The 57671-nt window shown below is 71.0% G+C and carries 47 protein-coding genes and 2 tRNA genes (2 of these 49 cut by a window edge); 36 read left to right on the forward strand and 13 right to left on the reverse strand.

Features of this window, described 5'->3' with window-relative positions; genetic code table 11:
• Window positions 1–185, forward strand: the final stretch of a protein-coding gene (locus EV284_RS13065; RefSeq protein ID WP_130333528.1) for a TIGR03767 family metallophosphoesterase. The gene continues 1573 nt to the left of window position 1, outside the view; the window shows 185 of its 1758 coding nt (coding positions 1574–1758); the start codon falls outside the window, past its left edge; it ends in the stop codon at window positions 183–185.
• On the opposite strand, the gene EV284_RS13070 is transcribed toward EV284_RS13065, so the two are convergent.
• Together EV284_RS13070 and pepN are read right to left on the reverse strand one after the other, a co-directional pair.
• Window positions 186–1223: a hypothetical protein gene (locus tag EV284_RS13070; protein WP_130333530.1), complete on the reverse strand. Its 1038-nt coding sequence runs from the start codon at window positions 1221–1223 to the stop codon at window positions 186–188.
• 206 nt (window positions 1224–1429) lie between these two features.
• A complete protein-coding gene (gene pepN / locus EV284_RS13075) occupies window positions 1430–4000 on the reverse strand; it encodes an aminopeptidase N (protein WP_130333532.1) in 2571 nt (856 codons plus the stop codon).
• A gap of 140 nt (window positions 4001–4140) precedes the next feature.
• On the opposite strand from pepN, the gene EV284_RS13080 reads away from it, so the two are divergent.
• Window positions 4141–4803, forward strand: coding sequence for a DsbA family protein (locus tag EV284_RS13080; protein ID WP_130333534.1), 663 nt, complete (start codon window positions 4141–4143; stop codon window positions 4801–4803).
• Between the two features lie 123 nt (window positions 4804–4926).
• On the opposite strand, the gene EV284_RS13085 is transcribed toward EV284_RS13080, so the two are convergent.
• Window positions 4927–5574 carry a superoxide dismutase gene (locus tag EV284_RS13085; protein ID WP_130333536.1) on the reverse strand — a complete coding sequence of 216 codons (648 nt, stop codon included), beginning with the start codon at window positions 5572–5574 and terminating at the stop codon, window positions 4927–4929.
• Between the two features lie 131 nt (window positions 5575–5705).
• Window positions 5706–7088, reverse strand: coding sequence for an amino acid permease (locus tag EV284_RS13090; protein WP_130333538.1), 1383 nt, complete (start codon window positions 7086–7088; stop codon window positions 5706–5708).
• Window positions 7089–7394: 306 nt separating this feature from the next.
• On the opposite strand from EV284_RS13090, the gene EV284_RS13095 reads away from it, so the two are divergent.
• Window positions 7395–7973 carry a biotin transporter BioY gene (locus EV284_RS13095; protein WP_130333540.1) on the forward strand — a complete coding sequence of 193 codons (579 nt, stop codon included), beginning with the start codon at window positions 7395–7397 and terminating at the stop codon, window positions 7971–7973.
• A gap of 78 nt (window positions 7974–8051) precedes the next feature.
• Here the strand turns inward: EV284_RS13095 and EV284_RS13100 are convergent, their stop codons facing one another.
• A complete protein-coding gene (locus EV284_RS13100; protein ID WP_130333542.1) occupies window positions 8052–8747 on the reverse strand; it encodes an alpha/beta hydrolase in 696 nt (231 codons plus the stop codon).
• An 83-nt stretch (window positions 8748–8830) separates the two neighbouring features.
• Entirely contained in the window at window positions 8831–10255 is a 1425-nt protein-coding gene (locus EV284_RS13105; RefSeq protein WP_130333544.1) for an amino acid permease, read from the reverse strand.
• A 244-nt stretch (window positions 10256–10499) separates the two neighbouring features.
• Between EV284_RS13105 and EV284_RS13110 the strand changes: the two genes are divergently transcribed.
• From EV284_RS13110 to EV284_RS13125, 4 genes are all read left to right on the forward strand, one after another.
• A complete protein-coding gene (locus EV284_RS13110) occupies window positions 10500–10985 on the forward strand; it encodes a ribose-5-phosphate isomerase (RefSeq protein WP_130333546.1) in 486 nt (161 codons plus the stop codon).
• 68 nt (window positions 10986–11053) lie between these two features.
• Entirely contained in the window at window positions 11054–11863 is an 810-nt protein-coding gene (locus EV284_RS13115; RefSeq protein ID WP_130333548.1) for a DNA-formamidopyrimidine glycosylase family protein, read from the forward strand.
• 238 nt (window positions 11864–12101) lie between these two features.
• Window positions 12102–13274: a PP2C family protein-serine/threonine phosphatase gene (locus tag EV284_RS13120; RefSeq protein ID WP_130333550.1), complete on the forward strand. Its 1173-nt coding sequence runs from the start codon at window positions 12102–12104 to the stop codon at window positions 13272–13274.
• Window positions 13275–13296: 22 nt separating this feature from the next.
• The gene (locus EV284_RS13125) at window positions 13297–13749 is read left to right on the forward strand and encodes an HD domain-containing protein (RefSeq protein WP_130333552.1); all 453 of its coding nucleotides are present in this window, start codon (window positions 13297–13299) and stop codon (window positions 13747–13749) included.
• A gap of 10 nt (window positions 13750–13759) precedes the next feature.
• Here EV284_RS13125 and EV284_RS13130 read toward each other — a convergent pair whose 3' ends face one another.
• Window positions 13760–14965 (reverse strand): acyltransferase family protein, encoded by a 1206-nt coding sequence (locus EV284_RS13130; protein ID WP_130333554.1) that lies wholly within the window; start codon window positions 14963–14965, stop codon window positions 13760–13762.
• A 453-nt stretch (window positions 14966–15418) separates the two neighbouring features.
• Between EV284_RS13130 and EV284_RS13135 the strand changes: the two genes are divergently transcribed.
• Entirely contained in the window at window positions 15419–15613 is a 195-nt protein-coding gene (locus EV284_RS13135) for a hypothetical protein (RefSeq protein WP_030814126.1), read from the forward strand.
• A gap of 62 nt (window positions 15614–15675) precedes the next feature.
• Here EV284_RS13135 and EV284_RS13140 read toward each other — a convergent pair.
• Window positions 15676–15749, reverse strand: a tRNA-Gly gene (locus tag EV284_RS13140).
• A 168-nt stretch (window positions 15750–15917) separates the two neighbouring features.
• On the opposite strand from EV284_RS13140, the gene EV284_RS13145 reads away from it, so the two are divergent.
• The 5 genes from EV284_RS13145 (at window position 15918) to clpX (ending at window position 20592) form a co-directional block, all read left to right on the forward strand.
• A tRNA-Pro gene (locus tag EV284_RS13145) sits at window positions 15918–15994 on the forward strand.
• A 174-nt stretch (window positions 15995–16168) separates the two neighbouring features.
• Window positions 16169–17551, forward strand: coding sequence for a trigger factor (tig, locus tag EV284_RS13150; protein WP_130333556.1), 1383 nt, complete (start codon window positions 16169–16171; stop codon window positions 17549–17551).
• 249 nt (window positions 17552–17800) lie between these two features.
• Window positions 17801–18406 (forward strand): ATP-dependent Clp protease proteolytic subunit, encoded by a 606-nt coding sequence (locus EV284_RS13155; RefSeq protein ID WP_030814130.1) that lies wholly within the window; start codon window positions 17801–17803, stop codon window positions 18404–18406.
• Between the two features lie 63 nt (window positions 18407–18469).
• Window positions 18470–19135 (forward strand): ATP-dependent Clp protease proteolytic subunit, encoded by a 666-nt coding sequence (locus EV284_RS13160; protein ID WP_130333558.1) that lies wholly within the window; start codon window positions 18470–18472, stop codon window positions 19133–19135.
• 170 nt (window positions 19136–19305) lie between these two features.
• On the forward strand, window positions 19306–20592 hold the full coding sequence (gene clpX / locus EV284_RS13165; RefSeq protein ID WP_086692315.1) for an ATP-dependent Clp protease ATP-binding subunit ClpX: 1287 nt from the start codon (window positions 19306–19308) through the stop codon (window positions 20590–20592).
• A 60-nt stretch (window positions 20593–20652) separates the two neighbouring features.
• Here the strand turns inward: clpX and EV284_RS13170 are convergent, their stop codons facing one another.
• Window positions 20653–21714, reverse strand: a complete 1062-nt coding sequence (locus EV284_RS13170) for a hypothetical protein (protein ID WP_130333560.1) — start codon at window positions 21712–21714, stop codon at window positions 20653–20655.
• Window positions 21715–21851: 137 nt separating this feature from the next.
• On the opposite strand from EV284_RS13170, the gene EV284_RS13175 reads away from it, so the two are divergent.
• The 13 genes from EV284_RS13175 (at window position 21852) to EV284_RS13235 (ending at window position 39522) form a co-directional block, all read left to right on the forward strand.
• Window positions 21852–24476: a valine--tRNA ligase gene (locus EV284_RS13175; protein WP_130333562.1), complete on the forward strand. Its 2625-nt coding sequence runs from the start codon at window positions 21852–21854 to the stop codon at window positions 24474–24476.
• Between the two features lie 479 nt (window positions 24477–24955).
• Entirely contained in the window at window positions 24956–26470 is a 1515-nt protein-coding gene (locus EV284_RS13180) for a folylpolyglutamate synthase/dihydrofolate synthase family protein (protein ID WP_130333564.1), read from the forward strand.
• A 12-nt stretch (window positions 26471–26482) separates the two neighbouring features.
• Window positions 26483–26818: a DUF4233 domain-containing protein gene (locus EV284_RS13185; RefSeq protein WP_130333566.1), complete on the forward strand. Its 336-nt coding sequence runs from the start codon at window positions 26483–26485 to the stop codon at window positions 26816–26818.
• A 215-nt stretch (window positions 26819–27033) separates the two neighbouring features.
• Window positions 27034–27447, forward strand: coding sequence for a nucleoside-diphosphate kinase (gene ndk, locus EV284_RS13190; protein WP_130333568.1), 414 nt, complete (start codon window positions 27034–27036; stop codon window positions 27445–27447).
• 341 nt (window positions 27448–27788) lie between these two features.
• On the forward strand, window positions 27789–28808 hold the full coding sequence (locus EV284_RS13195; RefSeq protein WP_020940056.1) for a rod shape-determining protein: 1020 nt from the start codon (window positions 27789–27791) through the stop codon (window positions 28806–28808).
• A gap of 164 nt (window positions 28809–28972) precedes the next feature.
• Complete coding sequence (mreC, locus tag EV284_RS13200; RefSeq protein ID WP_130333570.1) at window positions 28973–29923, forward strand: rod shape-determining protein MreC; 951 nt, start codon at window positions 28973–28975, stop codon at window positions 29921–29923.
• 13 nt (window positions 29924–29936) lie between these two features.
• On the forward strand, window positions 29937–30611 hold the full coding sequence (gene mreD, locus EV284_RS13205) for a rod shape-determining protein MreD (protein WP_130333572.1): 675 nt from the start codon (window positions 29937–29939) through the stop codon (window positions 30609–30611).
• A gap of 168 nt (window positions 30612–30779) precedes the next feature.
• Window positions 30780–33026 carry a penicillin-binding protein 2 gene (gene mrdA, locus EV284_RS13210; RefSeq protein WP_130333574.1) on the forward strand — a complete coding sequence of 749 codons (2247 nt, stop codon included), beginning with the start codon at window positions 30780–30782 and terminating at the stop codon, window positions 33024–33026.
• Window positions 33023–34219, forward strand: coding sequence for a rod shape-determining protein RodA (gene rodA / locus EV284_RS13215; protein ID WP_130333576.1), 1197 nt, complete (start codon window positions 33023–33025; stop codon window positions 34217–34219). The genes mrdA and rodA overlap by 4 nt, the downstream gene beginning before the upstream one ends.
• 158 nt (window positions 34220–34377) lie before the next feature.
• Window positions 34378–35880 carry a CYTH and CHAD domain-containing protein gene (locus tag EV284_RS13220; RefSeq protein ID WP_130333578.1) on the forward strand — a complete coding sequence of 501 codons (1503 nt, stop codon included), beginning with the start codon at window positions 34378–34380 and terminating at the stop codon, window positions 35878–35880.
• A 105-nt stretch (window positions 35881–35985) separates the two neighbouring features.
• On the forward strand, window positions 35986–37947 hold the full coding sequence (locus EV284_RS13225) for a TIGR03960 family B12-binding radical SAM protein (protein ID WP_130333580.1): 1962 nt from the start codon (window positions 35986–35988) through the stop codon (window positions 37945–37947).
• A 214-nt stretch (window positions 37948–38161) separates the two neighbouring features.
• On the forward strand, window positions 38162–38776 hold the full coding sequence (locus EV284_RS13230) for a DUF1326 domain-containing protein (protein WP_130333582.1): 615 nt from the start codon (window positions 38162–38164) through the stop codon (window positions 38774–38776).
• Window positions 38773–39522, forward strand: coding sequence for a DUF2182 domain-containing protein (locus EV284_RS13235; protein ID WP_130333584.1), 750 nt, complete (start codon window positions 38773–38775; stop codon window positions 39520–39522). Before EV284_RS13230 ends, EV284_RS13235 begins: the two co-directional genes overlap by 4 nt.
• A 98-nt stretch (window positions 39523–39620) precedes the next feature.
• Here the strand turns inward: EV284_RS13235 and EV284_RS13240 are convergent, their stop codons facing one another.
• Together EV284_RS13240 and EV284_RS13245 are read right to left on the reverse strand one after the other, a co-directional pair.
• Complete coding sequence (locus tag EV284_RS13240; protein WP_130333586.1) at window positions 39621–39974, reverse strand: DUF805 domain-containing protein; 354 nt, start codon at window positions 39972–39974, stop codon at window positions 39621–39623.
• A gap of 132 nt (window positions 39975–40106) precedes the next feature.
• Entirely contained in the window at window positions 40107–41348 is a 1242-nt protein-coding gene (locus tag EV284_RS13245; protein WP_130333588.1) for a dipeptidyl aminopeptidase, read from the reverse strand.
• A gap of 229 nt (window positions 41349–41577) precedes the next feature.
• Between EV284_RS13245 and EV284_RS13250 the strand changes: the two genes are divergently transcribed.
• The 9 genes from EV284_RS13250 to obgE all read left to right on the forward strand — a co-directional run bounded on the left by EV284_RS13250 (window position 41578) and on the right by obgE (window position 53061).
• Window positions 41578–42192 (forward strand): hypothetical protein, encoded by a 615-nt coding sequence (locus EV284_RS13250; protein WP_130333590.1) that lies wholly within the window; start codon window positions 41578–41580, stop codon window positions 42190–42192.
• Between the two features lie 39 nt (window positions 42193–42231).
• On the forward strand, window positions 42232–43446 hold the full coding sequence (locus EV284_RS13255) for a hypothetical protein (RefSeq protein WP_130333592.1): 1215 nt from the start codon (window positions 42232–42234) through the stop codon (window positions 43444–43446).
• A gap of 46 nt (window positions 43447–43492) precedes the next feature.
• Window positions 43493–44269: a TIGR03936 family radical SAM-associated protein gene (locus EV284_RS13260; protein WP_130333594.1), complete on the forward strand. Its 777-nt coding sequence runs from the start codon at window positions 43493–43495 to the stop codon at window positions 44267–44269.
• Between the two features lie 269 nt (window positions 44270–44538).
• On the forward strand, window positions 44539–48774 hold the full coding sequence (locus EV284_RS13265) for an Rne/Rng family ribonuclease (protein ID WP_130333596.1): 4236 nt from the start codon (window positions 44539–44541) through the stop codon (window positions 48772–48774).
• Between the two features lie 119 nt (window positions 48775–48893).
• Window positions 48894–49646 carry a phosphocholine cytidylyltransferase family protein gene (locus tag EV284_RS13270; protein ID WP_130333598.1) on the forward strand — a complete coding sequence of 251 codons (753 nt, stop codon included), beginning with the start codon at window positions 48894–48896 and terminating at the stop codon, window positions 49644–49646.
• Complete coding sequence (locus tag EV284_RS13275) at window positions 49634–50695, forward strand: iron-containing alcohol dehydrogenase family protein (RefSeq protein WP_130333600.1); 1062 nt, start codon at window positions 49634–49636, stop codon at window positions 50693–50695. The genes EV284_RS13270 and EV284_RS13275 overlap by 13 nt, the downstream gene beginning before the upstream one ends.
• A 203-nt stretch (window positions 50696–50898) precedes the next feature.
• Complete coding sequence (rplU, locus tag EV284_RS13280; protein ID WP_031183637.1) at window positions 50899–51219, forward strand: 50S ribosomal protein L21; 321 nt, start codon at window positions 50899–50901, stop codon at window positions 51217–51219.
• Window positions 51220–51233: 14 nt separating this feature from the next.
• A complete protein-coding gene (rpmA, locus tag EV284_RS13285) occupies window positions 51234–51488 on the forward strand; it encodes a 50S ribosomal protein L27 (protein ID WP_030815036.1) in 255 nt (84 codons plus the stop codon).
• A 127-nt stretch (window positions 51489–51615) separates the two neighbouring features.
• Window positions 51616–53061 carry a GTPase ObgE gene (gene obgE, locus EV284_RS13290; protein WP_130333602.1) on the forward strand — a complete coding sequence of 482 codons (1446 nt, stop codon included), beginning with the start codon at window positions 51616–51618 and terminating at the stop codon, window positions 53059–53061.
• A 94-nt stretch (window positions 53062–53155) separates the two neighbouring features.
• Here the strand turns inward: obgE and EV284_RS13295 are convergent, their stop codons facing one another.
• Both EV284_RS13295 and EV284_RS13300 read right to left on the reverse strand, forming a co-directional pair.
• Window positions 53156–55459, reverse strand: a complete 2304-nt coding sequence (locus EV284_RS13295; protein WP_130333604.1) for a bifunctional glycosyltransferase family 2 protein/CDP-glycerol:glycerophosphate glycerophosphotransferase — start codon at window positions 55457–55459, stop codon at window positions 53156–53158.
• A 503-nt stretch (window positions 55460–55962) separates the two neighbouring features.
• The gene (locus tag EV284_RS13300; RefSeq protein ID WP_130333606.1) at window positions 55963–56691 is read right to left on the reverse strand and encodes a hypothetical protein; all 729 of its coding nucleotides are present in this window, start codon (window positions 56689–56691) and stop codon (window positions 55963–55965) included.
• A gap of 167 nt (window positions 56692–56858) precedes the next feature.
• On the opposite strand from EV284_RS13300, the gene proB reads away from it, so the two are divergent.
• Window positions 56859–57671, forward strand: the 5' portion of a protein-coding gene (gene proB, locus EV284_RS13305) for a glutamate 5-kinase (RefSeq protein ID WP_130334690.1). Its footprint extends 294 nt past the window's final position; 813 of the gene's 1107 nt are visible here — the first part of the coding sequence; it begins with the start codon at window positions 56859–56861; its stop codon lies off the right edge, out of view.

Genomic DNA, 57671 nt, shown 5'->3' on the forward strand with positions numbered 1-57671 from the left:
CCCTGTCGCTCTTCACCACCCTGGTGGAGTCCGCGGCCCCCTACCGCGCCGACCGCTCCGACCTCTCCCCGAGCGGCCTGGCCGCGCTCTACCGCGAGCTGGCCCTCAACGCCCCCGACGCCCTCACGACACTCGCCGGGCAACCGGCCGACCGCAACACCGAACTGCTGCTGGCCAAGCGCTGACTACCGGGGCAGCACCACCACGTACGCCGCCGGGTCGCGGTCGCCCGCGGCCATCAGGGCCGTACGGACCACCGCGGCCTGCTGCTCCATGGAATCCCGCAGCTTCTTCGGGGTGATGTGGACGACCGTGATCCCGAGCCGCTCCAGGTGCTCCCGCTTGCGGGCGTACTCCGACCAGGTCGCGTCCTCGTCCTGGCGCGGGGCCCGGGTGTCCAGCTCGACGGCGACCGCCTGCTCGGGCCAGTAGGCGTCCAGGCCGCCCAGGTGGGGGCCGCCGGGCAGCCGCAGGTCCACGTTCCACACCGGGTCGGGCAGCCCGTACCCGGTGACCATCCGGAACAGCCGGTCCTCGGCCACCGCGCGGCCCTCGGCCACCAGCGAGTCCACCGCGTCCACCACGTGGGCCCGGCCCATCAGCCTGGCCTCGGTCAGCTCCCGTACCAGCGCGGCCGGGTCGCAGTGGCCGTCGCGCACCGCCTCGGTCAGCAGCCGCCGTACCGTGTCCGCGTCCGTCAGGTGGGCCACCGCGTCCGCCACCGCACGCGCCACCGGCGCCACCGGCAGGCCCGCGACGGGGCGCGCCACCGGGAGGCCGGGGGTGCGCACCACCCGCACGTACCCGGTCGAGCGCAGCCGGCGCAGCCTCGGGACCAGGACGTCGATCCGCTCCAGACCGGGCAGCGGGGGCGCGGACGGCAGGCCGTGCAGGGCGAGGGCGGCCAGACCGGTGAGCATCGCCTCGGCGTAGGCCCCCCGGTGCGGGTCGCCCGCGCCGGGCTGGGCGGGCACACCGGGCACGGACTCGCGGGAGGCGTACAGCAGCGCGCCGTGCAGGCGCTCCTCGCTCGTGGGCGAACCGGAGTGCAGCAGGACCACGTTGGGCAGCAGCAGCCGCCAGGGGCCGTCGGCCCGGCACCGCTCGTTCAGCTCGGCCGTCGTCACCCCGTGGGTGCGCAGCTGGGCGGCGGTCAGGACCCGGCGGTGGACCTCGGTGAGGTGGCGGAGCGGGCGGGGGGAGAGCGGGGTGTCGTGCGTCATGGCTCTGGAATGCCCTACTTCCGGCCCACCCGTAACCGCTGTTACACATCCGTCGAACAATGCGGACAACACGGCACTAAAGGACGGGTGTTCGGGTGCCGAGTAGACGGCGAAAACCCCTGGTCCCATCGAGGGGGACCAGGGGTTACGGGCCGCCGTGCCCGGATTCCGTAACGGTCACCGGGCGCCGAAGCTCAGGCCAAAGATCAGGCGTGGGTGTCGCACTCCTGTGCGCGCAGCGCCCGCGCCAGGTCGTCCCGCGCCTCCAGCACCAGCCGCCGCAGCGCGGGGGCCGCGTCCGCGTGCTCCGCCAGCCACGCGTCCGTCGCCGCCAGCGTCTCCGGGCGGTCCTGGTGGGCCGGGAACAGCCCGTTGACGATGTGCATGGCGATCTGGATCGACCGCTCCCGCCACACCCGCTCCAGCACCGCGAAGTACTTCTGCGCGTACGGCGCCGTCAGCTCCTGCTGGCCCGGCCGGTCGAAGCCCGCGAGGGTCGCCTCCACCAGCGCGTTGGACAGCGCGTCCGACTCCACGACCTGCGCCCACGCCTGCGCCTTGACCGCCGCCGAGGGCCGCGCCGCCAGGCAGCGCACCTGGTGCCGCTTGCCCGACGCGGTGTCGTCGCGGGCCAGTTCGGCCGCCAGCACCTCCTCGTCGGCCACCCCGTGGGCGGCGAGCGGCTCCAGGAACGCCCAGCGCAGCTCCTGGTCCACGGTGAGACCGTCGACCGTCTCGGTGCCGTCCAGCAGGTCCTTCAGCAGGGCGAGGTCGGCCGCGCCGGACGCGACCGAGGCGAAGAAGCGCGCCCAGGCCAACTGCGCCTCGCCGCCCGGCTCGGCCGACCGCAGCTCCTTCAGCGCGCCCTGGGCCAGCAGCTCGCCGCCTGTGGCCCGCCACTCGGGGGCCGCGTACCGCTCCAGAGCGGTGCCGGCCCAGGCGTGCAGCATCTGGAGCACGCCGATGCCGGACTCCCGGCCCGCGAACCGCAGCACCAGCGCGACGAACTCCCGCGCGGGGAGCAGGCCGTCCCGCGTCAGGTTCCACAGCGCCGACCAGCACAGGGCGCGGGCCAGGGGGTCGGCCAGGTCGCCGAGGTGCTCGCGGAGGGTGGCGAGCGAGGTCTCGTCGAAACGGATCTTGCAGTAGGTGAGGTCGTCGTCGTTGACCAGGACGAGGTCGGGCGCCTCGGCTCCGGCCAGCTCGGGCAGCACCGTGCGCGGGCCCTCGACGTCCACCTCGACGCTCCGGTACCGCTCCAGCGCGCCCGACTCGCCCAGCCGGTACAGGCCCACCCGCACCCGGTGCGGGCGCAGCTCGGGGTGGGACTCGGGCGCCTCCTGGAGCACGGCCAGCTCGTCGATCCGGCCCTCGTCGTCCAGCAGCACCTGCGGAGTGAGCGAGTTGACCCCCGCCGTCTGCAGCCACGCCGCCGCCCACGCCGTCATGTCCCGGCCGCTGGTCTCCGCGAGCACCGAGAGCAGGTCGTCCAGCCGGGTGTTGCCGTAGGCGTGCCGCTTGAAGTAGCGCCGGGCGCCCTCCAGGAAGGCGTCCTGCCCGACGTACGCCACCAGCTGCTTGAGGACGGAGGCGCCCTTGGCGTAGGTGATGCCGTCGAAGTTGAGCTTGGCGTCCTGGAGGTCGCCGATGTCGGCGGTGATGGGATGGGTGGAGGGGAGCTGGTCCGCGCGGTAGGCCCACGCCTTGCGGCGGTTGGCGAAGGTCGTCCAGGCGTCCTTGAAGCGGGTCGCGCCCACGTTGCCGAAGGTGCCCATGAAGTCCGCGAAGGACTCCTTCAGCCACAGGTCGTCCCACCAGACCATGGTGACCAGGTCGCCGAACCACATGTGCGCCATCTCGTGCAGGATCACGTTGGCCCGCGCCTCGTACGAGGTCTGCGTGACCTTGCCCCGGAAGATGTACTCCTCCCGGAAGGTGACCAGCCCGGGGTTCTCCATCGCCCCGAGGTTGTACTCCGGCACGAACGCCTGGTCGTACTTCCCGAAGGGGTAGGGGTAGTCGAAGTTCTCGTGGAAGAAGTCCAGCCCCTGCTTGGTGATCAGGAAGACGTCGTCGGCGTCGAAGTAGGGCGCCAGACCCTTGCGGCACATCGCGCCGAGCGGGATCTCGAGCGTGGACCCGTCCGCCAGCACCCGCTCGTAGGAGTCGGTCACATAGTGGTACGGGCCCGCGACCACGCAGGTGATGTACGTGGAGATCGGCTTGGTCTCCGCGAACCGCCAGACACCGTCCACGAGTTCGCCCGCGCCGTTGCTCCACACCGTCCAGCCCTCGGGCGCGCGGACCTCGAAGCGGAAGGGCGCCTTGAGGTCGGGCTGCTCGAAGTTCGCGAACACCCGCCGGGAGTCGGCCGGTTCGTACTGCGTGTAGAGGTAGACCTCGCCGTCCTCGGGGTCCACGAAGCGGTGCATGCCCTCGCCGGTGCGGGAGTAGGCGCACCGGGCGTCCACGATCAGCTCGTTGTCGGCCGCCAGGTCCGCGAGCGTGATCCGGGCGCCGTCGAACACCTCGCCGGGGTCGAGGTCGCGGCCGTTGAGGGACACCGCGGTCACGCTCGGCGCGATCAGGTCGGCGAAGCTCGTCGCACCCGGTTCGGCGCAGCGGAAGCGGATGGTGGTCACCGAGCGGAAGGTCCGCGGCTCGCCGTCGGGCTCGCCCACGGCGGAGCGCAGGTCCAGCGCCACGTCGTACCCGTCGACGGACAGCAGGGCGGCCCGCTCGCGGGCCTCGTCGCGGGTCAGATTCTCACCGGGCACGGGCGGCACTCCCTTGTGGTCGCATGATGTGGGGCACTGATCGGCACGATCCTGCCATGCGGCCCTGACCGGCGGCATCGGGGAATTGCGCGGCCGAAGCCGCTGTTGCCGCTGGGAAAGACCTTCTCGCGAGGAGAGACATGTCCGAGACCGCGACCACGTCGGGCAAGACCCCGGTGGACTTCTGGTTCGACCCGCTCTGCCCCTGGGCCTGGATGACCTCCCGCTGGGTGCTGGAGGTGGAGAAGGTCCGGGACATCGAGGTGCGCTGGCACATCATGAGCCTCGCCGTCCTCAACGAGGACCGCATCGACGAGCTGCCCGAGGAGTACCGGGAGATGCTCGCCACCAAGGCGTGGCAGCCGGTCCGGGTGGTCACCGCCGCCTGGCAGAAGCACGGCGCGGATGTGCTCGGCCCGCTCTACACCGCGCTCGGCACCCGCATCCACAACGACGGCGAGGGCCCGAGCCGTGAGGCCGTCGTGGGCGCGCTCGACGAGGTGGGCCTGCCCGCCGGTCTGATCGAGTACTTCGACCAGACCGACTTCGAGTTCGACGCCGAGCTGCGCGCCTCCCACAAGGAGGGCATCGAGAAGGTCGGCCAGGACGTGGGCACCCCGGTCATCGCGGTCCCCGGCCCGGACGGCGAGCAGATCGCCTTCTTCGGCCCCGTGGTCACCCCGGCCCCCAAGGGTGAGGAGGCGGCCCGCCTGTGGGACGGCACCCTCGCGGTCGCCTCGGTGCCGGGCTTCTACGAGCTGAAGCGCAGCCGTACGGCCGGCCCCGACTTCAGCAATCTCTAGCCTGACCCGAAGAAGCCCCCCGGTGAGTCACGTCCTCACCGGGGGGCTTCCTTCATCCGCCCGCCGGGTGAAGGTTGAGAAGACGATCACGAGGCGGGACGTTCGGGGAACTCCGGGGGGTCCTCAGGGGGCCAGCAGCAGCACGTCCGCGCGGGACCTGGCCGCGGTGTAGCGCCGGGCCACGTCCTGCCAGTTCACGACCTGCCACATCGCCTCGATGAAGTCCACCTTCTGGTTCTTGTACTGGAGGTAGAAGGCGTGCTCCCAGGCGTCGAAGACCAGGACCGGCGTGGAGCCCTGGCCGATGTTGCCCTGGTGGTCGTAGACCTGCTCCACGATCAGCCGGCCGCTCAGCGGCTCGTACGCCAGCACGCCCCAGCCGGAGCCCTGGGTGGTGGCCGACGCCTTGGTCAGCTGGGCCTTGAAGGCCGCGAAGGAACCGAACGACTCCCTGATCGCGTCCGCCAGCTCGCCCACGCCGTCCTGCTCCAGGGGCTCCCCGCCGCCGTCCTTCGGGCCGGTCATGTTCTGCCAGTAGATGCTGTGCAGGATGTGGCCGGACAGGTGGAAGGCGAGGTTCTTCTCCAGCCCGTTCACCGAGCCCCAGGCGTCCTTGTCCCGCGCCTCGGCGAGCTGCTCCAGGGTGTCGTTGGCGCCCTTCACGTAGGCCGCGTGGTGCTTGTCGTGGTGCAGCTCGATGATCTCGGGGCTGATGACGGGCGCGAGCGCGGCGTAGTCGTAGGGCAGTTCGGGCAGCGTGTAGACGGACATGGACGGGTCCCCTCCGAGCCTTATTGCAACTTACTTGCAACTACACGCTAGCAACAAAAGGCTGCCCGCGGGCAAGGGGGTACGCGAAGGCCCCCACGTGTCGCACACGTGGGGGCCTGCTTCAGGGGGACTCAGCCGCGGGCGCGCGCCCGCTGCCACACGTAACCGCCCGCCGCCAGGGCCAGGGTCAGGCCGCCGGTGGAGTAGAGCTGGACGCGGGTGCCGGGCTGCCGGGCCATCAGGACCAGGATCACCACCATGCCCAGCAGCGCGGCCCAGGTCAGCCACGGGAACGCCCACATCCGCACGGCGGGCGGCGTGTCACCGGCGCGCTCGGCACGGCGGCGCAGCAGGAGCTGGGAGGCGCCGACGAACATCCAGACGACCAGGATGACCGCGCCGATCATGTTCAGCAGCCACATGAACACGTCGTCCGGGCGCCAGTAGCTCAGCAGCACACAGCCGAAGCCGAACACCGACGAGACCAGGACCGCGATCCGGGGCACCCCGCCGGACACCTTCGCCAGCACCCTCGGGCCGAGACCCCGCTGGACCAGGGAGTGCAGCATGCGCGAGGAGCCGTAGATGTTGGCGTTCATCGCGGAGAGCAGGGCGGCCAGCACCACGACGTCCATCACCCGGCCGGCGCCGGGGATGCCGAGGGTGTCCAGGGCGGCGACGTACGGGCCGCGCTCCACGACCTCCTTCGAGTCCCACGGCACCAGGGTGACCACGACGGCCATCGAGCCGATGTAGAACAGCGCGATCCGCCACATCGTGGTGCGCACCGCGCTCGCCACGCCGCGCACCGGGTCCTCGGACTCGGCGGCCGCGATGGTGACCGTCTCCAGACCGCCGTACGCGAACACCGACGCGAGCAGGCCGAGGACCAGGCCCTCGCCGCCGTTGGGCAGGAAGTCGGTGAGGTGGGAGGCGCCGGGGGAGTGGGTGCCGGGCAGCACGCCCGCGATGGCCAGCACGCCGAGCAGCAGGAACGCGCAGATCGCGGCGACCTTCAGGGCGGCGAACCAGAACTCGAACTCGCCGAAGTTCTTCACCGCGGTCAGGTTGGCGCCGCAGAAGATCAGCATGAACAGCGCGACCCAGGCCCACTGCGGGGTGCCGGGCAGCCAGCCGCTCACGATCTTGCCGGCGCCGATGCCCTCCAGGCCGACCACCGTGCACTGCATGACCCAGAACGACCAGCCGACCGTGAACCCGGCCCACGGTCCGATGGCCCGCTCGGCGTGCGCGGAGAACGAACCCGAGGAGGGGTACGCCGACGACAGTTCGCCCAGCATCCGCATCACCAGCAGGACCAGCAGGCCGGAGAGGGTGTAGGCGACGACGATGGACGGTCCCGCCGCGGCGATGCCGGCGCCGGAGCCGACGAACAGGCCCGCGCCGATCACCCCGCCCAGGGCGATCATGGAGAGATGGCGCTGCTTGAGGCCGGAGGAGAGCGGGGCACCCTGCTTCTGCTCCTGGGGCGCTTGCGTGGTGGTGCTGGGCATCGGCGCGGCTCGTCCAGTGCGGTAGGCGGGTAAAAACTCCCCCAGTCTGGGCGAAGCCGGCCGGGAGGCACGGAGGGTGTCCGCTATACGGACACTCGCTTTACGGAATGCTTACGTCCGTTTACCCGGCGCCGGTGCTCGGTGACCGGTGTCACGTCGGTTCCGGTGTAAGTCGCGTCCTTTGTGCGAAGCCCACCAAGCCCCTGTTCACGCCTTTGTCGAGCACAGACGGTGATCGGCGCGTGCGGGCCGGTATAGCGTCGCGGTGTTGTCCCCTGCCCCTGTCCACAGACCCGCGGAGTCCCCATGAGCACCGCCAGCGTCACCGCTCGGCCCGGCGCCGTCCTCGCCGACCTCCTTCCCTCCTCGCGCGTGCGCGACGCCGCCCTCGTGCTCGGCGGCGCGGCGCTCACCGGTCTCGCGGCCCAGATCGCGGTGCCGGTGCCCGGCTCCCCGGTCCCGGTGACGGGGCAGACCTTCGCCGCGCTGCTGGTCGGCACGACGCTCGGCGCCCGCCGCGGCTTCGCCGCCCTCGCGCTGTACGCCGCCCTGGGCCTCGCCGGTGTGCCGTGGTTCGCCCAGGGCGGCTCCGGCGCTTCCGTCTCCTTCGGCTACGTCCTCGGCATGCTCCTCGCCGCCGCGGCCGTCGGCGCCCTCGCCCGCCGGGGCGCGGACCGCTCCCCGCTGCGCATGGCCGGCACGATGCTTCTCGGTGAGGCGATCATCTACGCGGTGGGCGTCCCCTACCTGGCGTTCGCCGCTCACATGTCCGCCACGGCGGCCATCGCGGCGGGCCTGACGCCCTTCCTCATCGGCGACGCCCTGAAGGCGGCGCTGGCGATGGGCGCGCTTCCCACGGCGTGGAAGCTGACCGGCAAGAGCTGACCCCGACGGCGAAGGCCCGCCCCCTCTGCGAGAAGAGGGGGCGGGCCTTCGCCGTTCCCTGACGGCTCCGTCGTCCGGCTACCCGGCGGACGGGCCGCCCAGGAACTCCATGACCGCTTCCGCGAACGCCTCCGGTGCCTCCCGGTGGATCAGATGGCCGACGGGGATCGTGCGCAGCCGGGCGTCCGGGATCAGACGGGCCAGCCGGGAGACGCTCTCCTGGGGAATGTGGCTCCTCGGGCCACCGGCCAGGACCAGGGTCTCGGCGGTGATGTCACCGAGCGCCGTGAGCCAGTCGCCGGGCGGGCTGTCGATCTGCCGGCGGACGGCGAGCACCATCGCCCAGTCGAAGGGCAGTTCCCCGTCCGGCCGCTCCGGCGCCGTGGCCGGACGGGGACACGGCGCACCGACGTCCTCCAGGACCAGCCGGTCCACCAGGCCGGGCCGGGCCGCCGCGACGAGGTACGCCACGATGCCGCCCAGCGAGTGCCCGACGAGGTCGATCCGGTCCAGCCCCAGGACGTCCAGGAGCCCCAGGACGTCGGCGCGCATCAGCTCCAGGGAGGACGTCCCCGGCCGGCCGCTGTCACCGTGCCCGCGCAGGTCCACCGCGTACACCCGCCGCCCGTGCGCCAGCTCCGCCGCCACCGTGTCCCAGTCGCCGCTCACCTCGCCCAGCGCGGGCAGGAGGACCAGCGGCGGACCCTCCGGCGGCCCCCACACCCGGTAGGCGAGCCGTACCCCTCCCACACCGGCGAATCGCCGCGTCACCATGCCGGAAGGATAGAGGCGGACGCGGCGAAGCCCGGCGCCCCCAGGAGGTTGCTGGGGGCACCGGGCTTTTCAGGGGACCGGGGTCAGGCCGTCGGGACCTTCTCCGGGTCCTCCGTCGCCGGGATCTCCGGCTGGGTCCGCTTCGCCGTCACCGACTGCTTCACGAAGGCGATGATCAGGACGACCGCGGCCACCATCAGGGACAGCAGGACCGTTTCGCGGCCGTCGTGTTCCGTGTCGGTCAGCATGTAGCCGAGGACGAAGACGATGAGGGCGGCCGTGGCCCAGGTGAGGTACGGGTAGAGCCACATCTTCACGACGAGCTTCTCCGGCGCCTCCCGCTGGATGATCTTCCGCATCCGGAGCTGCGAGAAGCAGATGACCAGCCAGACGAAGAGCGCGACCGCGCCGCTGGAGTTCACCAGGAAGAGGAAGACCGAGTCGGGGAACTTGTAGTTGAAGAACACCGCGACGAAGCCGAACAGCACCGAGGCCAGGATCGCGGCCATCGGCACACCGCGGGAGTTGGTCTTCGCGAACACCTTCGGCGCGTCCCCGCGCTCACCGAGCGAGAACGCCATCCGGGACGCGGTGTACAGACCCGAGTTCAGACAGGACAGCACCGAGGTCAGCACGATGAAGTTCATGATCTCGCCGGCGTGCGCGATGCCCAGCGAGTTCAGCGCGGCGACGTAGGAACCGTCGGTCTTGATCGACGGGTCGTTCCACGGCAGCAGCGAGACCACGACGAGGATCGAGCCCAGGTAGAACACCGCGATGCGCCAGATGATGCTGTTGGTCGACTTGGTGACCGCACGCTGCGGGTTCTCCGACTCACCGGCCGCCAGCGTGGCGATCTCGCTGCCCATGAAGGAGAAGACGACCAGCAGCACACCGGTGAGGATCGCGCCCGGCCCGTGCGGCAGGAAGCCACCGTGCGCGGTGAGGTTGGACAGGCCTGCCTTGTCGCTGTGGACACCCGGCAGCACACCGAAGATCGCCAGCGCGCCGACCACGATGAACGCGCCGATCGCGACGACCTTGATCCCGGCGAACCAGAACTCGAACTCACCGTAGGAGCCCACCGACACCAGGTTGGTCGCCGTGAGCACCAGCATCACGATCAGCGCCCAGCCCCACTGCGGGACGGCCGGTATCCAGCCCTCCAGGATCTTCGCGCCGGCCGTCGCCTCGACGGCGAGCACCACGACCCAGAAGAACCAGTACAGCCAGCCGATGGAGAACCCGGCCCAGCGGCCGAGCGCACGGTCGGCGTGCGCGGAGAAGGACCCGGAGGTCGGGTTGGCCGCGGACATCTCGCCCAGCATCCGCATCACGAGGACGACGAGGGTGCCGACGAGGGCGTAGGACAGCAGGATGCCGGGGCCCGCCGTGGCGATACCCGTACTGGAGCCGACGAAAAGGCCGGCACCGATCACACCACCGATGGCGATCATCGAAAGGTGACGGTTCTTGAGACCTGCTTGCAGCCCGGAACCATGGGACATGGACGGAATTCCTTTGCGCCAGGTGGAGCGGTTCCCGTACGGACGGCGAAACAGTCGTACGACGTCGTACGGGGCCTCGCACGAGCGGTGTACGAGGCGGTCCAGTGAATCTGAGGGGAACGAATTCGGGAACCTCTGAATCCGGATTGTTACCTGAGGTTCGCTTGAGGTTCTATGGCCCGTCTCACATTCCCCGATCGAACCCGGAGCTGCTGCCCGGAATCGGGCGTGACACACTCGGTGCATGCGCGTGTATCTCGGCTCCGACCATGCGGGCTACGAACTCAAGAACCACCTCGTCGAGTGGCTGAAGGCGGCGGGCCACGAGCCCGTCGACTGCGGGCCGCACATCTACGACGCCCAGGACGACTACCCGCCCTTCTGCCTCCGGGCCGCCGAGCGCACCGTCGCCGACCCCGGCTCCCTCGGCATCGTGATCGGCGGCTCCGGCAACGGCGAGCAGATCGCCGCCAACAAGGTGAAGGGGGTGCGCGCCGTCCTCGCCTGGAGCGAGGAGACCGCGGCGCTCGGCCGCGAGCACAACGACGCCAACGTGATCGCCGTCGGCGCCCGGCAGCACACCGAGGACGAGGCGACCAAGTTCGTCGAGATCTTCCTCGGCACCCCGTTCTCCGGCGAAGAGCGCCACGTCCGCCGCATCGAGATGCTGACGGAGTACGAGAACACCGGCGACCTCCCGCCCATCCCGGCGCACCACCCCCAGCGGTAACGCTGTCGCCGCCCCCGCCGACCGGAACGCGGCGGGGGCCCTCGCAGACGCAGGAAGGACGCCCGGCCGTGCCAGAAGGGCACACGATCCACCGGCTGGCCAAGGACTACGCCGAGCGCTTCGCCGGCACCGCCCCGCTGGTGACCAGCCCCCAGGGCAAGTTCGCCGACGCCGCCGAGCTGCTGACCGGCGCCGGGCTGACCACCACCGACGCCCACGGCAAGCACCTCTTCCTCGGCTTCCGCGACAGCGACTGGGTCCACATCCACCTCGGCCTCTTCGGCAAGGTCGCCTTCGGCCCGGCTCCCGCACCCCCGGCGGCCGACACCGTCCGGCTGCGCCTCGTCGACGACACCGCCTACGCCGACCTGCGCGGTCCGGCCACCTGCGCGCTGATCACCGACAGCGAGAAGCGGGCCGTCCACGACCGCCTCGGCCCCGACCCGCTGCGCCCCGACGCCGACCCGGCCCTCGCCTGGGAGCGGATCAGGCGCAGCCGCACCTCGGTCGCCGCCCTGCTGATGGACCAGAAGGTCATCGCGGGCGTCGGCAACGTGTACCGCGCCGAGGTCCTCTTCCGGCACGGCATCGACCCCTACCGCACCGGCCGCGACCTCACCGAGGCCGAGTGGGACGCGATCTGGGCCGACCTGGTGGCGCTGATGCGCGAGGGCGTGCGCCTGGGCCGCATCGACACCGTCCGCCCCGAGCACACCCCGGAGGCGATGGGCCGCCCGCCCCGCGTCGACGACCACGGCGGCGAGGTCTACGTCTACCGCCGGGCCACCCTGCCCTGCCACCTCTGCGGCACCGAGATCCGCACCGCCGGGCTCGCCGCCCGCAACCTCTTCTGGTGCCCCGCCTGCCAGCTCCGCTGACCTCGTGCGCCCCGTGCGCATCCGTGAACCGGTCGTGCGCCCCGTTCTGTCCTGCCAGTAAGCCCAGCCCGCCGCCCGGGAGCGCGGGGAATTTACGCCGGGTGGCAGCGCGGACGGCCTCGCGTGCCGTTCACTGTGTAGTCGGACCGCGTGGTCGAAACGCGAAGTGACCTCGCACGGGGGACAAGTGGGACCTCCCGTGCCGCGCGGCCGGCTGGATGGATAGGGTCCCGAACTGATGGCAGCAGGACGAGAACGGCGCGCGAAGGCCGAGACGTTCACGGCCCGGTGGAAGATGCAGTGGCACCGGGTCCGCGTCGCGCTGCGCAGAAGCGCGGTCGACTACTTCCGCGGCGACGGCCCCGACTGGATCGCCCTGGTCGGCCTGCTCCTCACCATTCCCGTCCTCATGACCCTCACACTGGCCAACTCGGTCTGGTGCTCCCCGGCCACCCTGGTCATCCCTATCGTCGCCGGCGGCCTGGTGCTGCGCCCCGCCAGCCTGCTCGGCCTGTACGCCACGGCCGCCGCCGCCCTCATCGTGGAGTCGGTGCGGCTCGGCCCGTACACCGAGGGACCCTCCAGGGTCACCCCCGGCATCGTGCTGGTCGTCGCCGCCTGCGGTTTCTTCGGGCTGCTGACCGCGCAGTTCCGCAGCCGGGTCGGCGTGCCCTGGCGGCGCGGCGGCACCATGCTCTTCGACCTCCGCGAACGCATCCGCGCCCAGAGCGAGTTGCCCAAGCTGCCGAGAGGCTGGCACCAGGAGATGGCGCTGCGCCCGGCGGGCGGCCAGTCCTTCTCCGGTGACTTCGTCGTCGCCGCCCGCACCAACGGCGGCCGCACCCTGGAGGTCGTCCTCACCGACGTCTCCGGCAAGGGCATGGACGCCGGTTCCCGCGCCCTGCTGCTGTCCGGCGCCTTCGGCGGCCTGCTCGGCTCGCTGCCCCCGCACTCCTTCCTGCCCGCCGCCAACGGCTACCTGCTCCGCCAGGACTGGGACGAGGGCTTCGCCACCTCCATCCACCTGGTGCTCGACCTCGACTCCGGCGACTACGAGCTGTACTCCGCGGGCCACCCGCCGGGCCTCCAGCTCAGCGCGGGCACCGGCCGCTGGGAGGAGAAGGCCGCCGAGGGCCCGCTCCTCGGGGTCTACGACGGGGGGCAGTTCGACTCCACGAAGGGCACCCTGCGGCCCGGAGACGTCCTGATGCTCTTCACCGACGGTCTGGTGGAAGCCTCCGACCGGGACATCGCCGAGGGCATCGACCGCCTCACCGGTGAGGCCGACCGCTATGTCGCGGGCGGCTTCCACGGCGCCGCCTGGCACCTCATCGAGGCCGTCGCCAAGGACGTCAACGACGACCGCGCGCTGCTGCTGATCTGCCGCGAGGCATCCGCGCCCCTCCGCTGAACCCCGGTGCGAGACTGGGCCGATGACTCCACTCACCCTGGCCCAGGTCGAGGACCTCGCCCGCCGCGCCCACGCCGGCCAGACCGACAAGGCGGGCCGACCGTACGCCGAACACCTCGCGGCCGTCGCCGAGGGGGTGCGGGTACGCGGCGGCGACGAGGAGCAGATCGCGGCGGCCTGGCTGCACGACGCCGTCGAGGACGACGCGCTGAGCGAGGAGTGGCTCGACGGCGCCGCCCTCACCCCGCGCACCAAGGCCATCGTGCTCGCCCTCACCAGACGCCCGGGCGAGCCGTCCGAGGCGTACTCCCGCCGCATCCTCGCCACGCCGGGCGCCGCCCTGGTCAAGCACGCCGACCTCGCCCACAACGCCGACCCGGCCCGCCTCGCGGTGCTGGACGAGCCGACCCGCGTACGACTGGCCGAGAAGTACACGCGGATGCGCGCGCTTCTCGGCCGGCCGGAAGGGGAGTAGGGGAGGGGCGCTACACGCCCGCCTTCTCCCGCACGGGCTGCCGGCTCCGCGCGCGGGCCAGTTCGGTGGGGTCCTGCCGGAACGCCCACTCCATCTTCGGCTCCATGGCGAAGCGGAAGAGGCGCTGGAACGGGGCCGTGCACAGCACGGTGACGACGGCGGCCGCGAGCGTGCTCACCAGGATCTCCCCGAGCGGACCGTGCAGCCGGCCGTGGTCGAACCAGCCGTGGAAGGTGGCGTACTTGATGACGAAGCCGTGCAGCAGGTATCCGTACAGGGTGCCGCAGCCCAGCGCGGTGAACCAGGTCCGGCGCCGGGGCACCCACGCGAAGAAGCAGGCGCTCAGCAGCACCGCGCAGCCGAACAGCGCGAGAGTCATGAGCGGCCCGGTCCACCAGGGCGCGCCCAGGTTCTGCGCCGCGCTCTCCCGGTAGAACCAGTTGTCCTGCATACGCGGAGCCGCCCACCAGCCGACGACCAGCGCCGTCGCGAAGACCGGCACCGACGCGATCCGCACCCACGGGCGGCGCACCGCTTCGAAGTGCTCGGGCTTCATGCACAGGCCCAGGACGAAGCACGGCATGAGCTGCAGTACCCGGCCCAGGCTGAAGGTGCCGCTGGCCGCCGGGGAGATCGAGCCGAGCATGGCGAGACCGAGCGCGATCGGCAGCGGGTGGCGGACCAGCTTCCACAGCGGGCTGGTCAGCCGCCAGACGAACAGCGCGCACAGGAACCACGTCAGGTACCAGGGGGAGGTCAGGTCCAACGGCTCGCCGGAGTGCCCGACATAACGCCGGAAGAGCAGATAGGCCGTCTGGAAGACGACGTAGGGCACGGCGACACCGGTGACGAGGCGCTTCAGCCGGTCCGGGCGCATGTCGAAACTGCGCGAGAAGTAACCGGAGATGATGACGAACGCCGGCATGTGGAAGGTGTACACGACGTCGTACAGGCCCTCCAGGACGCGGCTGTCGCCCTTGATCGGCGCCCAGGAGTGCCCCATGGCCACGAGCACGATCGCCAGGTACTTCGCGTTGTCGAAGAACGAGTCGCGCTGCTTGGCGGGTTGTGCCGCACCGCCCTCCCGCGCATCCCCGCTCCGCCGCACGCTCTCACCGCTGGGCGGAACGCGGGGGGTGGGCACCACGGCGTCCGGCTGGGCTGCCGGTGACGCGGACGCGCGGGTCTGGCCGGGGGACGGGGAGGCGTCGAACATCTCAGGCACCCTAGCGTCGAGCGTGGGCGTCAGTAAAACCATCCAGGTCGATCCCATTCATGGCCCCCGGATACCCACTTAATCGCGCAACTTGCTTGCGTTACCGCGTGATCGCGGACACAGGAAACACGTTTTCCTGCCTTGTTATGTCCGGACTCGTCCATGCGAACGAGGTCATAGTTCACCGATGCCCGCTCAATTCGAATTACCCGCGATCAGGACCTGCGCGGCGATGTGTGGGTATGGAAATGATGTTGGGTAATTACCGTCGCCATCGGCCCTGATGAGGCGTCGAAGTGATGTCCGGGGGGTGCCCCTCGCCGGAACGGCCGACCGACGATGTGTCACTAGCCGCATACAGAGGGCTGGTTGGTGGCACGATGGTTCTGGCGGAGGTGTGCTGCACGGTGCCTCCAGGCCGGGAGAGCGAACCGACCGAGGGTGTGATCAGTTGTGGCCATTTCACTGTCCGTGGTGCTGCTGTTGGCGATCATCCTGGTGGTGTTGATGCGAGGGGGGAACATCAAGGCCGGCCCGGCCATCGTGGCGATCCTCTTCGGCTTCTTCCTCGCCTCCACCGGGATGGCGCCCTCCATCAGCCGCTTCCTCAACTCGATAGCGGAGATGGTCAACTCCATCAGCTTCTGAGGCCGCGCGAACGACTCAGGGGCCCGGCGTCGCCGTGACGGCAGCCGGGCCCCTGAGTGGTGTGGAGCGGGCGACGGGAATCGAACCCGCGTAGCTAGTTTGGAAGACTAGGGCTCTACCATTGAGCTACGCCCGCGAAAGCGCACCGCGCGTCGGTGGCCGCGGCACTGGAGGCATCGTAGCGGAGCCCCCGGCGTGCGGGCGAACCTGGCGGTGTACGGGGTGCCCGCGGCACGTCACCCGGAGCCCCGCGCGACGCGGCGACGCGGCCTGCCGGGGCATGTACCCTACGACTCGCACCAGACGGGGTGTGGCGCAGCTTGGTAGCGCGTCCGCTTTGGGAGCGGAAGGCCGTGGGTTCAAATCCCGCCACCCCGACCACTGGCTCACGGTGTCGTGAAGATCGCCTTTTGGGGCGCTGACCGGCTGCGGTTACTATGCAAGCTGCGCGCCCGTGTGTCCGGCCTCATGGCCTGCTACTCCTCCGGGCGGCTATCCGCCGGGGCTGTCTGGCTCCGGCAGAACCCAAGATGTCAGCCACAAGGAGACCGAACCGTGAAGAGCGCCGTGGAGACCCTGAACCCGACTCGGGTTCGGCTCACTGTCGAGGTGCCCTTCGAGGAGCTCAAGGACAGCCTCGACGCGGCGTACCAGAAGATCAACCAGCAGGTCACGGTGAAGGGCTTCCGCAAGGGCAAGATCCCGGCCCGGGTCATCGACCAGCGGTTCGGTCGTGGTGCGGTGCTCGAGGAGGCCGTCAACGACGCGCTCCCGAAGTTCTACACCGAGGCGGTCAACGAGGCCGAGCTGACCCCGCTGGGCCAGCCCGAGGTCGACATCACCGAGCTGAAGGACGGCGAGACGCTGAACTTCACCGCCGAGGTCGACATCCGCCCGACCCTGGAGATCCCGGACTACTCCGGCATCGAGGTCGAGGTCGACGCCATCGAGGTCAGCGACGAGGACGTCGAGAAGTCGGTCGAGCAGCTGCGTGAGCGCTTCGCCTCGACCTCCCCGGTCGAGCGTGCCGCCGAGGACGGCGACGTCGTGACGATCGACCTGGAGGCCAAGGTCGACGGCGAGGTGCTGGAGGACGGCGTCGCCAGCGGCGTGTCCTACACCATCGGTTCCGGCGAGCTGCTCGACGGCATCGACGAGGCCGTCAAGGGCCTGTCCGCCGGCGAGGAGGCCACCTTCACCTCCGAGCTGAAGGGCGGCTCCGCCGCCGGCCGCGAGGCCGAGGTCACCGTCAAGGTCACCCAGGTCGCCGCCCGCGAGCTGCCCGAGCTGGACGACGACTTCGCCCAGCTCGCGTCCGAGTTCGACACCCTGGACGAGCTGAAGGCCGACAGCACCAAGCGGCTGGCCAACATGAAGCAGTACGACCAGGCCACCCAGGCCCAGGAGCGCGTGCTCGACAAGCTCCTCGAGCTGGTCGAGGTCCCCGTCCCCGAGAAGCTCCTCGAGGACGAGGTCAACACCCGCAAGCACAACCTGGAGCACCACCAGCTCGGCCAGATGGGCCTGACCCTCGACAAGTACCTGGAGATCCAGGGCAAGACCGCCGAGGAGTTCGACACCGAGACCCGTGAGGCCGCGGTCAAGGGCATCAAGACCCAGTTCGTCCTCGACGAGCTGGTGAAGAAGGAGAACCTGGGCGTCAACCAGGAGGAGCTCACCGAGCACCTCATGCGCCGCGCCGCCTCCTCCGGCATGTCCCCCGACCAGTTCGCCCAGGCCGTCGTCGAGGGCGGTCAGGTTCCGCTGCTCGTCGGCGAGGTCGCCCGCGGCAAGGCCCTGGCCGTCGTGGTCGAGGCCGCCACCGTCAAGGACACCAACGGCGAGATCGTCGACCTGGACGACGAGGACGAGGAGACCGAGGAGACCACCGAGGTCGCCGAGGCCACCGAGACCGCCGACGAGAAGACCGAGGGCTGACCCCGAGGTACGTCCGTTTGAACAGCAGGCCCCCGGAAGCGAGTCTTCCGGGGGCCTGCTGCGTCACCACACAGCACTACGCCCCCGGCGAACACCTGCTTCCACGGGATTCACCGGGGGGACCAGAGCGTTAGGGTCCATGAATACGGGGGGCAGGGGAGTCAGCCGACCCCGCCAAGCCCCCGGCAGGACGACGTGAGACGGCCCGGCGCCGTCGTAAGACGAGCAGGTGGATACGTGACGAATCTGATGCCTACCGCCGCCGGCGAGCCCTCCATCGGTGGTGGCCTCGGTGACCAGGTCTACAACCGGCTGCTGGGCGAGCGGATCATCTTCCTCGGCCAGCAGGTCGACGACGACATCGCCAACAAGATCACCGCCCAGTTGCTCCTCCTCGCCGCCGACCCCGAGAAGGACATCTACCTCTACATCAACAGCCCCGGCGGCTCGGTGACGGCCGGCATGGCGATCTACGACACCATGCAGTACATCCCGAACGACGTGGTCACCATCGCCATGGGCATGGCCGCCTCGATGGGCCAGTTCCTGCTCACCGGCGGCGCCGCCGGCAAGCGCTTCGCGCTGCCGCACGCGGACATCATGATGCACCAGGGCTCCGCGGGCCTCGGCGGTACGGTCTCGGACATCAAGATCCAGGCCGAGTACCTGCTGCGTACGAAGAAGCGCATGTCCGAGCTGACCGCCGAGCACTCCGGTCAGACGGTGGAGGCGATCATCCGCGACGGTGACCGCGACCGCTGGTTCACCCCGGAGGAGGCCAAGGAGTACGGTCTCATCGACGAGATCATCACGCACGCCTCGGGTGTCCCGGGAGGCGGCGGCACCGGCGCCTGACCGGCCATCCCGCACGCACGCCACCGACAGCTCCCAGCACGCCACCAGGACGGTGAACACCCCATGAGCAACTTCCCCGGCGCCGCCAGCGGCATGTACGAGGGCCCCCGCCCCGACAGCCGTTACATCATCCCGCGCTTCGTCGAGCGCACTTCCCAGGGCGTCCGCGAGTACGACCCGTACGCGAAGCTCTTCGAGGAGCGCGTGATCTTCCTGGGCGTCCAGATCGACGACGCCTCGGCCAACGACGTCATGGCGCAGCTCCTGTGCCTGGAGTCGATGGACCCCGACCGGGACATCTCGATCTACATCAACAGCCCCGGCGGTGACATGACGGCCCTCACGGCCATCTACGACACCATGCAGTTCGTGAAGCCGGACATCCAGACGGTGTGCATGGGCCAGGCCGCCTCGGCCGCGGCCATCCTGCTCGCCGCCGGCACCCCCGGCAAGCGCATGGCGCTGCCGAACTCGCGCGTGCTGATCCACCAGCCGGCGGGCTCCACCGGGCGCGGTCAGCTCTCCGACCTGGAGATCATCGCCAAGGAGTTCACCCGGATGCGTGAACAGCTCGAGGACATGCTCGCGAAGCACTCGAACCAGCCGCTGGACAAGATCCGCGAGGACATCGAGCGCGACAAGATCCTGACGGCCGACGAGGCGCTCCAGTACGGCCTCGTCGACCAGATCATCTCCACCCGCAAGATGAACAACGAAGCGGTCCGCTGACCGAGGTTGCGCACTTCCGGGCCCTCTTGGCAGGGTGCACGTCAAAGTGAACCCTGCCAAGGGGGGCCCGAACACGGGGCCCGGCAAGGTACCGTCGACATAAGGCAGCACCAGGAGTCGTTGGACCCGTTCTGTGTCCAGTCGTCTCCCAGGCGAAGGGGAAGCACACCGTGGCACGCATCGGTGACGGCGGCGATCTGCTCAAGTGCTCGTTCTGCGGCAAGAGCCAGAAGCAGGTCAAGAAGCTCATCGCAGGTCCCGGTGTGTACATCTGCGACGAATGCATCGATCTCTGCAACGAGATCATCGAGGAAGAGCTCGCGGAGACCAGCGAGGTGCGCTGGGAGGAACTCCCCAAGCCCCGCGAGATCTACGAGTTCCTCGAGAGCTACGTGGTCGGCCAGGAAGCGGCCAAGAAGGCCCTCTCCGTCGCGGTGTACAACCACTACAAGCGCGTCCAGGCCGGGGAGAACGGCGGCGGCCAGGGCCGTGAGGACGCCATCGAGTTGGCCAAGTCCAACATCCTCCTGCTCGGCCCCACCGGTTCCGGCAAGACGCTGCTGGCCCAGACTCTGGCCCGCATGCTCAACGTCCCCTTCGCCATCGCGGACGCCACCGCGCTGACCGAGGCGGGCTATGTCGGCGAGGACGTCGAGAACATCCTGCTGAAGCTCATCCAGGCCGCCGACTACGACGTCAAGAAGGCCGAGACGGGCATCATCTACATCGACGAGATCGACAAGGTCGCCCGGAAGAGCGAAAACCCGTCGATCACCCGCGACGTGAGCGGCGAGGGTGTCCAGCAGGCGCTGCTGAAGATCCTGGAGGGGACCACCGCGTCGGTGCCGCCGCAGGGCGGACGCAAGCACCCGCACCAGGAGTTCATCCAGATCGACACGACGAACGTGCTGTTCATCGTGGGCGGTGCCTTCGCCGGCCTGGAGAAGATCATCGAGGCGCGGGCGGGTGCCAAGGGCATCGGCTTCGGCGCCACCATCCGCTCCAAGCGCGAGCTGGCCGCCAAGGACATCTTCGAGGACATCATGCCGGAGGACCTGGTGAAGTTCGGGATGATTCCCGAGTTCATCGGCCGCCTCCCGGTCATCACCTCGGTGCACAACCTCGACCGCGAGGCCCTGCTGAAGATCCTGGTCGAGCCGCGCAACGCCCTGGTCAAGCAGTACCAGCGCCTCTTCGAACTCGACGGCGTGGAGCTGGACTTCGAGCGCGAGGCGCTGGAGGCCATCGCGGACCAGGCCATCCTCCGCCAGACCGGCGCGCGCGGCCTGCGCGCCATCATGGAGGAGGTCCTGATGTCGGTGATGTACGAGGTGCCCTCCCGCAAGGACGTGGCCCGCGTGGTCATCACGGCCGACGTGGTGCACTCCAACGTCAACCCGACGCTGATCCCGCGGGACTCCCGCGGGCGCGGCCAGGGCGAGCAGAAGACCGCGTAACCCCGCAGCATGAGGAAGGGCCCCGGCCGGTCGGCCGGGGCCCTTCCTCATGTGCGCCGGTCACGCCTTGACGCGCACCACCGAGCGGAACCTGGCGGTCAGCTCCGCGTCCTGCGCCGGGTCGCTGGTGCGGCCCGCCGCCAGGGTGGCGATGTCTATCGGCATCACGAGACCGATGGTGCTGTGGTCGCCCCACACGCACAGGGAGAACGTCATCTCCTTGGGCACGCCCTCACCGCTGCCCGAGGTGTCGCCCTTCGCCTGCTGGCACTTGAGGACCGCGCCCCCGAGCGCCTCCGGCTCGTACCGCTTCGGCTCGCCGATCAGCTTGTACTTGTGCTCGTCGTCCTTGGTGCTCTGGTCCTTCATGTAGAAGAACATCTCGTCGACCGTCTTCTCCGGGTCGGCGATCGTGCCGTAGACCCCGGCGAACTCGAGGACCTTCTTGCTCAGCGGGTTGTCGACGTTCCCGGCCGCGTACTCGGCGCTGACGTCCTTCGGGTCCTTCACGCCCCAGTTCTCGGCGTCCTTCAGGTCGTCCTGGGTCATCGCGCCGTTGGCGCTCTTGCCCTTCTTGTACTCCGAGAGGACCGTCGACGGCGCGGTCAGCTTGTGCGGGCCGTCGTCGGCGATGCCGTCGCCGCTGCCGCCACTGGTCAGGAAGTAGACGCCCACCGCCACGGCGGCGACCACGGCCACCGCGCCGATGATCAGCCCGTTCCGCTTGGAGTTGTTGCGGCCCTGCACCGGGGGCTGCGGGGAGCCGTAAGGAGCCTGCCCGTAAGGGACCTGCGGGGGCTGGTCGTGCGGCGGCTGCTGCCCGTAGGGGTTCTGCTGGGGCTGGGCGTACGGGCCCGGCTGCGGGGGCACGCCCTGCTGCTGCGGGTACCCGTAGGGGCCGCCCTGCGGCGGGGCCGGGGGACCGGGCGGGGGCGGCGGGGACTGCGGGTAGCCGTAGCCCGGCTGGGGCGCCTGCGGGGGCCGGCCGTAGGGCCCGGGGTTGCCGTAGGGGCCCGGCTGGGCCGGGGGCTGCTGCCCGTAGGGGCCGGGCTGACCAGCCTGACCGTAAGGACCCGGCTGCGGGGGCTGTCCGCCGTACGGGCCCGGCTGGTTGCTGCTCATGGCTGGGTTCCCCTCCAGATGTTCAGGTGTTGCCGCCATCCTTGCCCAGCGGCGGGGGACAGGTGGCACCGGGGGCCGCACCGTTACGAAACAAACGCGTTTCGGGAGCACCCCGCGGCACCTCTAAACTGACCCCCGTGACCGAGAACGCTCAGCAGCAGCCATCAGCGCCCGAGACCGAACTGCCGACCCAGTACGCGCCGGCCGACGTAGAGGGGCCGCTGTACGAGCGCTGGGTGGAGCGGGGCTATTTCGAGGCCGACGAGAAGAGCGACAAGCCGCCCTTCACCGTCGTCATCCCCCCGCCCAACGTCACCGGCAGCCTCCACCTGGGCCACGCCTTCGAGCACACGATCATCGACGCCCTGACCCGCCGCAAGCGCATGCAGGGCTACGAGACCCTGTGGCAGCCGGGCATGGACCACGCCGGCATCGCCACCCAGAACGTGGTCGAGCGCGAGCTCGGCAAGGAGGGCAAGTCCCGCCACGACCTGGGCCGTGAGGCGTTCGTCGAGCGCGTCTGGCAGTGGAAGGGCGAGTCCGGCGGCCAGATCTCCGGCCAGATGCGCCGGCTCGGCGACGGCGTCGCCTGGTCCCGCGAGCGCTTCACCATGGACGAGGGCCTCTCCCAGGCCGTCCAGACCATCTTCAAGCGCCTCTACGACGACGAGCTGATCTACCGCGCCGAGCGCATCATCAACTGGTGCCCGCGCTGCCTGACCGCGATCTCCGACATCGAGGTCGAGTACCAGGACGACGACGGCGAGCTCGTCTCCATGAAGTACGGCGAGGGCGACGAGACGATCGTCGTCGCCACCACCCGCGCCGAGACGATGCTCGGAGACACCGCGGTCGCCGTCCACCCCTCCGACGAGCGCTACCAGCACCTGATCGGCAAGCTGATCCGGCTCCCGCTGACCGACCGCTCCATCCCGGTCGTCGCCGACGAGCACGTCGACCCCGAGTTCGGCACCGGCGCCGTCAAGGTGACCCCGGCGCACGACCCGAACGACTTCGAGATCGGCCAGCGCCACGACCTGCCGTCCATCACGGTCATGGACGAGCACGCCGTCATCACCACCCCCGGCCCCTTCCAGGGCCTGGACCGCCTGGAGGCCCGCTCCGCCATCGTCGCCGCGCTGCGCGCCGAGGGCCGGATCGTCGCCGAGAAGCGGCCCTACGTCCACTCGGTCGGCCACTGCTCCCGCTGCAAGACCACCATCGAGCCGCGCCTGTCGATGCAGTGGTGGGTCAAGGTCGGCCCGCTCGCCAAGGCCGCCGGTGACGCGGTCCGCGACGGCAAGGTCAAGATCCACCCCCAGGAGATGGAGAAGCGGTACTTCGACTGGGTCGACAACCTCCACGACTGGTGCATCTCGCGCCAGCTCTGGTGGGGCCACCGCATCCCGGTCTGGTACGGCCCCGACGGCGAGGTCGTCTGCGTCGGCCCCGACGAGCAGCCGCCCACCGGCGAGGGCTGGCACCAGGACACCGACGTCCTCGACACCTGGTTCTCCTCCGGCCTGTGGCCCTTCTCCACCCTGGGCTGGCCCGAGCAGACCGATTCGCTCGCGAAGTTCTACCCGAACTCCGTCCTGGTCACCGGCTACGACATCCTCTTCTTCTGGGTCGCCCGGATGATGATGTTCGGCCTCTACGCGATGGACGGCACCCCGCCGTTCCACACCATCGCCCTGCACGGCATGGTCCGCGACCAGTTCGGCAAGAAGATGTCGAAGTCCTTCGGCAACGCGGTCAACCCGCTGGACTGGATGGACAAGTACGGCTCCGACGCCCTGCGCTTCACCCTCGCGCGCGGCGCCAACCCGGGCGTCGACGTGCCGATCGGCGAGGACTGGGTCCAGGGCTCGCGGAACTTCGCCAACAAGATCTGGAACGCGACCCGGTTCGCGCTGATGAACGGCGCGACCGTCGAGGGCCCGCTGCCGGACGCCTCCGCGATGTCCGCCACGGACCGCTGGATCCTCTCCCGCCTCAACTCGGTCGTGGCCGAGGTCGACGCGTACTACGAGGACTACCAGTTCGCCAAGCTGTCGGACGCGCTGTTCCACTTCGCGTGGGACGAGGTCTTCGACTGGTACGTCGAGCTGTCCAAGACGACCTTCCAGGCGGGCGGGGAGGCGGCCGAGGTCTCCAAGCGGGTCCTCGGTGAGGTCCTCGACGTCACGCTGAAGCTGCTGCACCCGGTGGTCCCGTTCGTCACCGAGACGCTGTGGACCACGCTGACGGGCGGCGAGTCGCTCGTCATCGCCGACTGGCCCGCCGACTCCGGCTTCCGTGACGCCGCGGCCGAGCGGGAGATCGAGTCCCTCCAGTCGGTCATCACCGAGGTCCGCCGCTTCCGCGCCGACCAGGGCCTCCAGCCTGGCCAGCGGGTGCCCGCGCGGCTCACGCTGACCGGGACGGCGCTCGCTCCGCACGAGGCGGCCATCCGCCAGCTCCTCCGGCTCCAGCCCGAGGGCGACTCCTTCACGGCCACGGCCACCCTCCCGGTCGCCGGCGCCGAGGTCGCCCTCGACCTCTCCGGCACGATCGACGTCGCGGCGGAGCGCAAGCGCCTCGCGAAGGACCTCGCGGCCGCGGAGAAGGAGAAGGCGGCCGCCACGGCCAAGCTCGGCAACGAGGCGTTCCTCGCCAAGGCCCCGGACGCGGTCGTCGACAAGATCCGCACCCGCCTGGCCAAGGCCGAGGAGGACATGCGTCGCCTCCAGTCCCAGTTGGACCGCCTCCCGCAGGCGTAAGCGAATCCGCACAGCCCCCGGTGTCCACGCGACGCCGGGGGCTGTCGTCTGCCCGCGCCGCCGCGGTGGTGCCGCCGCGCCCACCCGTGCCGCCCTGCGGCACGACTGCCCGCAGCTGGGTGGGGGAGGGATTCCAGCGAGGCTGAGCTGTGCCCACCCAGGGGCGCGGGAAACTGCGCGACCGGCCACGACGGCGCCGCGGCCGAACACGACAGGCACACACGCGAGCGATCCAGCAGGGCTCGGCCGCATCCACCAGGGGCGCGGGGAACTGCGCGACCGGCCACGACGGCGCCGCGGCCGAACACGACAGGCACACACGCGAGCGATCCAGCAGGGCTCGGCCGCATCCACCAGGGGCGCGGGGAACTGCGCGACCGGCCACGACGGGCCCGCCGCCGGACACGGCAGCCGTACACGCGAGCGCCGCCGGTGGACCACCACGCGCGAGACACCACCGCCTCCGTAGACTGGGCGGCGTGAGCGACTCGCCCGGTAACAACGACACGCCCGACCCCCTCGCCGACTTCGACGACATCATCGCCGAGGAGACCGACCGCGACCCCGACCTCGCCGTGATCGAGGCCGGCAGCCGCACCCTGCGTACCCAGGGCGGCCCGCCGGAGGCCGACGTACCGGCCCGCCCCGAGGACCCCGAGGTCGACCGCGCCCTGCGCGAGGTGGAGACCGAGCTGGCCACCCGCTGGGGCGAGACCAAGCTGGAGCCCTCCGTCACCCGGATCGCCGCCCTGATGGACGTACTGGGCGACCCCCAGCGCTCGTACCCCTCCATCCACATCACCGGCACCAACGGCAAGACCTCCACCGCCCGCATGATCGAGGCCCTGCTCGGCGCCTTCGAACTGCGCACCGGCCGCTACACCAGCCCCCACGTGCAGTCGGTGACCGAGCGCATCAGCCTGGACGGCGCCCCGATCAGCGCCGAGCGCTTCATCGAGACGTACGACGACATCAAGCCGTACGTCGAGATGGTCGACACCGCCCAGGAGCACCGCCTCTCCTTCTTCGAGGTGCTCACCGGCATGGCCTACGCCGCCTTCGCGGACGCGCCCGTGGACGTGGCCGTGGTCGAGGTCGGCATGGGCGGCAGCTGGGACGCGACCAACGTGATCGACGGTGACGTGGCCGTGGTCATGCCGATCTCGCTGGACCACACCGACCGCCTCGGCGGGACACCCGAGCTGATCGCCACCGAGAAGGCCGGCATCATCAAGCCGGACTCGACCGTGATCATGGCCCAGCAGCCGGTCGACGCGGCGCAGGTGCTGCTGAAGAAGGCCGTCGAGGAGAACGCCACCGTGGCCCGCGAGGGCATGGAGTTCGGCGTGGTGGACCGCCAGGTCGCCGTCGGCGGCCAGCTGCTCACCCTGCGCGGACTGGGCGGCGAGTACCCCGAGGTCTACCTCCCGCTGCACGGCGCCCACCAGGCGCACAACGCGGCCGTCGCCCTCGCCGCCGTCGAGGCGTTCTTCGGCGTCGGTGCCGAGCGCGCCGAGCCGCTGGACATCGACACCGTGCGCAAGGCGTTCGCCGCCGTCTCCTCGCCGGGCCGGCTGGAGATCGTCCGGCGTTCCCCGACCGTCGTGCTGGACGCCGCGCACAACCCGGCCGGCGCGGAGGCGACCGCGGAGGCGGTGCGCGAGTCGTTCGACTTCAGCCGGCTGATCGGCGTGGTCGGCGCGAGCGCGGACAAGAACGTGCGCGGGGTGCTGGAGGCGTTCGAGCCGATCTTCGCGGAGGTCGTCGTCACGCAGAACTCCAGCCACCGCGCGATGGACGCCGACGAACTGGCCGGCATCGCCGTCGAGGTGTTCGGCGAGGACCGGGTCCAGGTCGAGCCCCAACTGCCGGAGGCGCTGGAGGCCGCGATCACGCTGGCCGAGGAGGAGGGCGAGTTCACCGGCGGCGGCGTCCTGGTCACCGGTTCGGTCATCACGGTGGGCGAGGCGCGCCTGCTGCTTCGGAAGGGCTGAGGTAAACCGCTCGTGCGTACGCTCTGTTCATCGACGCTGATCGGCGAGTTCTTCGTCATCGGGTTCGCCGGTCTGGTCGCCATGAAGGACCCCTCGCTTGCCGTGTCCACGGTGTGGTGGGTCTGCGGGGTCGCCATGGTGCTGTCCGTGCTTCTGTGCGGCATGGTGACCCGGCCGGGCGGCGTCGCCCTCGGCTGGGCGCTCCAGCTCGCCCTGATCGCCTCGGGCTTCTTCGTCCCGATGATGTACTTCATGGGCGCCGTCTTCGCGGCCCTGTGGTGGGCCTCGGTCCACTACGGCCGCAAGGTCGACGAGGCCAAGGCCCGCTTCGCGGCGGCTACGCAGTAACCCTGTCGGTGCCGGGTGCTTCACTGCGTGTGGCACCCGGACTTCCCCGCCCTCGCGGGGATGATCCCGGCTTTCCCTCGTGCTCACCGCACTGCTGGTCGTGGTCCCCGCCCGCGCGGGGTTCGTCCGACGTGATCCGGGTGCCGCCCGCAGAGACCCAGGCGGTAGCCTCAGGCCAGTCGCATGAATTCCTGACCTGCAAGGAGCCGCACACCATGACCCAGCGCACTCTCGTCCTCCTGAAGCCGGACGCCGTCCGTCGTGGTCTGGTTGGCGAGATCATCGGCCGTATCGAGCGCAAGGCCGACTGGCGGATCGCCGCGCTGGAGCTGCGGAACCTGGACCGGGGCATCCTGGAGCAGCACTACGCCGAGCACGTGGGCCGTCCGTTCTACGAGCCTCTCGTCGAGTTCATGTCCTCCGGCCCCGTCGTCGCGATGATCGTCGAGGGGGAGCGGGTCATCGAGGGTGTGCGGCAGCTCGCCGGGCCGACGGACCCGATCGCGGCGGCTCCCGGTTCCATCCGGGGCGACTTCGGGGTCATCGTGCGCGAGAACCTGATCCACGCCTCGGACTCGGAGGAGTCCGCCGAGCGCGAGGTGAAGATCTTCTTCCCGGGCCGTGACTGACCGGTGCGGTGCGGGCCCGTCCGGGCCACGCCGTAAGGAGTTTTAGGGAATTTTTTCTGAGGGTCCGTCAGGCCCCCCGGATATCCCGCCGTCGGGCGGCCGTACCATTTCGGCCGTCCCTCGGCATATGCGTTGCCGTTCGGGGGAACGCATGCCCCCGATGGACCGTCTCCACAAGCGAGGCGGCGCGCCATCTGCTGACAATGGGCGAAGACCCTCGCGCGGTGTTCGTGCAGGCGCGTCTACGATGGAAGCCTTCACGTCACCGCACCCACCTCGCCGACCTGAAAAGCCCTCAAAAGCTTCCAGGGAAGGCCCGTCGAATCCTGATGGGGAACTCAATGTCGTTCATCGGCCGTGACATGGCTGTCGACCTCGGGACCGCCAACACGCTGGTGTACGTCAGGGGTCGCGGGATCGTACTCAACGAGCCGTCCGTCGTGGCGATCAACACCAACACCGGTGGAATCCTCGCGGTCGGCGCCGAAGCGAAGAAGATGATCGGCCGTACGCCGGGCAACATCGTGGCCGTGCGGCCGTTGAAGGACGGCGTGATCGCCGACTTCGAGATCACCGAGCGGATGCTCCGCTACTTCATCCTGAAGATCCACAAGCGGCGGTATCTGGCCCGGCCTCGGGTCGTCGTCTGCGTGCCCTCCGGCATCACGGGCGTCGAGCGGCGCGCCGTCATCGAAGCCTCCTCCCAGGCGGGCGCCCGCCAGGTGCACATCATCGAGGAGCCCATGGCCGCGGCCATCGGCTCCGGCCTGCCGGTCCACGAGGCCACGGGCAACATGGTGGTGGACATCGGCGGTGGCACCACGGAGGTCGCGGTCATCTCCCTCGGCGGCATCGTCACCGCCCAGTCCATCCGCGTCGCGGGTGACGAACTGGACAACGCGATCATCCAGTACATCAAGAAGGAGTACAGCCTCCTGCTGGGTGAGCGGACGGCCGAACAGATCAAGATCACGATCGGTTCGGCGTACGACCTCGACTCCGACGAGCACACCGAAGTCCGCGGCCGGGACCTGGTGTCCGGGCTGCCCAAGACCGTCGTCATCTCCGCGGCGGAGGTGCGCAAGGCGATCGAGGAACCGGTCAACGCGATCGTCGACGCCGTGAAGACGACTCTGGACAAGTGCCCGCCGGAGCTGTCCGGCGACATCATGGACCGGGGCATCGTGCTCACCGGCGGCGGCGCCCTGTTGCGCGGCCTCGACGAGCGGCTGCGCCGGGAGACCGGCATGCCGATCCACATCGCCGAGGACCCGCTCGACAGCGTCGCGCTCGGTTCCGGCAAGTGCGTCGAGGAGTTCGAGGCGCTGCAGCAGGTGCTCGACGCCCAGCCGCGCCGATGACATGACACTTCGATTCCGCCGTACGAGACGTTCTGCTCTCGTGCGGCGGATCGTTGGTATAGAGGCATAAGCTCCCCCAACGGACCCCCTTCGATTCGCGCATCGGCAACGGCGCTTTATCGGGGTCCCCGAATTCCTATAGAGGAAGGGCACGGCCGCCGCACGTGAGGGACACGAAAGAGAGTCGGCTGCTCCTGGTCCTGCTGATCGCCATCGCGTTCGCACTGATCACGGTGGACATCCGCGGAGGCCGGAACTCCCCGGTCGACGGAGCCCGGCAGGCCGCGGCAGCGGCCTTCGGCCCGATCGAGAACGGAATGTCCACGGCGGTGGACCCGGTGGGCAACGCCGTCTCCGCCGTCCGGGACTCCGGAGACCGTCATGACCGGCTCGCGGTCATGGAGAAGGAGAACGCGGCGCTCAAGGCCAAGCTGGGCAGTGACGACCGCACCCGCAGCCGTCTGAACCAGCTCGACAGGATGCTGAAGGTCGCGGGCCAGGGCCAGTACGGCATCAAGGGCGCCCAGGTCATCGCCATAGGAGCGGCCCAGGGCTTCTCCTGGACCATCACCATCGACGCGGGCGCCGACGACGGCATCAAGCGGGACATGACCGTGCTCAACGGCGACGGCCTGGTCGGCCGCGTCACCACGGTCGGCCCCGACACCGCCACCGTGCTGCTCGCCAACGATCCCGACTTCACCGTCGGCACCCGGATGGAGGGCAGCGACGAACTCGGCTTCGCCTCCGGCCAGGGCGACCGCCCGCTGCGCGTGGAACTCCTCAACGGCAAGGCGGAGGTGAAGAAGGGCGACCGGCTCGTCACCTTCGGCTCCCAGGCCGACAAGCCGTTCGTGCCCGGCGTCCCGGTCGGCGTGGTCTCCCGGGTCGACCCCTCCGGGGGCGGCCTGACGCGCACGCTCTACGTCACCCCGTACGTCGGCTTCAGCAAGCTCGACATCGTCGGCGTGGTCGTGGCGGGACCGAAGAAGGACCCGCGCGACGAGGTCCTCCCGGCCAAGCCCAAGCCGGTCCCGACGCCCACGGTGACCGTCACGGTCACCCCCTCGGCGGACGGCTCCACGCCGGACGACACCGACGGCCAGCAGCAGTAGGAGCTGAACCCCCATGCGCCTCAACCGCGTCCTGCTCTCCACCGTGCTGGTGGTCGTCGCCCTGGTGATCCAGGTGAGCGTCCTGGCCCGCCTGCACCTGCCCGGTGCGGTGCCCGACCTGCTCCTGCTGACCGTCCTCGGCCTCGCTCTGGTGTACGGCCATGTCGGCGGCGCCCTGGTCGGCTTCGGTGCCGGACTCCTGGCGGACCTCGCCCCGCCCGCCGACCACGCGGCCGGCCGCTACGCCCTGGTGCTGTGCGTCATCGGCTACTTCGCCGGGCTGGTCAAGCCCGAGACCGGCCGGCTGAAGTCCGCGTCCGGTCCGATGGCCGTCGTGGTCGCCGCCGCGATCGGCTCCACCCTGCTCTACGCGGGTGTCGGCGCCCTGGTCGGCGACACCGCCGCCCGTCATGTCGGCCTGCCCGGCCTGCTGTTCTCGGCCGCGCTGTACGACCTGCTGCTGGCCCCCTTCGTGGTGCCCGGCGTGATGTGGCTGGCCCGCCGCGCGGACAACGACCCGCTGGCCGAGTCCGGCCCCGCCGCCAAGGCCGGGAACATCTCCTCCGGTTGGCTCTCCTCCGGCACCGGTCTGCGCATCGGCTCCCAGCGGGGCTTCGGCGCGCTGAAGGCCAAGGCCCGCACCCGCTCCGCCCGCGTCGGGCGGATCAAGGGGGTCAAGCGGCTGTGACAGCACCCGAATTCACCCGAACGGGGAAGAACCGGCGGAACCGGGCCAGTTCGGCCGCACGTTCATCATCCGTACGCGCATGCCAGTGCCGCGCTGAGAGGGGGAGTCAGCAGCAGTGACCGCCCACCCGTCGCCCGCCACCACCCTTCCAATGAATGGGCTGCGCCCATGACCAATATTCCCGAGACCGGGCGGACTCCACGGGTCCAGATCCGGCTGGTCGTCATCCAGATCCTCGTGCTCTCCCTGCTCGGCACCCTCGGCGGCCGGCTGTGGTACCTCCAGATCCGTGAGGGCGCCGCCTACCAGAGGGAGGCGTCCGGCAACCACGTCCAGCAGGTCGTGGACCCCGCCGTGCGCGGTGACATCCTGGACGCGCGCGGAGTCCCGCTCGCGGACAACGAGACGCGGCTCGTCGTCTCCGCCTCCCGCACCGACCTGCTCAAGCAGAAGGACGACGGCAAGGGCGTGCTGGCCAAGCTCGCCGCCGTCCTCGGCCTGAAGCCGGAGGAGGTGCAGCAGAAGGTCCGGCTGTGCGACGCCAAGACCCCGCAGCCCTGCTGGAACGGCTCGCCGTACCAGCCGATCCCGATCACCGACGAGGCCACGCCCAAGCAGGCCCTCCAGATCCGGGAGCGGGCCGAGGACTTCCCCGGCATCACCGCCGAGCCCGAGGCGGTCCGCCGGTACGGCGCGCCGGGCAAGGCCAACACCTCCCAGGTCCTCGGGTATCTCTCCCCGGTCACCGACGAGGAGATCCAGAAGGCCAAGGACACCGACTCGCCCTACCTGCGCTCCGACATGGTCGGCCGCTCCGGCCTGGAGCGGCAGTACGACAAGGAGCTGCGCGGCAAGGCCGGCGTCACGCGGTACGAGGTGGACAACCTGGGCCGGGTCATCGGCAAGGCCCAGGCCGACCCGGCGGAGTCCGGCTCCAACCTGGTCACCAGCATCGACTCCCGTATCCAGCGGGTCACCGAGTTCGAGCTGGACAAGGCGATGAAGGTCGCCCGCCAGCAGTTCGACAAGATCACCGGCACCAACTACAAGGCGGACTCCGGTGCCGCCGTGGTGATGGAGGCCAAGACCGGCCGCATCGTCGCCATGGCCTCGGCGCCCGACTACGACCCGAACGTCTGGGTCGGCGGCATCTCCGCCAAGGACTACCAGGCCCTCACCGGCAAGAACTCCGACTACCCGCTGCTGAACCGGGCCATCCAGGGCCAGGCCGCACCGGGCTCGACCTTCAAGGTGGTCTCCACGGCCGCCGCGGTCGAGGCGGGGTACGACTTCGACGGCCGCTACCCCTGCACGAGTTCGTACTCGGTCGGCGGCCAGGTCTTCAAGAACTTCGAGGGTGAGAGCTTCGGCCCGATCCCGCTGGGCCGGGCGCTCGAGGTCTCCTGCGACACCGTCTTCTACTACCTCTCCGACCAGCAGTGGAAGAAGGACGGCGGCATCAACCCCAAGAAGGGCCAGCCCAAGGACTTCTTCTACAAGGCCGCCCACCAGTTCGGCCTCGGCAAGGAGACCGGCGTCGACCTGCCCAACGAGGTCACCGGCCGCGTCCCGGACCGCCAGTGGAAGCTGGACTACTGGAAGGCCAACAAGGACGCCTGGTGCAAGTACGGCAAGAAGGACGGGTCGTACGTCGAGAAGATTGCCTACGAGAACTGCCTCGAAGGCAACAAGATGCGTGAGGGCGACTCGATCAACTACTCCATCGGCCAGGGCGACACCCTCGTCACGCCGATCCAGGAGGCGGTGATCTACGGCGCCGTGGCCAACGGCGGCACGATGTACCACCCGAGCATCGGCAAGGCGGTCATCAGCGCGGACGGCAAGTCGGTGCGCGAGCTGAAGCCGAGGCCCTCGGGCAAGCTGCCGGTCAGCAAGGCCACCCTCAAGGGCATGGACGACGCCTTCGCGGGCGTCATCACCCGAGGCACCGCCGCGTGGAAGTTCGGCGGCTGGCCGCAGGACAAGATCCCGCTGCACGGCAAGACCGGTACGGCGGAGGTCTACGGCAAGCAGACCACCTCCTGGCTGGCGACCTACTCCAAGGACTACACGGTGATCATGACGATCGCCCAGGCCGGTACGGGTTCCGGAGCCTCCGGTGAGGCCGTGCGCAACATCTACAGCGCGCTGTACGGCGTCCAGGGCGACGGCTCGATCGACAACAAGAGGGCGATGCTGCCGCAGCCGCAGAAGACCCTCCCGAAGGTCCGTCCCGACGGCACGGTCGCCGCGCCCAGGATCAGCACCGACCCGGCCAAGGACGTGGAGGCCGCGCAGAAGAACAACACCAGCAACGGCGAGGACCAGCCCCCCGCCACCTCGCCGTCGCCCAACACCAACAGCAACACCCGCAGGCGGCCCCACCGGAGGGGAAGCCGGAGGACGCGCACATGACCGGCAACACCTTCTCCGTCTCCGGGTACGGCCCGAAGCGGGCCGGCTGGACCAGGATCTTCGCCCGTGACGCGGTGGCCCGCAGGCTGGACTGGCCGATACTGCTGGCCGCGCTCGCGCTGTCGATGATCGGCTCCCTGCTGGTGTTCTCGGCGACCCGCAACCGCACCGAGATCAACCAGGGCGACCCGTACTACTTCCTGATCCGGCACTTCATGAACACCGGCATCGGGCTCGCCCTGATGATCGGCACCCTGTGGCTGGGCCACCGCGGCCTGCGCAACGCGGTGCCGATCCTCTACGGCCTCTCGGTGGCCGGCATCCTCGCGGTCCTCACCCCGCTGGGCTCCACCGTCAACGGCGCCCACTCGTGGATCGTCTTCGGCGGCGGCTTCTCGATCCAGCCCTCGGAGTTCGTGAAGATCACGATCATCCTGGGCATGGCGATGCTGCTGTCCGCCCGGGTCGACGCGGGCGACAAGGCGTACCCCGACCACCGCACGGTGCTCCAGGCGCTCGGGCTGGCGGCGGTGCCGATCCTCATCGTGCTGCTCATGCCCGACCTGGGGTCGGTCATGGTGATGGTGATCATCATCCTGGGCGTGCTGCTCGCGTCCGGCGCCTCCAACCGCTGGGTGTTCGGCCTCATCTCGGCCGGCGCCATCGGTGCCATCGCGGTGTGGCAGCTCCACATCCTGGACGACTACCAGATCAACCGGTTCGCCGCCTTCGCCAACCCGGAGCTGGACCCGGCGGGCGTCGGCTACAACACCAACCAGGCCCGCATCGCCATCGGCTCCGGCGGGCTGACCGGTTCCGGGCTGTTCCACGGCTCGCAGACCACGGGCCAGTTCGTACCGGAGCAGCAGACCGACTTCGTCTTCACCGTCGCGGGTGAGGAACTCGGCTTCCTCGGCGCCGGCCTGATAATCCTTCTCCTCGGCGTCATCCTGTGGCGCGCCTGCCGCATCGCCCGCGACTCGACCGAGCTGTACGGGACGGTCGTGGCCGCCGGCATCGTCGCCTGGTTCGCCTTCCAGGCGTTCGAGAACGTCGGCATGACGCTCGGCATCATGCCGGTCACCGGCCTGCCGCTGCCCTTCGTCTCCTACGGCGGCTCCTCGATGTTCGCGGTGTGGATCGCGGTGGGGCTGCTGCAGTCGATCAGAGTGCAGCGGCCGATGTCCGCGTGAGCCCCCGGCGGCTCGGCCCTCGGGCCCGGTCCGGTTCCCCTTCGGGGAGACCGGACCGGGCCCGAGGCGTTCGCGGAGGGGACCGCCGGGCCGGACCTGGGGCCTCGACCGTCCCCCGGGGGCTGGTTGAGATCGCGGAGGCGTTCTAGATTCGGTCCATGGCGGACGTGAAGCGGGAGATCGAGCGGAAGTACGAGGCCGCGGACGGCGGGCTGCCCGCGCTGGCCGGGGCCGGGGCGGTGGCGCACGTCGTGGACAGAGGTGTGGTCGAGCTGGACGCCGTCTACTACGACACCGCCGACGAGCGGCTGGGTGCCGCCTCGCTCACGCTGCGCCGCCGTACCGGGGGCGCGGACGCCGGGTGGCATCTGAAGTTCCCGGTCGCTCCCGGTGTCCGGGACGAGATCCGGGCCCCGCTCTCGGACACCCTGCCCGAGGAGATCGCCGCGCTGGTGCGCTCACGGGTCCGGGGTGCCGAACTGGTCCCCGTGGTCCGGCTGCGCTCCGCACGCGACGTACGGCACCTGGTCGGCGCGGACGGGACCCTGCTGGCCGAGGCGAGCGTGGACACCGTCGACGCCGAGCGGCTCAACCGCGCGGGCGGCACCGCGCGGTGGACCGAGATGGAGGTGGAGCTGGCCGACGGCGCCGACCCGGCCGTGCTGGACGCCGTCGAGGAGCGGCTCGCGGAGGCGGGGGTGCGGCCGTCGAAGGCGTCGTCCAAGGTGGCCGAGGCGCTGCGCCGTACCGGCGGCTCCCGTGCCGGGTCGGCGGGGCGGGCGGCGAAGCCGGTGACGGCGGGGGACCACGTCCTCGCCTACCTCCGCGAGCAGCGCGAGGCGATCCTCGCCCGCGACCCCGGCGTCCGCCGGGACCTGCCGGACTCCGTGCACCAGATGCGGGTCGCCACCCGCCGGCTCCGCTCCGCCTTCCGCAGCTTCGGCCCGGTGCTGGACCGGGACGCCACCGCCCCGGTCGCCGCCGAGCTGAAGTGGCTGGCCCGCGAGCTCGGGGCGGGCCGGGACCAGGAGGTGCTGGCGGAACGGCTGGCGGGCGCCCTGGACGCGGTCCCGCCCGGCGAGGTCACCGGCCCGGTCCGCGACCGCCTCGCCTCCTGGGCCACCGCCCGGCACGGCAGTACCCGCGGCCGGCTGCTCGGGGTGCTGGACTCCGCCCGCTATCTGGCCCTGCTGGACAGCCTGGACACCCTGCTCGCGGACCCTCCGCTGCGGAAGAAGGCGGCGCGCGGACCGGGCAAGGTGCTCACCGGCGCGCTGAGGAAGGAGGGCGACAAGCTGGCCCGGCTGGTGACGGCCGCGCTCGACCTGCCGCCCGGCGAGGACCGCGACCACGCCCTGCACCAGGCCCGCAAGCGGGCCAAGCGCGCCCGGTACGCCGCCGAGGCCGCCGTCCCCGCGCTCGGCGGCCCGGCCCGCGCCCTGGCCCGCGCGGCGAAGAAGCTGACCAGCCTGCTCGGCGAGCACCAGGACAGCGTGCTGGCCCGGCAGACCCTGCGCGAGCTGGCGGCGGTGGCGCACGCGGCGGGGGAGAGCGCGTTCACGTACGGGGTGCTGTACGAGCGGGAGGAGCGGGCGGCCCGGCGCACGGAGCGGAAGCTGCCTGGCACGTGGGCGAAGGCCCGCTCCGCGTTCCCGCGCTGAGCTCGGCGTACGGAGGACGCGTCCGAACGGGTTAGGCTTGATGGTCACCCTTCCAGCCTCCGGCCGGGAGATGCCCTCCAGTCAGCTCACGAAGGTAATGCCGCGATGTCTGTCGACTCGGTCTTCCCGCAGCTCGAAGCCTTGCTCCCGCATGTGCAGAAGCCGATCCAGTACGTCGGCGGAGAACTGAACTCCACGGTCAAGCCCTGGGACGAGGCCGAGGTCCGCTGGGCCCTGATGTACCCGGACGCGTACGAGGTCGGTCTGCCCAACCAGGGCGTCATGATCCTCTACGAGGTACTGAACGAGCAGCAGGGCGTCCTCGCCGAGCGCACGTACAGCGTGTGGCCGGACCTGGAGGCGCTGATGCGGGAGCACGGCGTCCCGCAGTTCACGGTCGACAGCCACCGTCCGGTGAAGGCGTTCGACGTGTTCGGCCTGAGCTTCTCCACCGAGCTGGGCTACACCAACATGCTCGCGGCGCTGGAGCTGGCGGGTATTCCGCTCCAGTCGCGGGACCGTACGGTCGACGACCCGATCGTGCTGGCCGGCGGGCACGCGGCGTTCAACCCGGAGCCGATCGCGGACTTCATCGACGCGGCGATCATCGGTGACGGCGAGCAGGCCGTGCTGGACATGACGGAGATCATCCGCCGCTGGAAGGCGGAGGGCCGTCCCGGTGGCCGCGAGGAGGTCCTGCTCCGGCTGGCGAAGACGGGCGCGGTGTACATCCCGGCGTTCTACGACGTGGAGTACCTGCCCGACGGCCGGATCGGCCGGGTGGTCCCCAACCGTTCCGGTGTCCCGTGGCGTGTCTCCAAGCACACGGTGATGGACCTGGACGAGTGGCCGTACCCGAAGCAGCCGCTGGTGCCGCTGGCGGAGACGGTGCACGAGCGGATGTCGGTGGAGATCTTCCGCGGCTGCACGCGCGGCTGCCGGTTCTGCCAGGCGGGCATGATCACCCGCCCGGTGCGCGAGCGCTCGATCACCGGTATCGGTGACATGGTCGAGAAGGGGCTCAACGCGACCGGCTTCGAGGAGGTCGGCCTGCTGTCGCTGTCCTCGGCGGACCACTCCGAGATCGGTGAGATCGCCAAGGGCCTGGCGGACCGGTACACGGACGACAAGATCGGCCTCTCGCTGCCGTCCACCCGTGTCGACGCGTTCAACGTCGACCTGGCCAACGAGCTGACCCGCAACGGCCGTCGCTCCGGTCTCACCTTCGCCCCTGAGGGCGGCTCCGAGCGCATGCGCAAGGTCATCAACAAGATGGTCTCGGAGGAGGACCTGATCCGTACGGTCGCCACCGCGTACGGCAACGGCTGGCGTCAGGTGAAGCTGTACTTCATGTGCGGTCTGCCGACCGAGACGGACGACGACGTCCTCCAGATCGCCGACATGGCGACCCATGTGATCCAGAAGGGCCGCGAGGTCTCCGGCTCGGGCGACATCCGCTGCACGGTCTCGATCGGCGGGTTCGTGCCCAAGCCGCACACCCCGTTCCAGTGGGCGCCGCAGCTCTCCGCCGAGGAGACCGACGCGCGTCTGCAGAAGCTCCGCGACAAGATCCGGGGCGACAAGAAGTACGGCCGCTCCATCGGTTTCCGCTACCACGACGGCAAGCCCGGCATCGTCGAGGGCCTGCTCTCGCGCGGCGACCGGCGCGTCGGCGCGGTCATCCGCGCGGTCTACGAGGACGGCGGCCGCTTCGACGGCTGGCGCGAGCACTTCTCCTACGACCGCTGGATGGGCTGCGCGGACAAGGCGCTGGCCGAGTTCGGCGTCGACGTCGACTGGTACACCACCCGCGAGCGTTCCTACGAGGAAGTCCTCCCCTGGGACCACCTCGACTCCGGCCTCGACAAGGACTGGCTCTGGGAGGACTGGCAGGACGCCCTCGACGAGACCGAGGTCGAGGACTGCCGCTGGACCCCCTGCTTCGACTGCGGGGTCTGCCCACAGATGGACACCCACATCCAGATCGGCCCGACCGGCAAGAAGCTGCTGCCCCTGGCCGTGAAGAACGCGGGTCCGACGCCGGCCCCGAACGGCCACTCGCACTGACGCGGGGCGCTCGGCGCCCTATCCCGGTGAGCCCCCTTTCCTGCTGGAGAGGGGGCTCACCGGTGTGCGGTGGCGGGGGAACCTGCGGGCTCGGCACTGCGGCTGGTGCCAACGGGAACTGTCGGGAATAGCCTGGGAAAAGCGACTTCGGAGCGGGACGGGCCCGCCTTGAGGTGTCCTATACGTCCAGGGGGATGCGAGACAGGGAGGAAGCATGCCCTGGAATCTGAGCGGCACGTACCTGGAGAGCTGCAACTGCGACGTGGTGTGCCCCTGCACCACCTCGGGCCTCACCGCGCCGGCCGACCACGAGCGCTGCCAGGTGACCTTCGCGTTCCACGTGGACAGCGGGACCGTGGACGGCGTGGACGTGTCCGACCGCAGTGTCGCCGTCTTCGTCGACGCGCCCCGGGTGATGGCCGAGGGCGGCTGGCAGGTCGCCCTCTACGTCGATGCCTCGGCCGACGAGAGTCAGGCGGACGCGCTGGGCAGGGTCTTCTCCGGCCGGGCCGGTGGGCCGATGGCGGCGCTCACGCCCCTCATCGGCGAGGTCCTCGGAGTGCAGCGCGCCCCCATCGACTACCGCGACGACGGCCGCCGCCATGCCGCGCGAGTCGATGACGCCATCGACATCGAGATCGAGGACCAAGTGGCCCCGCAGTTCGGCGAGGACGGTCCGGTGATGGCCCTGACCGGCGTGTTCCATCCTGTGAACAGCACGCTGACGGTCGCCCGGTCCACCCGGGCGACGGGCCAGGGCGTGTACGGCCGGTCCTGGGACTTCACCGGCGGCAACGGACACTCGGCGCCCTTCACGTGGTCCGTATGACCGTTGGGCCGGTCACCGGCCGCCGGAGGGGGAGCCCTGCCGGGCTTCTGCTGGTGGCCGCGGCCGTCGCCTGGATCTGGGTGGTGACGCGCTGGGGAGGTACGCGGGCGACGACCGCCACCATGGGCCTGGGACTGCCCGCCTTCCTGGGCGTGTGGACGCTGATGATGGCCGCGATGATGCTGCCCTCCACGGCGCCCGTCGCCGCGCTGTACGCACGCACCGTCACCGTGCACCGGTCGAGGCGCATGGCCGCCTTCACCGTCGCGTACCTGCTCGTCTGGGTCTTGGCCGGGCTGCCCGCGTACGCGCTGGCCGCGGGCCTGGGCCGGGCGGCGACCGCGGCGGGGACCGCGGTGGCCGCGGCCGTGTTCGCGGTCTGCGGCGTCTACCAGTTCACGCCGCTCAAAGACCGCTGCCTGGCGAGGTGCCGCTCGCCGATCGGGCTGATGCTTCGCTACGCCTCGTACCAGGGACACGCGCGCGATCTGCGTGCCGGGGCCCACCACGGCGCCTTCTGCCTGGGCTGCTGCTGGTCCCTCATGGTGCTGCTGGCGGCGTTCGGTCTGATGAACGTGTGGGCCATGGTGGTAGTGGCTGCCGTGATCACCGCCGAGAAGCTCGCTCCGGCCGGCCGCCTGGTGGCCCGCGCCGTGGGTACCGTCTCGATCGCCCTGGCGGTAGCCGTCTTCTGGGTGCCGGCGCTGGCTCCGGGTCTCACCGGAGGCGGTATGGCCGGTATGTGAGGGACGGCCGGCCACGCCGCCGACCCTGCTCGCGCCGGAGTCGTGAACACGGCGAAGGGCCCACCGGATCATCCGGTGGGCCCTTCGCCGAGCCGGCGTCAGACCGCCGGGGCGTACTTCGGGTTGGGGCCGTACTCGTTGGCCTCCGGCTTGCCCTCGGAGACGAAGAAGACGAGCAGGACGATGGCGCCGATGATCGGGATCAGCGCGATCAGGAGCCACCAGCCGGAGCGGCTCGTGTCGTGCAGGCGGCGGACGCCGACGGCGAGGGAGGGCAGCAGGACCGCCAGGCCGTAGAGACCGGCGAGGAAGTTGATGTCCAGCGCGTTGTCCAGGATCGTCAGCACGATGCTGATGATCAGGCTGAACAGCGCGAACATCCAGTATTCCTTGCGCCGCGCGCGACCGCTGAACACCGCGTACTTCTTGAGCACGTCCACGTACCAGTTCATTTGTTCGTCCCCCCAGGGAAGTGCGTGATTGGTCTCCCATGGAAGCAGCAGCCCTGGCCGGAATCCATAGCCTTGGCGTGATCAGATCAAGGCGTTACAGGGCCGCAGCCGTACGGTGATCAAACCTGCTCGTCACACCGTGCCGGCGGTCGCGAGCCGGGCGTCCAGCCAGTCGAAGACCCGCTCCTCGAACAGCGCCCGCCCCAACGGCTCGCAGTGCAGGTGCGCCCCCTCCGCCTCGGTGAAGCGCACCAGTTCCCCGGGGCCGGGCAGCGCGTCGTACAACTGCTGTGACGCGCCGGGCCAGAAGTGCTCGCCCTCCGGGTCGGTGATCAGCAGCGGGGTGGTGATGCGGTCCACGACGCGGGTGAGGTCGTGCCGGGACACCTCGGTCAGCAGGTCGTACCGCGAGACCTCGCACAGCAGGTCGTACGGCGCCTCGACCCCGTAGGGCTTGGCCCGCCAGCGCCAGGTCGCGGCCAGCGCCGGGTTCTGCTCCAGCGCCTCCCCGATGATCGCGTCGAAGGCGTCCCGGTCCCCGGACTCCCACAGCGCGCGCAGGTCCGGCCCGAGGTGCTGCCACCAGCTCTCCGCGACCCGCACCACCCCCGGATCGGCGACCGCCGCCGCCAGCCGGTGCTCGAAGGCCAGCGCGCGCGGCACCCAGTACCCGGCCTGGCTGATCCCGGCCAGCGCGATACGCCGCGGGTCGACGTCGGGGCGGGCGAGGAGGAAGTCCACGACCGGGGTGATGACGTTCTCCCAGTCCGGCCGGAAGGTGACCCCCCGCTCGAAGAGCATCGACTGCTGGCCGGGCCCGTCGAAGAGCAGGACGCGGTACCCCCGCTCCACCGCCGGGGCCCCGAGCAGCGTCCAGGCCGCGCTGAGCGGCCCGTCGCTGCCGTTGTTGGCGATCAGCGTCGGCAGCGGCTCGTCCGTGCCGGGCGGGCTGACCAGGTAACCGGGGAGCGTCGTGCCCTCGTACGGGATCGACACCGGCTCGGCGGGCGGGTCCAGGGCCAGCAGGAACCGGTCGAGGCAGGCCCGGTGCTCGCTGAACGCCTCCGCGGCCCGCTTCTCCGCGTCCGGTACCGCGTCCACGCCCACCATCGCGGTGCCCAGATAGCCGGCCGCGCGCAGCCACCCCGCACGGGCGCTGACCAGGTGACCGGCCGCCGCGCGCTCCTCCGCCTCCACCCGGACGCGGCGCCCCAGGTCCAGCCAGGCGTCGAACCACGCCTGCCCGTCGCCGCCCGCCACCGACGCGGCGGTACTGAGCACTTCGCCCGCGTCGGCCCCCTGCCGCCACACCGAACCGAGGGCGAGCAGGATCTCGAAGTTGAACTGGTCGTTCTCGCTGAAGCGATACGTCATGACGGCTCCCGGACACGCCGAGCGAACCCCTAGCTGGTCCGGACCGCCCTTCCCACGGTAGGTGCCCGCCCGCCACCGCGCACCACGTGCGGGTGGCGTGCGGGTAGGTGCCCGCCCGCCACCGCGCACCACGTGCGGGTGGCGTGCGGGCCGGGCGGCGCGGCGTGACGATGGGAGGGGGCGGCCCGCGGCATCCCACGACGGCACACCCCGAGGAGAGGACGTCCTCATGGTTGAGCAGGCGACCACGGAACAGACCACGCCCAGAAAGAAGCCGCTCGGCACCGCCAGCGTGTTCCTCTCCTTCGCCCCCTGGATCATCTTCGGCGTGGTGGCCAGCCCCAGCACCTGGGAGTACGCGGCCCTCGCCGCCCTGGTCGCGGCCCTGGTGCTGTCCGCCCAGGACCTGCTGCAGGGCAGGATCCGCATCCTGGACGCGGCCGGCATCGTGTTCTTCGCCGTCCTCTCCGTCCTCGCCCTCGCCCTGAACCGCGCGGACCTGCTCTGGCTGGAGACCTACGCCCAGGTCATCTCCAACGGCCTGGTCGCCGTCATCGCCTTCGCGTCGCTGCTCCACGACCCCTTCACCGCGCAGTACGCCCGGGAGTCGACCCCGCGCCAGTACTGGGACTCGCCGGTCTTCCGGCACATCAACCGGGTGCTCACCACGTACTGGGGCGTCACCTTCGCCGTCATGACGGCCTCCACCTGGCTCGCCATCCACTTCCCCGGCCAGGACGACTGGTTCAACTGGGTCATCCCCGTCGTCCTGCTGGTGATCGCGGTGAAGTTCACCCAGCGCTACCCGGAGACGTACAAGTCCCGTGCGCTTCCCGCGGGCTGAAAAGGCATCCAAAAGCGGGTCAGTGGCGTCCATGAGGGTATGGACCTCGACAAGCCGCCCGCACCGCAGCCCCCGGAGGGCTGCCTCGTCGTCGCCCTCCGGCTGCCCGTCCGGATCGTCGTGCTGGTGCTCGTGGTGCCGGTACGGCTGGCGTGGGACGCGCTGGTCGCGGCCGGGAGGTTCCTGCACGCCACCGTGCTGCGGCCCCTCGGCCGCGCGCTGCGGTGGACCGGCCGGGCGTTGTTCGTCCTGCCCTTCGTGGCGCTGTGGCGCTGGGTGCTCGTCCCGGTGGGCACGGCCCTGCGGTGGCTCGGGCACGTCCTGATCGTGGCGCCGCTGAGCTGGGTGCACGTCCATGTGCTGATTCCCGTCGGCCACGCGCTGCGCCGGGCCGCGGGAGGTGTGGTCACCTACCTGCTGGCACCGGTCGGCCGGGGCCTGGTGTGGCTCGCGCGGGGGGCCCGTGCGCTGCTGGCCGCCGTCGGGCTCGGCCTGTTCACCGGCGCCGCCTGGCTCGCCCGGTATCTGCTCGTCGTCCCCGCCCGGTGGCTGTACGCCCACGTGCTGGCGCCGGTCGGCCGGGGCCTGGTGTGGCTCGGGCGGGGTGCGGGGACGTTGGCGGCCGCCGTCGGGCTCGCTGCGTTCGCCGGCGCCGCCTGGCTCGCCCGGTATCTGCTCGTCGTCCCCGCCCGGTGGCTGTACGCCCACGTGCTGAGCCCCATCGGGCGGGCGCTGCTGTGGGTGGCCGAGGCCCTGGTCACCGGGGCGGGGGCGGTCCTGTACTGGACGGCGCGCATCCTCTTCGTGCTGCCCGCCCTCGCCCTGTGGCGCTGGGTGCTGGCCCCCGTGGGCCGGGTGCTCGCCGTGGTCGCGCGGGAAACCGCCGACGCGCTCGGGCACGCCTGGCGGGTCGCCGGGCACCTCTCCCGTGTCGTCGGGCGCGCCCTGGGGACCCTCTTCCGGTGGATCTTCGTGGAGCCCGCCCGCTGGGTCTACCGGGCCGTCCTCACCCCGGTCGGGCACGTCGTACGGGACATGGTGCTGCGGCCCGCCGCACGGGCCGCGCGCGAGGTGGGGAGGGTCACCCGGCTGACCCTCGCCGCCGCCCGGGAGACCCTGCGCGAGACCCGCCGGGACGTGCGCCGGGCACTCTTCGGAGAGCCCCGGCGGCAGGCCGGGGTGGACCGGCGGGAACCTCCGGCGCGCGATCCACGTACTCTTGGTGGCAGTACGACCGTTCTCACGAAGGACTAGGACACTGGGCAAGCGACAGCCCGAAGGCCCGCCGCCCGCACCCGCGGTGCAGCGCATCCGACTGCGTTACACCAAGCGCGGCCGCCTCCGGTTCACCAGCCACCGCGACTTCCAGCGCGCCTTCGAGCGCGCGTTGCGCCGCGCCGAGGTACCCATGGCGTACTCGGCGGGGTTCACGCCGCACCCGAAGGTGTCCTACGCCAATGCCGCACCCACCGGCACGGGCAGTGAGGCGGAGTACCTGGAGATCGCGCTGACCGCACCGCGTGACCCCGGGACGCTGCGCGCCCTGCTCGACGAGTCGATGCCCGCCGGACTCGACATCGTCGACGCCGTGGAGGGCCGCACCTCAGGACTCGCCGACCGGCTCACCGCCTCCGTGTGGGAGCTGCGGCTGGAGGGCGTGGCCCCCGAGGAGGCCGAGGCCGCCACCGAGGCGTTCATGGCCGCGGAGACGGTCGAGGTGCAGCGGATGGCCAAGAACGGCGTCCGTACGTTCGACGCCCGCGCCGCCGTCGTCACCCTGGAAACGCGGGACGGGGCGGCTGATAGGCCCAGCGACCGGCCCTGTGCGATACTGCGCCTGGTTGTTCGGCACGTGACGCCTGCCGTACGACCCGACGACGTCCTGTCCGGTCTTCGCGCCGTGGCCGACCTGGCGCCGCCGGTCCCCGCAGCGGTGACCAGGCTGGCGCAGGGGCTGTTCGATGAAGAGACCGGCACGGTGACCGACCCGCTCGCGCCCGACCGCGAGGCAGCCACGGCCCCGAAGGCCGAACCCGCTGCCGCCGCGACGGTGCCGGCGCCGGAAGGTCCCGCGTAGGGACGGACGCCGTAAGCGCCGCCCTCTGATCCGGGAGCCACCTGGGTCGGGCAGCGCACCGACCAGAAGACTTTCGCCAGGCCGTACCGACAAGGCGTACGGAACCGGCGAGACAGGACACAGAGTGCTCCCGTGCGGCGCCCGCGCCCCGGACGGCGGCCACCGCGCATCGCGCGGGCCGCGGACGTCAGCGGTGGCCGGCTCTCTTCACGAGACCGGCCCCGGACCAGGCGCGGCGACCCGGGAGCTCCGACGGGAGAAATGCCCGCATGCTCGAACCGACCGAGCCCAACGAGGGCTCCGAACTGAACACCCCGAGCGACACGCTGCCCCCGCGCAGGCGTCGCCGGGCCGCGTCCCGCCCGGCGGGTTCGCCCGCCGCCGGAGCTGGCACCGAGACCGGCGCGCAGCCCGAGGCCGCCACACCGACACCGCAGGCCGAGGCCCCCGAGGCCCCCGCCGAGACGGCACCGCGCCCGCGCCGCCGCACCACCCGCCGCGCCTCCGCGCCCGCCGGGACCCCGACGGCCGCCGAGGCCGCCACCGCCACCGAGCCGGCCGTACCGGCAGCGTCCGCCGACGAACAGGCCGACACCGCTGCCGAGACCGCCGCGCCCGCCCCGCGCCGCACCCGCCGCCGGGCCGCCGCGGCCGCCGGGTCGCCCACGCGGGCCACCGCCGAGGACAACAAGGCCGAGGAGGCCGACGTGGCCCAGGACACCGAGGACAACAAGGCCGCCGAGCCGGCCGAGTCCGCCGCCGAGACCCCCGCCGCGCGTCCGCGCCGCCGCGCCACCCGGCGTGCCTCCGCCCCGGCCGGCGCGCCGAAGGCCGCCGAGGCGCCCGAGGCCGAGCAGCCGGCCGCCGAGCAGCCCGCCGAGCCGGAGCCGGAGCCGGCTGCCGAGACGGAGACCGGGACCGAGGCACCGGCCGCGCGTCCGCGCCGCCGGGCCACCCGTCGCGCCTCCGCGCCCGCCGCCGAGGCCGCCGTCACCGAGACCCCCGCCGCCGAGGCCGAGGCCGAGCCCGCCCCGGCCGCCGAGCCCGAGCCCGAGGTCGCCCCGGCCGGCCGTGCCCGCCGTCGGGCCACCCGCCGGGTCTCCGCGCCCGCCGAGACCCCGGCCGTCGAGGCCCCCGCCCCCGCCGCCGAGGCCGAGGCCGAGCCGGTCGCGGAGCCCGAGCCCGTCGCCGAGGCCGCGCCCGAGACCGAGGCCGCCCCCGGCCGTGCCCGCCGTCGCGCCACCCGCCGGGCCTCCGCGCCCGCCGGTGCCCCGGCCGCCGCCGAGGAGAAGGCGGAGGAGAAGCCCCCGGCCGCCGAGCCCGAGCCGCGCCCCGCCCGCAAGGCGACGCAGTCCGAGCCCGCCGAGCCCGAGGGCGGCCGCCGCCGTCGCCGTGCCGTCCGCCAGGCCGCGGGCGGGTTCTCCGCGCCCGCCCCCGCCGAGGGCGACGCCCCGCGCCGTACCACCCGCCCCGCCGTCCCCACCTTCCAGGCGCCGGTCTTCACCGAGCCGAGGTTCCAGACCCCGCAGCGCGCGGCCGCCGAGGCCGCGGCCCAGGCCGCCGGTGTCCGCGAGCCCGAGAAGGCGGAGGAGACCGAGAAGCCCGAGGAGACCACCGCCGCTCCCGAGGCCGCCGCCACCGACGAGCGCGACAACGGCCGCCGTCGCCGTCGCCGCCGGGGCGCTCCCGCCGAGGAGACCCGCGCCGTCGAGGAGAAGCCGGAGCCCGTCGAGGAGCCCGCCGAGGACGAGGCCGACGACTCCGACGACGCCGAGGGTTCGGACGACTCCGGGTCGCGCCGCCGTCGCCGCCGGGGTGGCCGTCGCCGCCGCCGTGGTGACGCCTACGACGGTGACGACAACGGCGAGGACGGCGAGGACGGCGAGCTCGCCGCCGAGCAGGCGGAGCAGGACGCCGAGGACACCGCCGAGCAGGAGGAAGAGGACGCCGAGGACGCCGACGAGGCGCGCGGCGAGGACTCCGGCGGCTCCAGCTCCAGCCGTCGCCGCCGTCGCCGTCGCCGTCGCGCCGGTGACTCCGGTGGCGAGGCCGAGCCGGCGTCCACCGACGACCCGGAGCGCACCGTCGTCAAGGTCCGCGAGCCCCGCAAGGCCGCCGAGCCGTCCGACGAGGTCCAGTCCATCAAGGGCTCGACCCGCCTGGAGGCCAAGAAGCAGCGCCGCCGCGAGGGCCGCGAGCAGGGCCGCCGCCGCGTGCCGATCATCACCGAGGCCGAGTTCCTGGCCCGCCGCGAGGCCGTCGAGCGAGTGATGGTCGTGCGCCAGCACGGCGAGCGCACCCAGATCGGCGTCCTGGAGGACGGCGTGCTCGTCGAGCACTACGTCAACAAGGAGCAGGCCACCTCGTACGTCGGCAACGTCTACCTGGGCAAGGTCCAGAACGTGCTGCCGTCCATGGAGGCCGCCTTCATCGACATCGGCAAGGGCCGCAACGCCGTCCTGTACGCCGGTGAGGTCAACTTCGAGGCGCTCGGCATGGCCAACGGGCCGCGCCGCATCGAGTCCGCCCTCAAGTCCGGCCAGCCGGTCCTGGTCCAGGTGACCAAGGACCCGATCGGACACAAGGGCGCCCGCCTCACCAGCCAGGTCTCCCTGCCGGGCCGCTACCTCGTGTACGTCCCCGAAGGCTCGATGACCGGCATCAGCCGCAAGCTGCCCGACACCGAGCGGGCCCGGCTGAAGACCATCCTCAAGAAGATCGTCCCCGAGGACGCGGGCGTCATCGTGCGCACCGCCGCCGAGGGCGCGAGCGAGGACGAGCTGCGCCGTGACGTCGAGCGGCTCCAGGGGCAGTGGGAGGAGATCAAGAAGAAGGCGAAGACGGGCAACGCCCCGGCGCTGCTGTACGGCGAGCCGGACATGACCGTCCGCGTCGTCCGCGACATCTTCAACGAGGACTTCTCCAAGGTCATCGTCAGCGGTGACGAGGCGTGGTCGACCATCCACGGCTACGTCTCCCACGTCGCCCCCGACCTCACCGACCGGCTCCAGAAGTGGACCGGCGAGGTCGACGTCTTCGCCACGTACCGGATCGACGAGCAGCTCGCCAAGGCGCTGGACCGCAAGGTCTGGCTGCCCAGCGGCGGTTCGCTGGTGATCGACCGGACCGAGGCGATGGTCGTGGTCGACGTCAACACCGGCAAGTTCACCGGCCAGGGCGGCAACCTGGAGGAGACGGTCACCAGGAACAACCTGGAGGCGGCCGAGGAGATCGTGCGCCAGCTCCGGCTGCGCGACCTCGGCGGCATCATCGTGATCGACTTCATCGACATGGTGCTGGAGTCCAACCGGGACCTGGTGCTGCGCCGCCTGCTGGAGTGCCTGGGCCGGGACCGGACCAAGCACCAGGTGGCCGAGGTGACCTCGCTGGGCCTGGTGCAGATGACCCGTAAGCGGGTCGGCCAGGGCCTGCTGGAGTCCTTCTCCGAGAACTGCGTCCACTGCAACGGCCGCGGTGTCATCGTGCACATGGAGCAGCCCACCTCCGTCGGTGGCGGTGGTGGCGGCAAGCGCAAGAAGCGCGGCCGCGGCGACGGTCAGGGCCACGAGCACGAGATCGCCGCGCCGGTGGAGACCGAGACGGTCGCCGAGGTGGCCGCCGAGGCCGCCGAGCCGCTCGCGCTGCCCGAGCCGGACTTCACCCCGGACGAGGAGCTGTACAGCTCCGTCGCCGAGGCGGAGGCCGCCGCCGGGCGGGGCCGTTCGCGCCGCAAGGCCGGGCGCAGGGCCTCGGCCCCGGCCGGTGCGCCGAAGGAGGGCAGCCGCCGCTCCGCCGAGCGGGCCGAGCGGTACGAGCGGGCCGCCGAGGAGGCGCCGACCGCCGCCTCGGTCACCGCCGAGGAGGCCGCCGCCACCCCGGTGCTGCCGGAGCCGGCCGCCGAGGCGCACGCCGAGCCGATGGCCGCCGAGGACCCGGTGGTCACGCCGGAGCCCGCCGCCGAGGAGGCCGCGCCCAAGGGCCGCGCCCGTCGCCGCGTCACCCGCAAGGTGTCCGCGCCCGCCGGTTCGCCGGCCGGGGCCGAGGCCGCCGTGGTGACCGTCGCCGAGCCCGCGCCGGTGGCCGAGCCGGAGCCGCAGCCGGAGGCCGCCCCGGCGGCCGAGGAGAGCGCAGCCCCGGCCCGTCCGCGCCGCCGCGCGGTGCGCAAGGCCACCGCGCCGACCGCGTCGGAGGAGACGGCCGTCCTGGTCGTCCCGTCGTCCGCGCCGGAGCCGGCCGCCGAGGAGCCCGCCGCCGAGGCGGAGCCCGAGGAGGCCGCGCCCGCCAAGAAGACCGCCCGCAAGGCGGCCAAGAAGGCCCCGGCGAAGAAGACGGCCGCGAAGAAGACCACGGCCGCCAAGAAGACGACGGCGGCGAAGAAGACCGCCGCCAAGACGACGACGGCGAAGAAGACGACGGCCAAGAAGGCGGCCAAGACCGCCAAGACGGCCGCCAAGTCGACGGCGAAGAAGACCGCCACGGTCTCCGCGCCGGACGACGAGAGCTGAACCGGACAACCCCCCTCGTGTGGTCCTGTCGTTCGCGACAGGGCCACACGGCTTTGCCCCCCACACCCCGCGAACCGGGGAAGTCACCCCGTGCACGGGGAAGTTAAGGAGAACCCGCGATGATAGGTCTCGTGCTGGCGGCCGGCGCCGGACGGCGTCTGCGCCCCTACACCGACACTCTGCCCAAGGCCCTGGTGCCGGTGGGCCCGGAGGGCGACGAGGAGTCGCTGACGGTGCTGGACCTGACGCTGGGGAACTTCGCGGAGGTCGGTCTGACCGAGGTCGGTGTGATCGTCGGCTACCGCAAGGAGGCCGTGTACGAGCGCCGGGCGGCCCTGGAGGCGAAGTACGGCCTGAAGATCACTCTGATCGACAACGACAAGGCCGAGGAGTGGAACAACGCCTACTCCCTGTGGTGCGGCCGGGACGCGCTGAAGGACGGCGTGATCCTCGCCAACGGCGACACCGTGCACCCGGTCTCGGTCGAGAAGACGCTGCTCGCGGCCCGTGGTGACGGCAAGAAGATCATCCTCGCGCTGGACACGGTGAAGTCCCTGGCGGACGAGGAGATGAAGGTCGTCGTGGACCCCGAGAAGGGTGTCCGGCGGATCACCAAGCTGATGGACCCCGCCGAGGCGACGGGCGAGTACATCGGGGTGACCCTCATCGAGGGCGACGCGGCCGAGGAGCTGGCCGACGCCCTGCGCGCGACCTTCGAGCGCGACCCGCAGCTCTACTACGAGGACGGTTACCAGGAGCTGGTGAACCGGGGCTTCCAGATCGACGTCCAGCCGATCGGCGACGTCTCCTGGGTCGAGATCGACAACCACGACGACCTCGCCAGGGGACGGGAGATCGCGTGCCGATACTGACCCGCCTCATCCCCGCGCCGGTCGTCGTCGACATCCGTCCCGGTGCCCTCGCCGACCTGGCGAGCATCCTCGCCGACCAGCGCATCTCGCACTCCGGCCGCCTGGCCGTCGCCGTCAGCGGCGGCTCCGGCGCCCGGCTGCGCGAGCGGGTCGCCCCCCAGCTGCCGGGCGCGACCTGGTACGAGGTCGGCGGCGGCACGCTGGACGACGCCGTACGGCTGGCCGACGAGATGAAGTCCGGCCGCTACGACGCCGTGGTCGGGCTCGGCGGCGGGAAGGTCATCGACTGCGCCAAGTACGCGGCGGCCCGCATCGGCCTGCCGCTGGTCGCGGTCGCCACCAACCTGTCCCACGACGGCATCTGCTCGCCGGTGTCCATCCTGGACAACGACGCGGGCCGGGGCTCGTACGGGGTGCCCACACCCATCGCGCTGCTGATCGACACCGACATCATCCGCGAGACCCCGGTGCGCTTCGTGCGCTCGGGCATCGGGGACGCGGTGTCGAACATCTCGGCCGTCGCGGACTGGGAGCTGGCCAACCGGGTCAACGGCGAGAAGATCGACGGTCTCGCCGCCGCCATGGCCCGCCAGGCGGGCGAGGCGGTGCTCCGGCACCCCGGCGGCTGCGGCGACGACGCGTTCCTCGCGGTGCTCGCCGAGGGCCTCGTGCTGTCCGGCATCGCCATGTCGATCGCCGGCCACACCCGGCCGTCCTCCGGCGCCTGCCACGAGATCAGCCACGCGCTCGACCTGCTCTTCCCCCAGCGGGCCGCCAGCCACGGCGAGCAGGTCGGCCTCGGCGCCGCCTTCGCCATGCATCTGCGCGGCGACCACGAGGGCTCGTTCCTCATGGCCGCCTCGCTGCGCAGGCACGGGCTGCCGGTGCTGGCCGAGGAGATCGGGTTCACCGTGGACGAGTTCGTCCGGGCCGTGGAGTTCGCGCCGGAGACCCGGCCCGGCCGGTACACGATCCTGGAGCACCTGGACCTGTCCCCGGAGCAGATCAGGCAGGCGTACGCCGGCTACACGGCCTCGCTGGAGCGCTGAGCCGGGCCTGCCCAGGGCCCGGTTTGACCCGTCCGGGACGCCCCCCGTACTCTTGACCGTCGGCGTGTCATTTGAACATGCCACATCCCCGTAAACCTTCTCCTCCCGGTCGCCCGGTTGCGGTCGGGAGAGGTCGTTCATGGTGTTCTGCCGGTCCGGCTGGCCTGCGGGGGTGCCGTCCTTCGAGCGAAAGCGAGATTCGCGTGTACGCCATCGTGCGCAGCGGCGGTCGTCAGCACAAGGTTGCTGTCGGCGAGATCGTTGAGGTTGACAAGATTTCCACGGCCAATGTCGGTGACACGGTCGAGCTCTCGACCCTGCTCGTCGTCGACGGTGACTCCGTGACCAGCGACCCGTGGGTGCTGGCCGGCATCAAGGTCCAGGCCGAGGTCGTGGACCACCACAAGGGCCAGAAGATCGACATTCTGCGCTACAAGAACAAGACCGGCTACCGCCGTCGTCAGGGCCACCGCCAGCAGTACACGGCGATCAAGGTCACTGAGATCCCCGCGGCTGCGAAGTAAGGGACTGAGAACACATGGCACACAAGAAGGGCGCATCGTCCACCCGGAACGGTCGCGACTCCAATGCCCAGCGGCTCGGCGTGAAGCGCTTCGGCGGTCAGGTCGTCAGCGCTGGTGAGATCCTCATCCGCCAGCGCGGCACCCACTTCCACCCCGGTGCCGGCGTCGGCCGTGGCGGCGACGACACGCTGTTCGCCCTCCAGCCCGGTGCGGTGGAGTTCGGTACCCACCGCGGCCGCAAGGTCGTGAACATCGTTCCGGTCGCCTGAATCCCTGATTCACGGCCGCGAGCGTAAAAGCTGCGCGAGGCGGACCTCACTTCCCGGTCGGGAAGGCGGGTCCGCCTTTCGCGTGTTGACATAGGTATTACCCGTACTTTTCTGGAGGCACCGAACCATGACCACCTTCGTGGACCGCGTCGAACTGCATGTCGCCGCGGGTAACGGGGGCCACGGCTGTGCCTCCGTCCACCGTGAGAAGTTCAAGCCGCTGGGCGGTCCCGACGGCGGCAACGGCGGGCGGGGCGGCGACGTCATCCTCACCGTCGACCAGTCCGTGACCACGCTGCTCGACTACCACCACTCCCCGCACCGCAAGGCCACCAACGGCAAGCCCGGCGAGGGCGGCCACCGCTCCGGCAAGGACGGCCAGGACCTGGTCCTCCCCGTCCCCGACGGCACGGTCGTCCTGGACAAGGCCGGCAACGTGCTGGCCGACCTCATCGGCCACGGCACCTCCTACGTCGCCGCACAGGGCGGCCGGGGCGGCCTCGGCAACGCGGCACTCGCCAGCGCCCGCCGCAAGGCCCCCGGCTTCGCGCTGCTGGGCGAGCCCGGTGACCTCCAGGACGTGGTCCTGGAGCTGAAGACCGTCGCCGACGTGGCCCTGGTCGGGTACCCGAGCGCGGGCAAGTCCTCGCTGATCTCGGTGCTCAGCGCCGCCAAGCCGAAGATCGCGGACTACCCCTTCACCACCCTGGTCCCCAACCTCGGTGTGGTGACCGCCGGTTCCACCGTCTACACCATCGCCGACGTGCCCGGTCTCATCCCCGGCGCCAGCCAGGGCAAGGGCCTGGGACTGGAGTTCCTGCGCCACGTCGAGCGCTGCTCGGTGCTGGTGCACGTGCTGGACACCGCCACGCTGGAGTCCGACCGCGACCCGCTCTCCGACCTCGACATCATCGAGGAGGAGCTGCGCAGCTACGGCGGTCTGGAGGACCGGCCCCGCATCGTCGTCCTCAACAAGATCGACGTGCCCGACGGCAAGGACCTCGCCGAGATGGTCCGCCCCGACCTGGAGGCGCGCGGCTACCGTGTCTTCGAGGTCTCCGCGGTGGCCCACACCGGTCTGCGCGAGCTGACCTTCGCCCTCGGTGACCTGGTCGGCCAGGCGCGTGCCGCCAAGCCGCAGGAGGAGGCGACGCGCATCGTCATCCGGCCCAAGGCCGTGGACGACGCGGGCTTCACCGTCACCCGCGAGGAGATCGAGGGCGAGCCGGTCTACCGGGTGCGCGGCGAGAAGCCGGAGCGCTGGGTGCGCCAGACCGACTTCAACAACGACGAGGCCGTCGGCTACCTCGCCGACCGCCTCAACCGCCTCGGCGTCGAGGACCGGCTGACGAAGACGGGCGCCCGCGCGGGCGACGCCGTCGCCATCGGCCCCGAGGAGAACGCGGTCGTCTTCGACTGGGAGCCCACCGTCACCGCCGGCGCCGAGATGCTCGGCCGCCGAGGCGAGGACCACCGCTTCGAGGAGGAGCGCCCGGCGGCCCAGCGCCGCAGGGACCGCCAGGCCGAACGCGACGAGGCGCAGAAGGAGTTCGACGACTTCGAGCCCTTCTGAGCCGGCCGCCCGGCGACACCGGGTGACGGCTGACGCGAAAGAGGGCGGGCCGGAGGGAAAATCCCTCCGGCCCGCCCTCTTCGGCGTACCGGGGTCAGACGTTGATCAGACCGGACTCACCGGACGGCTGCCGCGGAATGCGGGCCTTGGCCACGGTCGACGGCGCGGGCGCCGGAGTCCGCTCGTCCAGGGGCAGCACCTCGGGGGCGGGCTCCTGGCCGAGGAACAGGCGGCGCACCACACGCTCCGCCGCGTTGCCGTCGTCGAACTGCACGAACCGGTCCCGGAACGCCGCCCGGAGCTCGGCCGCCTTGTCGCTCTTCCACTCGCCCGAGCGGAAGACCTCGATCAGCTCGTCCTCGCTGGTCGCGGTCGCGCCCGGGGTCTCACCCGGCTTGCCGGAGAGGATGTCGAAGTAGACACCGCGGGCCCGGCTGTAGACCTCCCAGTCGTCCGCGTACGTGACGATGGGGCGGTCCAGGCACGCGTAGTCGAACATGATGGAGGAGTAGTCGGTGACCAGCGCGTCGGCGGCCAGGCAGAGGTCCTCCACCACCGGGTACTTGGACACGTCCTTGATCAGGCCGCGCTCCTGCAGCGCCTCCAGGCGGGGGTCGCTGCCGTAGAAGTAGTGGGTGCGGACCAGCACGACGTGGTCGGGGCCGAGTTCACGGCAGAACCGCTCCAGGTCGATGCGGGGCACGTAGCCCTTCTGGTAGTCGCGCACCGTCGGGCAGTACAGGATGGCGGTCTTGCCCGGCTCGATGCCCAGCTCGGCGCGGATGCGGACGACGTCCTCGGCGGTGGCGCGGTAGTAGACGTCGTTGCGCGGGTAGCCGTACTCGACTGCCTCGAAGGCGCAGGGGTACACCCGCTCCCAGATCTCCGTGGAGTGCCGGTTGGAGGTCAGGCTCAGGTCCCACTTGTCGGCCCGCTCCAGCATCTTGCCGAAGCTCATGTTCTTGGCGGCCGCCGGGTACTTCTGCTGGTCGATGCCCATCTGCTTGAGCGGGGTGCCGTGGTGGGTCTGCAGGTGGACCTGGTCCGGGCGCTTCACGATGTCGTTCGGGAAGTTGACGTTGTTGACCAGGTACTTGGCGCGGGCCATGACCTCCCAGTAGCGCGGGGAGTTGGCCACGACGTAGTCGACGCCCGCAGGGACGGTGTCCACCGCGTCCTTCTTGATGACCCAGACACCGTGGACGTTCGGCGCGAGTTCCTTGGCCTTCTCGTAGATCGCCGCCGGGTTGCAGGCGACGCCGCGGTTCCAGTAGGCGGCGTAGACGGCGAGGTTCTCGTCGACGGGGCGGCGCAGGTGCATCCGGTAGAGCCGGTGGTAGGCGGTCTTGCCGAGCTTGTGCTTGGCCTTCGTGGCCCGCTGGATGACCTGGCGGCGGGTGTCGGCGGCGAACGTCACGGCCGCGTACGCCGCGTAGGAACCGCGGTCGAGCAGCTGGAACCGGACGCCCTGCGAGCCCTCCGGGAGGACGAAGTCCCGGGGCTTGTACTTCTTGTACTGCGCGGCCGACAGCTTGAAGAACTCCGCGCGGTCCGCCGGGACGATACGGTCCTCGCGCATCAGCGTGAACAGGAAGTGGCTGGCCATGCGCTCGAACAGCAGCGCGCGCACCGGCTGCGTCTCGGGGTGCTCGTCGAGGAACGTGAAGAGCCGGGCGTACTGCTCGAAGATGCCGAAGTGCTTGCGGCCGGGCGTACGCATGGAGTTGCCCTGGCGGCGCTGGCGGTACTCGACGCAGACGTGGTCGAGGGCGGCGATGCTCTCGGCGGTCAGCATGGTCTTGTAGACCATGAGCGCGTCTTCGTAAATGCCGTCGGTGAACGTGAAGTTGTGGTCCTCGACGTAGAACTCGCGCCGGTACACGCGGTTCCACACGACGGCGAACATGCCGAGGAACTCGGGGCGCTCCAGCGCGGTGAAGACGTCGGTGCCCGCGCCGCTGAGCATCTCACCGGCCGCGCTGGCCTGGACCCGGTTGTTCCAGTAGGTGCGGACGTGGTTGAGCAGCAGGATGTCCGGGTCGCCCGTGACATCGAGCCGCTCGGCTATCGCCTGCAGAGCACCCTCGGCGAGGGTGTCGTCGCTGTCCAGGAAGAGGATGTACTCGCCCCGCGACTTGAGCGCGCCGGCGTCGCGCGCCTTGCCGATGCCCTGGTTCTCCTCGAGGTGCACGGGTATGACCCGGCTGTCGAGGGCGGCGTACTCGTCGAGTATGCGACCGCAGGAGTCGGGCGAGTGGTCATCGATGGCAATGACCTCGAAATCGCCGAACGACTGCGAGAGGATGGAATCCAAGCATGCGCGCAGGTATCCCTGGACTTTGTAAACGGGGACGACAACGCTGATTTTCGGCGAAGCGTTTCCATTCGCAATAGGCATGCTTCGGGGCTCCTGAGACTGTCGATCAAACTCAACTGCGCCCCGTCGCGTGAACCGCGGTGAGGCGCGAGAGGTACAGGGAGGGCAAGGTAAACGTGCGGATAATCGTAGCCTACGCCCCACTGAGGCGGACCTGGCCGACGGGTGGCCTGGCTCACGGCACCGGCCGCCGCCGAAGCGGTCCGCACCCCGGCTCGCAAGGGGACGGCGGGGATCCGGCGGCCCGTTGGCGCCCGGCCGCGGGCGGCCCCGGCGGCGCACCGGTTCCACAGTCGTGACGCAAGTGTTGCCGTTCGGTGAGACGAAGCGCTCAGCGGGAGTTGTGTGTGCGGATGTTGTGCAGTCGGCACTTGTTTGCGCGTGATGTCCGAGTTGCGGCGATATATTGCGCCGGTGATATCGGCGTCACGCCGGCGGAATTTCCGAACCGGCGTTTTCCGGCGCCGTGGTGAAGATGGCGCAAATGAAGGCGGCGTGAATTGATGTGCGCCCTCTCACGGAATTCACACCTTCAGGTCCGCCTGGTCGCCCATCACCACGACCGGACGCTGCTTCGGGTCCAGCGTGCGCAGCAGGTACTCCATGTCGGCCTTCGACTGGCTCACGCACGCCGACGTGCCGCTGCCGTGGTCCATGTGCAGCCAGATGTTGCCGCCCTTGGACTGCCCCTGCGGGCGCGTCTGGTCGTTGGGCGGGGTGCCCTTGACGCGGTTGTAGTCGATGGCGATGACGAGGTCGAAGTCGTGCCAGTACGACTTCTTCCAGTAGTGCGGCGCCTGGAACGCGGCCGACTCGGTGTAGGGCAGCCTGGCCCCCGGCTGGGCCAGCACCCCGCCGGCGTCGCTGAGCGTGAACACCCCGACCGGGCTGCGCAGATCGTCCTCATGGTGGTCGGTCGTCCAGCCCTTGCGGCCGTTGTGGGTGGCCCAGGCGCGCTCACGCGTCCAGGTCGCCCCCCGCTTCGTGTAGAACGCCGCGTGCGAGTCGGCCGAGTCGCGCCCCTCGCCGGAGACGACCAGCACCTGCCGGGACTCCTCGGGCACGCGCTTCCACAGCCGGTCACCGACGCCGGGCACCCGCTTCAGGCCGGCCTCGGGGGCCTTTCTGTCGTCCTCGGCCCGCGCGGAAGCCGTGTCCTTCTTCTGCGGACCCCCGCACCCCGTCGCCCCGAGGACGAGCAACCCCGCGCCCGCCGCAGCCGCAACCGCTCGCACCGCACCGCCTTTTCGCATGGGCTCCATGGTCGCAGAACGTGCCCCGCCCGCACTCCGTACCCGCACCGCACCCGCCGTCCGCCTGCTGAAACCCGGCTGCACCGGCCACCGGCATTCCCGTAGATTGCGGGCACACGGACCGGGGCGAGAGGGAAGCGGGCAAGGTGGCAAGCGCAAGGCAGACCGTGGGCGAGGCCCGGCGGATCGTCGTCAAGGTGGGGTCCTCCTCGCTGACCACCGCCGCCGGCGGACTCGACGCGGACCGCGTGGACGCGCTGGTCGACGTGCTGGCGAAGGTCCGCGGCGGCGGGGAGAAGGAGATCGTGCTGGTCTCCTCCGGCGCCATCGCCGCCGGACTGGCCCCGCTCGGCCTGGACCGCCGCCCGAAGGACCTCGCCCGCCAGCAGGCCGCCGCCAGCGTCGGCCAGGGCCTGCTGGTCGCCCGGTACACCGCCTCCTTCGCCCGCTACGGCGTCCGCGTCGGCCAAGTCCTGCTCACCAGCGACGACATGAGCCGCCGCGCCCACCACCGCAACGCCTCCCGCACCCTGGACAAGCTGCTGGCGATGGGCGCCTTCCCGGTCGTCAACGAGAACGACACCGTCGCCACCGACGAGATCCGCTTCGGCGACAACGACCGCCTCGCCGCCCTCGTCGCCCACCTCGTCCACGCCGACCTGCTGGTCCTCCTCTCCGACATCGACGGCGTCTACGACGGCGACCCCGCACGCCCCGGCACCTCCCGCATCGCCGAGGTGCGCGGCCCGGGGGACCTCGACGGGGTCGAGATCGGCAGCGCGGGCAAGGCGGGCGTCGGCACCGGGGGCATGGTCACCAAGGTCGAGGCCGCCCGGATCGCGGCCGCCGCGGGCATCCCCGTGGTGCTCACCAACGCCGTGCACGCCGCCGACGCCCTCGCGGGGGGCGACACCGGGACCTGCTTCCATCCCACCGGCAAGCGCTCGGCGGGCCGGCTGCTCTGGCTCCAGCACGCCTCC

It is taken from the genome of Streptomyces sp. BK022 (genome assembly GCF_004217355.1).
Classification (GTDB): Bacteria; Actinomycetota; Actinomycetes; order Streptomycetales; family Streptomycetaceae; genus Streptomyces; species Streptomyces griseoluteus.

Bases quoted from the DNA above. Each gene is read 5' to 3' on its own strand.
- EV284_RS13085 (WP_130333536.1), bottom strand. From the start codon at position 5,574: ATGTCCGTCTACACGCTGCCCGAACTGCCCTACGACTACGCCGCGCTC.
- EV284_RS13070 (WP_130333530.1), bottom strand. From the start codon at position 1,223: ATGACGCACGACACCCCGCTCTCCCCCCGCCCGCTCCGCCACCTCACC.
- EV284_RS13125 (WP_130333552.1), top strand. From the start codon at position 13,297: ATGACTCCACTCACCCTGGCCCAGGTCGAGGACCTCGCCCGCCGCGCC.
- EV284_RS13225 (WP_130333580.1), top strand. From the start codon at position 35,986: ATGTCTGTCGACTCGGTCTTCCCGCAGCTCGAAGCCTTGCTCCCGCAT.
- EV284_RS13100 (WP_130333542.1), bottom strand. From the start codon at position 8,747: ATGGTGACGCGGCGATTCGCCGGTGTGGGAGGGGTACGGCTCGCCTAC.
- EV284_RS13080 (WP_130333534.1), top strand. From the start codon at position 4,141: ATGTCCGAGACCGCGACCACGTCGGGCAAGACCCCGGTGGACTTCTGG.
- EV284_RS13170 (WP_130333560.1), bottom strand. From the start codon at position 21,714: ATGAGCAGCAACCAGCCGGGCCCGTACGGCGGACAGCCCCCGCAGCCG.
- EV284_RS13105 (WP_130333544.1), bottom strand. From the start codon at position 10,255: ATGTCCCATGGTTCCGGGCTGCAAGCAGGTCTCAAGAACCGTCACCTT.
- rodA (WP_130333576.1), top strand. From the start codon at position 33,023: ATGACCGGCAACACCTTCTCCGTCTCCGGGTACGGCCCGAAGCGGGCC.
- EV284_RS13155 (WP_030814130.1), top strand. From the start codon at position 17,801: ATGCCTACCGCCGCCGGCGAGCCCTCCATCGGTGGTGGCCTCGGTGAC.
- EV284_RS13250 (WP_130333590.1), top strand. From the start codon at position 41,578: ATGGTTGAGCAGGCGACCACGGAACAGACCACGCCCAGAAAGAAGCCG.
- EV284_RS13090 (WP_130333538.1), bottom strand. From the start codon at position 7,088: ATGCCCAGCACCACCACGCAAGCGCCCCAGGAGCAGAAGCAGGGTGCC.
- EV284_RS13265 (WP_130333596.1), top strand. From the start codon at position 44,539: ATGCTCGAACCGACCGAGCCCAACGAGGGCTCCGAACTGAACACCCCG.
- rpmA (WP_030815036.1), top strand. From the start codon at position 51,234: ATGGCACACAAGAAGGGCGCATCGTCCACCCGGAACGGTCGCGACTCC.
- EV284_RS13195 (WP_020940056.1), top strand. From the start codon at position 27,789: ATGTCGTTCATCGGCCGTGACATGGCTGTCGACCTCGGGACCGCCAAC.
- EV284_RS13245 (WP_130333588.1), bottom strand. From the start codon at position 41,348: ATGACGTATCGCTTCAGCGAGAACGACCAGTTCAACTTCGAGATCCTG.
- EV284_RS13240 (WP_130333586.1), bottom strand. From the start codon at position 39,974: ATGAACTGGTACGTGGACGTGCTCAAGAAGTACGCGGTGTTCAGCGGT.
- EV284_RS13255 (WP_130333592.1), top strand. From the start codon at position 42,232: ATGGACCTCGACAAGCCGCCCGCACCGCAGCCCCCGGAGGGCTGCCTC.
- EV284_RS13160 (WP_130333558.1), top strand. From the start codon at position 18,470: ATGAGCAACTTCCCCGGCGCCGCCAGCGGCATGTACGAGGGCCCCCGC.
- EV284_RS13235 (WP_130333584.1), top strand. From the start codon at position 38,773: ATGACCGTTGGGCCGGTCACCGGCCGCCGGAGGGGGAGCCCTGCCGGG.
- EV284_RS13230 (WP_130333582.1), top strand. From the start codon at position 38,162: ATGCCCTGGAATCTGAGCGGCACGTACCTGGAGAGCTGCAACTGCGAC.
- ndk (WP_130333568.1), top strand. From the start codon at position 27,034: ATGACCCAGCGCACTCTCGTCCTCCTGAAGCCGGACGCCGTCCGTCGT.
- EV284_RS13300 (WP_130333606.1), bottom strand. From the start codon at position 56,691: ATGCGAAAAGGCGGTGCGGTGCGAGCGGTTGCGGCTGCGGCGGGCGCG.
- mreD (WP_130333572.1), top strand. From the start codon at position 29,937: ATGCGCCTCAACCGCGTCCTGCTCTCCACCGTGCTGGTGGTCGTCGCC.
- EV284_RS13130 (WP_130333554.1), bottom strand. From the start codon at position 14,965: ATGTTCGACGCCTCCCCGTCCCCCGGCCAGACCCGCGCGTCCGCGTCA.
- mrdA (WP_130333574.1), top strand. From the start codon at position 30,780: ATGACCAATATTCCCGAGACCGGGCGGACTCCACGGGTCCAGATCCGG.
- obgE (WP_130333602.1), top strand. From the start codon at position 51,616: ATGACCACCTTCGTGGACCGCGTCGAACTGCATGTCGCCGCGGGTAAC.
- EV284_RS13120 (WP_130333550.1), top strand. From the start codon at position 12,102: ATGGCAGCAGGACGAGAACGGCGCGCGAAGGCCGAGACGTTCACGGCC.
- EV284_RS13220 (WP_130333578.1), top strand. From the start codon at position 34,378: ATGGCGGACGTGAAGCGGGAGATCGAGCGGAAGTACGAGGCCGCGGAC.
- EV284_RS13095 (WP_130333540.1), top strand. From the start codon at position 7,395: ATGAGCACCGCCAGCGTCACCGCTCGGCCCGGCGCCGTCCTCGCCGAC.
- EV284_RS13270 (WP_130333598.1), top strand. From the start codon at position 48,894: ATGATAGGTCTCGTGCTGGCGGCCGGCGCCGGACGGCGTCTGCGCCCC.
- EV284_RS13295 (WP_130333604.1), bottom strand. From the start codon at position 55,459: ATGCCTATTGCGAATGGAAACGCTTCGCCGAAAATCAGCGTTGTCGTC.
- EV284_RS13110 (WP_130333546.1), top strand. From the start codon at position 10,500: ATGCGCGTGTATCTCGGCTCCGACCATGCGGGCTACGAACTCAAGAAC.